Origin of the sequence: Streptomyces sp. AC512_CC834 (genome assembly GCF_019049325.1) — a bacterium.
Lineage (GTDB): Bacteria > Actinomycetota > Actinomycetes > Streptomycetales > Streptomycetaceae > Streptomyces.
In genome coordinates, this window is sequence record NZ_JAGMUO010000104.1 from 48,356 (window position 1) to 104,734 (window position 56,379).

Annotated in this window: 53 protein-coding genes and 1 pseudogene (1 of these 54 running past the window's edge); 37 read left to right on the top strand and 17 right to left on the bottom strand. The window is 70.1% G+C overall.

Annotation, left to right across the window (positions count from 1 at the left end):
• Positions 1-57: 57 nt before the first annotated feature.
• Positions 58-384, top strand: a pseudogene (locus KUM40_RS33790) (hypothetical protein); the annotation flags it as partial.
• Between the two features lie 159 nt (positions 385-543).
• Here the strand turns inward: KUM40_RS33790 and KUM40_RS33795 are convergent.
• Both KUM40_RS33795 and KUM40_RS33800 read right to left on the bottom strand, forming a co-directional pair.
• Positions 544-1,515, bottom strand: coding sequence for an alpha/beta fold hydrolase (locus KUM40_RS33795; RefSeq protein ID WP_217170122.1), 972 nt, complete (start codon positions 1,513-1,515; stop codon positions 544-546).
• Positions 1,516-1,698: 183 nt separating this feature from the next.
• Positions 1,699-2,301 carry a TetR/AcrR family transcriptional regulator gene (locus KUM40_RS33800; protein WP_217170123.1) on the bottom strand — a complete coding sequence of 201 codons (603 nt, stop codon included), beginning with the start codon at positions 2,299-2,301 and terminating at the stop codon, positions 1,699-1,701.
• A gap of 226 nt (positions 2,302-2,527) precedes the next feature.
• Here KUM40_RS33800 and KUM40_RS33805 point away from each other — a divergent pair, with 226 nt between their 5' ends.
• A complete protein-coding gene (locus tag KUM40_RS33805) occupies positions 2,528-4,450 on the top strand; it encodes a protein kinase (protein WP_217170124.1) in 1,923 nt (640 codons plus the stop codon).
• A 182-nt stretch (positions 4,451-4,632) separates the two neighbouring features.
• Here KUM40_RS33805 and KUM40_RS33810 read toward each other — a convergent pair whose 3' ends face one another.
• Positions 4,633-5,547, bottom strand: coding sequence for a LysR family transcriptional regulator (locus tag KUM40_RS33810; RefSeq protein WP_217170125.1), 915 nt, complete (start codon positions 5,545-5,547; stop codon positions 4,633-4,635).
• A gap of 80 nt (positions 5,548-5,627) precedes the next feature.
• Between KUM40_RS33810 and KUM40_RS33815 the strand changes: the two genes are divergently transcribed.
• Complete coding sequence (locus tag KUM40_RS33815; protein ID WP_217170126.1) at positions 5,628-6,152, top strand: cupin domain-containing protein; 525 nt, start codon at positions 5,628-5,630, stop codon at positions 6,150-6,152.
• Entirely contained in the window at positions 6,149-6,511 is a 363-nt protein-coding gene (locus KUM40_RS33820) for a DoxX family protein (protein ID WP_217170127.1), read from the top strand. Before KUM40_RS33815 ends, KUM40_RS33820 begins: the two co-directional genes overlap by 4 nt.
• A gap of 14 nt (positions 6,512-6,525) precedes the next feature.
• On the opposite strand, the gene KUM40_RS33825 is transcribed toward KUM40_RS33820, so the two are convergent.
• On the bottom strand, positions 6,526-7,554 hold the full coding sequence (locus KUM40_RS33825) for a YafY family protein (protein ID WP_217170128.1): 1,029 nt from the start codon (positions 7,552-7,554) through the stop codon (positions 6,526-6,528).
• 150 nt (positions 7,555-7,704) lie between these two features.
• On the opposite strand from KUM40_RS33825, the gene KUM40_RS33830 reads away from it, so the two are divergent.
• From KUM40_RS33830 to KUM40_RS33840, 3 genes are all read left to right on the top strand, one after another.
• Positions 7,705-8,112 (top strand): VOC family protein, encoded by a 408-nt coding sequence (locus KUM40_RS33830; protein ID WP_217170129.1) that lies wholly within the window; start codon positions 7,705-7,707, stop codon positions 8,110-8,112.
• Between the two features lie 104 nt (positions 8,113-8,216).
• On the top strand, positions 8,217-10,004 hold the full coding sequence (locus KUM40_RS33835; protein ID WP_217170130.1) for a LamG-like jellyroll fold domain-containing protein: 1,788 nt from the start codon (positions 8,217-8,219) through the stop codon (positions 10,002-10,004).
• Between the two features lie 157 nt (positions 10,005-10,161).
• Positions 10,162-12,078 (top strand): serine/threonine protein kinase, encoded by a 1,917-nt coding sequence (locus KUM40_RS33840; protein WP_217170131.1) that lies wholly within the window; start codon positions 10,162-10,164, stop codon positions 12,076-12,078.
• Between the two features lie 18 nt (positions 12,079-12,096).
• Here KUM40_RS33840 and KUM40_RS33845 read toward each other — a convergent pair whose 3' ends face one another.
• Positions 12,097-12,423 (bottom strand): PLD nuclease N-terminal domain-containing protein, encoded by a 327-nt coding sequence (locus KUM40_RS33845; RefSeq protein ID WP_217170132.1) that lies wholly within the window; start codon positions 12,421-12,423, stop codon positions 12,097-12,099.
• 90 nt (positions 12,424-12,513) lie between these two features.
• Between KUM40_RS33845 and KUM40_RS33850 the strand changes: the two genes are divergently transcribed.
• From KUM40_RS33850 to KUM40_RS33890, 10 genes are all read left to right on the top strand, one after another.
• Positions 12,514-13,971, top strand: a complete 1,458-nt coding sequence (locus KUM40_RS33850) for a menaquinone biosynthesis decarboxylase (RefSeq protein WP_217170133.1) — start codon at positions 12,514-12,516, stop codon at positions 13,969-13,971.
• Entirely contained in the window at positions 13,968-14,873 is a 906-nt protein-coding gene (gene mqnP, locus KUM40_RS33855; protein WP_217170134.1) for a menaquinone biosynthesis prenyltransferase MqnP, read from the top strand. The genes KUM40_RS33850 and mqnP overlap by 4 nt, the downstream gene beginning before the upstream one ends.
• 176 nt (positions 14,874-15,049) lie before the next feature.
• Positions 15,050-15,700 carry a UbiX family flavin prenyltransferase gene (locus KUM40_RS33860; protein ID WP_217170135.1) on the top strand — a complete coding sequence of 217 codons (651 nt, stop codon included), beginning with the start codon at positions 15,050-15,052 and terminating at the stop codon, positions 15,698-15,700.
• Positions 15,701-15,796: 96 nt separating this feature from the next.
• Positions 15,797-16,255: an Lrp/AsnC family transcriptional regulator gene (locus KUM40_RS33865; protein ID WP_217170292.1), complete on the top strand. Its 459-nt coding sequence runs from the start codon at positions 15,797-15,799 to the stop codon at positions 16,253-16,255.
• A 58-nt stretch (positions 16,256-16,313) separates the two neighbouring features.
• A complete protein-coding gene (gene mqnE, locus KUM40_RS33870; RefSeq protein WP_217170136.1) occupies positions 16,314-17,477 on the top strand; it encodes an aminofutalosine synthase MqnE in 1,164 nt (387 codons plus the stop codon).
• A gap of 57 nt (positions 17,478-17,534) precedes the next feature.
• On the top strand, positions 17,535-18,065 hold the full coding sequence (locus KUM40_RS33875; protein ID WP_217170137.1) for a GNAT family N-acetyltransferase: 531 nt from the start codon (positions 17,535-17,537) through the stop codon (positions 18,063-18,065).
• A 111-nt stretch (positions 18,066-18,176) separates the two neighbouring features.
• Positions 18,177-18,476, top strand: a complete 300-nt coding sequence (locus KUM40_RS33880; RefSeq protein ID WP_217170138.1) for a DUF4229 domain-containing protein — start codon at positions 18,177-18,179, stop codon at positions 18,474-18,476.
• 140 nt (positions 18,477-18,616) lie between these two features.
• On the top strand, positions 18,617-18,718 hold the full coding sequence (locus KUM40_RS42750) for a putative leader peptide (protein WP_374227444.1): 102 nt from the start codon (positions 18,617-18,619) through the stop codon (positions 18,716-18,718).
• Positions 18,719-18,793: 75 nt separating this feature from the next.
• Positions 18,794-20,140: a dicarboxylate/amino acid:cation symporter gene (locus KUM40_RS33885; RefSeq protein WP_217170139.1), complete on the top strand. Its 1,347-nt coding sequence runs from the start codon at positions 18,794-18,796 to the stop codon at positions 20,138-20,140.
• 113 nt (positions 20,141-20,253) lie between these two features.
• Entirely contained in the window at positions 20,254-20,964 is a 711-nt protein-coding gene (locus KUM40_RS33890; RefSeq protein ID WP_217170140.1) for a TetR/AcrR family transcriptional regulator, read from the top strand.
• Here the strand turns inward: KUM40_RS33890 and KUM40_RS33895 are convergent.
• Together KUM40_RS33895 and KUM40_RS33900 are read right to left on the bottom strand one after the other, a co-directional pair.
• Positions 20,952-21,845, bottom strand: coding sequence for a MaoC/PaaZ C-terminal domain-containing protein (locus KUM40_RS33895; RefSeq protein WP_217170141.1), 894 nt, complete (start codon positions 21,843-21,845; stop codon positions 20,952-20,954). The genes KUM40_RS33890 and KUM40_RS33895 overlap by 13 nt on opposite strands.
• Positions 21,845-23,137, bottom strand: a complete 1,293-nt coding sequence (locus tag KUM40_RS33900) for a 3-oxoacyl-ACP reductase (protein ID WP_217170142.1) — start codon at positions 23,135-23,137, stop codon at positions 21,845-21,847. The genes KUM40_RS33895 and KUM40_RS33900 overlap by 1 nt, the downstream gene beginning before the upstream one ends.
• Positions 23,138-23,319: 182 nt before the next feature.
• Here KUM40_RS33900 and KUM40_RS33905 point away from each other — a divergent pair, with 182 nt between their 5' ends.
• From KUM40_RS33905 to KUM40_RS33930, 6 genes are all read left to right on the top strand, one after another.
• On the top strand, positions 23,320-24,048 hold the full coding sequence (locus tag KUM40_RS33905) for a response regulator transcription factor (RefSeq protein WP_217170143.1): 729 nt from the start codon (positions 23,320-23,322) through the stop codon (positions 24,046-24,048).
• Entirely contained in the window at positions 24,045-25,619 is a 1,575-nt protein-coding gene (locus KUM40_RS33910; RefSeq protein ID WP_217170144.1) for an ATP-binding protein, read from the top strand. Before KUM40_RS33905 ends, KUM40_RS33910 begins: the two co-directional genes overlap by 4 nt.
• 100 nt (positions 25,620-25,719) lie before the next feature.
• Complete coding sequence (locus KUM40_RS33915; RefSeq protein WP_308401293.1) at positions 25,720-26,871, top strand: ROK family transcriptional regulator; 1,152 nt, start codon at positions 25,720-25,722, stop codon at positions 26,869-26,871.
• Positions 26,872-26,961: 90 nt separating this feature from the next.
• On the top strand, positions 26,962-27,378 hold the full coding sequence (locus KUM40_RS33920; protein WP_217170146.1) for a cysteine/serine endopeptidase inhibitor: 417 nt from the start codon (positions 26,962-26,964) through the stop codon (positions 27,376-27,378).
• Between the two features lie 23 nt (positions 27,379-27,401).
• Positions 27,402-28,151 carry a chitinase gene (locus KUM40_RS33925; RefSeq protein WP_217170147.1) on the top strand — a complete coding sequence of 250 codons (750 nt, stop codon included), beginning with the start codon at positions 27,402-27,404 and terminating at the stop codon, positions 28,149-28,151.
• Between the two features lie 35 nt (positions 28,152-28,186).
• The gene (locus tag KUM40_RS33930; RefSeq protein ID WP_217170148.1) at positions 28,187-28,687 is read left to right on the top strand and encodes a CAP domain-containing protein; all 501 of its coding nucleotides are present in this window, start codon (positions 28,187-28,189) and stop codon (positions 28,685-28,687) included.
• 119 nt (positions 28,688-28,806) lie between these two features.
• On the opposite strand, the gene KUM40_RS33935 is transcribed toward KUM40_RS33930, so the two are convergent.
• Positions 28,807-30,009, bottom strand: coding sequence for a beta-1,3-glucanase family protein (locus KUM40_RS33935; protein WP_217170149.1), 1,203 nt, complete (start codon positions 30,007-30,009; stop codon positions 28,807-28,809).
• A gap of 170 nt (positions 30,010-30,179) precedes the next feature.
• On the opposite strand from KUM40_RS33935, the gene KUM40_RS33940 reads away from it, so the two are divergent.
• Both KUM40_RS33940 and KUM40_RS33945 read left to right on the top strand, forming a co-directional pair.
• Positions 30,180-31,517, top strand: coding sequence for an acetyl-CoA C-acetyltransferase (locus KUM40_RS33940; protein WP_217170150.1), 1,338 nt, complete (start codon positions 30,180-30,182; stop codon positions 31,515-31,517).
• A gap of 236 nt (positions 31,518-31,753) precedes the next feature.
• Positions 31,754-33,682: a long-chain fatty acid--CoA ligase gene (locus KUM40_RS33945; protein ID WP_217170151.1), complete on the top strand. Its 1,929-nt coding sequence runs from the start codon at positions 31,754-31,756 to the stop codon at positions 33,680-33,682.
• A 21-nt stretch (positions 33,683-33,703) separates the two neighbouring features.
• On the opposite strand, the gene KUM40_RS33950 is transcribed toward KUM40_RS33945, so the two are convergent.
• Complete coding sequence (locus KUM40_RS33950) at positions 33,704-34,345, bottom strand: class I SAM-dependent methyltransferase (protein WP_217170293.1); 642 nt, start codon at positions 34,343-34,345, stop codon at positions 33,704-33,706.
• Positions 34,346-34,492: 147 nt separating this feature from the next.
• Entirely contained in the window at positions 34,493-34,696 is a 204-nt protein-coding gene (locus tag KUM40_RS33955; RefSeq protein WP_046908818.1) for a cold-shock protein, read from the bottom strand.
• A gap of 339 nt (positions 34,697-35,035) precedes the next feature.
• Here KUM40_RS33955 and KUM40_RS33960 point away from each other — a divergent pair, with 339 nt between their 5' ends.
• From KUM40_RS33960 to KUM40_RS33970, 3 genes are all read left to right on the top strand, one after another.
• On the top strand, positions 35,036-35,884 hold the full coding sequence (locus KUM40_RS33960; RefSeq protein ID WP_217170152.1) for a menaquinone biosynthetic enzyme MqnA/MqnD family protein: 849 nt from the start codon (positions 35,036-35,038) through the stop codon (positions 35,882-35,884).
• A gap of 103 nt (positions 35,885-35,987) precedes the next feature.
• Entirely contained in the window at positions 35,988-37,709 is a 1,722-nt protein-coding gene (locus tag KUM40_RS33965; protein WP_217170153.1) for a serine/threonine-protein kinase, read from the top strand.
• A gap of 169 nt (positions 37,710-37,878) precedes the next feature.
• A complete protein-coding gene (locus tag KUM40_RS33970; RefSeq protein WP_217170154.1) occupies positions 37,879-40,251 on the top strand; it encodes a serine/threonine-protein kinase in 2,373 nt (790 codons plus the stop codon).
• Between the two features lie 73 nt (positions 40,252-40,324).
• Here KUM40_RS33970 and KUM40_RS33975 read toward each other — a convergent pair whose 3' ends face one another.
• On the bottom strand, positions 40,325-44,953 hold the full coding sequence (locus tag KUM40_RS33975; RefSeq protein ID WP_217170155.1) for an FtsK/SpoIIIE domain-containing protein: 4,629 nt from the start codon (positions 44,951-44,953) through the stop codon (positions 40,325-40,327).
• Positions 44,954-45,227: 274 nt separating this feature from the next.
• On the opposite strand from KUM40_RS33975, the gene KUM40_RS33980 reads away from it, so the two are divergent.
• The 6 genes from KUM40_RS33980 to KUM40_RS34005 all read left to right on the top strand — a co-directional run bounded on the left by KUM40_RS33980 (position 45,228) and on the right by KUM40_RS34005 (position 49,094).
• On the top strand, positions 45,228-45,527 hold the full coding sequence (locus KUM40_RS33980; RefSeq protein WP_073725395.1) for a WXG100 family type VII secretion target: 300 nt from the start codon (positions 45,228-45,230) through the stop codon (positions 45,525-45,527).
• A gap of 158 nt (positions 45,528-45,685) precedes the next feature.
• Positions 45,686-46,000, top strand: a complete 315-nt coding sequence (locus KUM40_RS33985; RefSeq protein WP_217170156.1) for a hypothetical protein — start codon at positions 45,686-45,688, stop codon at positions 45,998-46,000.
• 3 nt (positions 46,001-46,003) lie between these two features.
• On the top strand, positions 46,004-47,296 hold the full coding sequence (locus KUM40_RS33990) for a putative T7SS-secreted protein (protein ID WP_217170157.1): 1,293 nt from the start codon (positions 46,004-46,006) through the stop codon (positions 47,294-47,296).
• Between the two features lie 108 nt (positions 47,297-47,404).
• A complete protein-coding gene (locus KUM40_RS33995) occupies positions 47,405-47,752 on the top strand; it encodes a hypothetical protein (RefSeq protein WP_217170158.1) in 348 nt (115 codons plus the stop codon).
• Positions 47,749-48,432, top strand: a complete 684-nt coding sequence (locus KUM40_RS34000) for a hypothetical protein (RefSeq protein WP_217170159.1) — start codon at positions 47,749-47,751, stop codon at positions 48,430-48,432. Before KUM40_RS33995 ends, KUM40_RS34000 begins: the two co-directional genes overlap by 4 nt.
• The gene (locus KUM40_RS34005) at positions 48,429-49,094 is read left to right on the top strand and encodes a hypothetical protein (protein WP_217170160.1); all 666 of its coding nucleotides are present in this window, start codon (positions 48,429-48,431) and stop codon (positions 49,092-49,094) included. Before KUM40_RS34000 ends, KUM40_RS34005 begins: the two co-directional genes overlap by 4 nt.
• A 234-nt stretch (positions 49,095-49,328) precedes the next feature.
• On the opposite strand, the gene KUM40_RS34010 is transcribed toward KUM40_RS34005, so the two are convergent.
• From KUM40_RS34010 to KUM40_RS34030, 5 genes are all read right to left on the bottom strand, one after another.
• Positions 49,329-49,916, bottom strand: a complete 588-nt coding sequence (locus KUM40_RS34010) for a hypothetical protein (RefSeq protein ID WP_217170161.1) — start codon at positions 49,914-49,916, stop codon at positions 49,329-49,331.
• A gap of 205 nt (positions 49,917-50,121) precedes the next feature.
• Positions 50,122-51,102: a hypothetical protein gene (locus tag KUM40_RS34015; RefSeq protein WP_254396074.1), complete on the bottom strand. Its 981-nt coding sequence runs from the start codon at positions 51,100-51,102 to the stop codon at positions 50,122-50,124.
• A gap of 41 nt (positions 51,103-51,143) precedes the next feature.
• On the bottom strand, positions 51,144-51,833 hold the full coding sequence (locus KUM40_RS34020) for a hypothetical protein (protein ID WP_254396075.1): 690 nt from the start codon (positions 51,831-51,833) through the stop codon (positions 51,144-51,146).
• A gap of 190 nt (positions 51,834-52,023) precedes the next feature.
• Complete coding sequence (locus tag KUM40_RS34025; RefSeq protein WP_217170314.1) at positions 52,024-52,368, bottom strand: hypothetical protein; 345 nt, start codon at positions 52,366-52,368, stop codon at positions 52,024-52,026.
• Positions 52,365-52,661, bottom strand: a complete 297-nt coding sequence (locus tag KUM40_RS34030; protein ID WP_217170315.1) for a hypothetical protein — start codon at positions 52,659-52,661, stop codon at positions 52,365-52,367. Before KUM40_RS34030 ends, KUM40_RS34025 begins: the two co-directional genes overlap by 4 nt.
• A 148-nt stretch (positions 52,662-52,809) precedes the next feature.
• Between KUM40_RS34030 and KUM40_RS34035 the strand changes: the two genes are divergently transcribed.
• Positions 52,810-53,094, top strand: a complete 285-nt coding sequence (locus KUM40_RS34035; protein ID WP_217170163.1) for a GntR family transcriptional regulator — start codon at positions 52,810-52,812, stop codon at positions 53,092-53,094.
• A 465-nt stretch (positions 53,095-53,559) separates the two neighbouring features.
• Here the strand turns inward: KUM40_RS34035 and KUM40_RS34040 are convergent, their stop codons facing one another.
• Positions 53,560-54,165: a hypothetical protein gene (locus KUM40_RS34040; RefSeq protein WP_217170164.1), complete on the bottom strand. Its 606-nt coding sequence runs from the start codon at positions 54,163-54,165 to the stop codon at positions 53,560-53,562.
• A gap of 168 nt (positions 54,166-54,333) precedes the next feature.
• Between KUM40_RS34040 and KUM40_RS34045 the strand changes: the two genes are divergently transcribed.
• Positions 54,334-55,698 (top strand): putative T7SS-secreted protein, encoded by a 1,365-nt coding sequence (locus KUM40_RS34045; protein ID WP_217170165.1) that lies wholly within the window; start codon positions 54,334-54,336, stop codon positions 55,696-55,698.
• A protein-coding gene (locus KUM40_RS34050) for a hypothetical protein (RefSeq protein ID WP_217170166.1) crosses the window boundary here: on the top strand, positions 55,695-56,379 show its 5' portion. 62 nt of this gene lie beyond the right edge of the window; 685 of the gene's 747 nt are visible here — the first part of the coding sequence; it begins with the start codon at positions 55,695-55,697; its stop codon lies beyond the right edge, outside the window. Before KUM40_RS34045 ends, KUM40_RS34050 begins: the two co-directional genes overlap by 4 nt.

Genomic DNA, 56,379 nt, shown 5'->3' on the forward strand with positions numbered 1-56,379 from the left:
CAAACCCACTGCCGCGACTGCCGCACAGCAGTAGCCCTCCACCCCTGAACCAGCAAGGAGGCTCTGTCCATCGCACTGCGGGACGTACCCGAAGAATTCACCGCAGATGGACTGGGCAACTGCCCGGCCAAGCACCTCTGGAGGAACCTGGTGGCAGTGGACCTCTCCTTCTACAAGTCCTACATCTCTGAAGAGATCCGAGACGAAGGCCGCGCCCAAGGCCGGGCTGAGGCGCTCCTGCTCGTCCTGGAACAGCGCGGCCTCGATGTCTCCGACGACGTCCGCCCGCGCGTCGCGGAATGCACCGACCCTGAAACCCTCCGCCACTGGCTCGCCCGAGCCGTTGCCGCGCCAACGGCCGAGGCGATCTTCCAAGACGAGTGACCCGACGGAGCCATGGGCTGATACCGGGCGTCGGCGACGCCGGTGGTGACGGTCTTGACCCGTTCGCTACTGTGCGCCCAGGAGTTCGAGAACCCGCGAGGCCCTGGGTCGCGGCGGGGGATGCCACGGCCCAGGGCCGGTCTGTGGGGTGGGGTTGGGTCAGTGCTGGTGAGCGGCGCGGTGGGTGACCCTGTTGATGGTCCTGAGGGTGAGGTCGGGGCGGTCGATGTGGATGTAGTGGCCGCTGCCCTTGGCGGTGCTGAGGTGGCTGTTGCGGGAGATCTTGAGCCATTCGTTCTGGCCCTTGGCCCACATGTCCTCCAGGGCGGGGCCGTACTGGGGGACCTCCGCGTACTGGGACTCGTGCTTGAGGATCTCCACGGGGATGCAGCCTGCGGAGTGGACGGGGCCGTCGGCGATGACGAACTGCTCGGGGTTCTGGCCCTCGTTGACGGCGATGGCGCCGTCGCGGAGCTGAGCGGCCGGGCCGGTGGCGTCGGCGGGGATGGTGCGGTTCATGTCGCGGGTGAGGTGGGGGATGGTGGCGTCGAGGAGGACCAGGCCCTTGACGCGGTCGGTGTGGTCGGGGGTGTAGCGGGCGGCGATGTAGCCGCCCAGGGAGTGGCCGGCCAGGACGACGGGGCGGTCGCCGGCCAGGCGGTCGAGGACCTTGGTGAGCAGCCTGCCGGTGTCGTCGACGGTCTGCAGGGTGCCCGGGGCGGGCTTGTCGCTGGCGCCTTCGCCGAGGCGGTCGTAGGAGCAGACGCGGGAGGTCTTGGCGAGGGACTTCTGCAGCGGGGCCATGTTCTCCAGGCCCTCGCCGCCGCCGGCCATCAGCATCACCAGGGGCTCGCCGCGGTGGGTGCGGCCGGAGCAGGAGACGTTGACCGAGTGGCCGTCGATCTGGATCTTCTTCGTGCCGGTGAAGGAGTCCCCCACCGAGGCCCCCACCGAGGCCCCGACCGTGGCCCCGACCGTGGCCCCGACCGTGGCCGTGGTGGCCGTAGCAGCCGTGGTGGCCGTGGTGTCGGACTGCGCCTTCGCGTACTCCTGGTCGAGCACGAGTCCCGCACCGGCCACGGTGCAGACGACGGCGGTCGCGGCGGTCGTCTTGGCGAGGGTGCGGAACATTACGGCCTCCAGCAGGCAAGGGTGGGGTAGGGCTCGGACGCTCAGGGGCTTGTCTCGGGGTCCTTCTCGGTCGGCCTGTCGTGCTCGGCGACTGATGAGAACTCTATGGATCCGGCGCCCCCGGATCGTCACCCCGCGGTGGACACCTGCGCGTAGCTCCCCCGGGGGACAGGCGGCACGGCCCTACGCCCCGTCCGCGCTGATCGACCGCCAGATCCGCTCCGCCAGGACCCCCGCGGCCTCGTCCAGGTCGAGGTCGTGGACACCGGAGAGCCGGCGGCGGGCGACGGCGACGACCGGGCCCATGACCAGGGTCTCCAGCAGGGGCAGGGGGAGCGGGGCCACCTCACCGGCGTCGATACGGGGCTGGATCCACCGGGCGAACGCCGAGACGGTCGGTTCCTGTGCGTCCCGGATCTCCTGACCCCGTGCCATCAGGCGGCGGTCCGCGGGCGGGGAGTGGACCAGGAGTGCCGCGCCCGGATGGTCGCGGACGAAGGCGAGGTAGGCCCCGACCACGGCACGGATTCCGTCGCGGGCGGTGTCCGTACCGGTCAGGGCGGTGAGCATCTGTCCCAGCAGCCGGCTGGTCCAGCGGTCGGTGAGGGCGGTGAGCAGCCCGTCGAGGCTGCCGAAGTGGTGGTACAGGCTGCCGAGGCTGACCCCGCTGGTCCGGGTCACGGCGGTGACGGTGACGCCCTGTTCGCCCGACTCCGTGTAGAGGCGGAGCGCGGCGTCGAGGAGGAGGTCGGAGGTGACCTCGCCGCGGTGTTGTTTGGGGCTCATGGGCAGCGCGCTCTCGTCGGTCTTCGTTCGGGTGGCTCTCGTTGCTGCTTCTTGCTACTTCTGGAACAACGCATTTCTAGAACAATTTTCTAGAAGATTCTTCCAATTCTATGCCTGTCTGACTCAGACTGTCCTCTGCGGGACACGCGTGTCCGCCCGGACTTCGGAGGGGAGCGGGCGGGCCGCGGGTCTCCGGTCGTCGGGACAACGGGGAGACGGGGCTGACGTGTTGGAGCTGGCGGGCAGCGGGGCGGAGCCGCTGGAGGACGAGGACCCACGGTGGATCGGGACGATCCCGCTGATCGGACGCCTCGGCGCCGGGGGGATGGGCCGGGTCTATCTCGGAGTTCACGAGGGGCGCTACGCGGCCGTCAAGCAACTCCTGCCCTCGGTCGTCGCCGAGGACAAGGACTTCCTGCGCCGGTTCGGACACGAGCTGGACAACCTCGCCCGCTTACCCGAGGAGGCGACTGCGCCGCTGCTCGCGGGGAACCGGGACGCCCGGCCGCCGTGGTTCGCCACCGCCCATGTCCCGGGCCTCACCCTGACCGAGGCGCTCGAGGCCCACGGCGGCCCCCTGCCCGCCGGTGCGCTGTGGCTGCTGCTGCGGGAGGCCGCCAAGGGGCTCGCGGCGGTGCACGCGCTGGACATGGTGCACCGGGATCTGAAGCCGTCGAACGTGATGCTGACCCTGGAGGGTCTTACTCTCATCGACTTCGGGGTGGCCCGGGCCGCGGAGCAGAGTCAGTTGACCAGGACGGGCATGGTGGTGGGTACGCCCGCCTACATGTCGCCGGAGCAGGCGTCCGGGAGCCGGGCGTCCAGTGGTGCCGTCGATGTCTTCGCGCTGGGTTCGGTGCTGACGTACGCGGCGTCCGGGCAGCCGCCCTTCGGCGACGAGGCCGGGCACGCCGTGCTGTATCGCATCGTGCACGAGGAGCCCGACCTCCAGCCGCTGCGCGAGTTGGACGCCGAGCTGGCCGAGGTCGTCGGGTCCTGTCTCGACAAGGACCACGAGGGCAGGCCGAACGCCGCCGAACTGCTCGAGATCGCCGAGCGGCACGGACCGCACGAGCCGCCGCTGTGGCCGGAGCCCATCACTGAACGGCTGGCCGAACGGGCCGCCTTCGTCACGAGGTTGCCGGAGGCGGCGGACCTTCCCGAACGCGAGCCGGAGCCCGAGCGCGAGCCGGAGCCCGAGTCCACGGTTCTCGGGGGTCGGGATCCGAAGCGACGTCGGGACCGGCGCCGAACCCGTGTCTTCCTCGGTGTCGTCCCGATCATGCTCGCGACGGGGGCGACCCTCGCCGTCCAGCTCATGCCGTACGCCTCCCACGACAAGGCGGAGGCGGACACCGCACCACCGTCCCCGGCCTCGTCCGTCTCCGCGCCCCTGGATCCGACGGGATCGCCCTCGGAGTCGGCGACAGGACGGCCGACATCGAGCGCGTCGGAGTCACCGGCGGACGGCAAGGACGGCAAGGACGGCAAGGGCGGCAAGGGCGGCGAGGACGGAGCGAAGGGCGGCGGGAGCGGCGGGGGAGCGGACCGGTCCGGCGCGGGCGCCACCGGTGGCGGGGGCTCCGACGGCGCCGGTGGTTCCGGTGGTTCGGCGGGCTCCGACGGCTCGGGCGGAACATCCGCGTCGGGCGGTTCCGACGGCTCGGGCGGGTCCGGTGGGTCCGGTGGGTCTGGTGGGTCCGGTGGGTCGTCGTCCGGGGCCGGCGGCGGCTCCGGGGACACCGACACCGGCTCCGGCTCCGGCTCCGGCAGCGATACTCCCGCTTCCAGTACGTTCGCCCTCAAGAACGGCGAGAACGGCAAGTGCCTGGTCCTGTCCTACGGGTACACCAGCGACGGTTCCTGCGGGGCCGCGTCGGCGACCTGGTCGTTCGCCACTGCGTCCGACGGTGCCGTAAAGGTCATCAACCGCTCCTCCGGCGCCTGCCTGACCGCGGCCTTCATCGGCCAGAAGCCGATGAGCGGCGACTGCGCCCGGGAGGGTTCCGCGCAGTTGTGGCGTCGCGGCTCGGGCGGGGTGCTGCGGAGCGTCTTCAACGACGGCTGTCTCGACCTGGCCTTCGGCGGCGGCGTCTCCTCGCGGCCCTGCGAGTCCGGAGCGGCGTCCCAACGCTGGACGCGGACTTAGGGGGCGTCGTTTGGATCTTGCCGGGGTCGCGGGGTCTGGCACGCACATCTGCGGCGTTGTCGTCGGTTGTCGACGCTCCGCGTCGCCGCCCTCCTCCGCCTTGCATCTGCACGCACCAGACCCCGCTCGGGTCGGCAACACGGCACCGTTGCCTGGAGCCGCCCTGATCCAAACGACGCCCCCTAGGGAGCCGGTGCGTCGTACGCCGTGATCGCGGCCCGGACGAAGGAGCGGATCAGCGGGTTTGGGGCGCGCTCGCGCCAGGCCACCACCACGCGGCTCGGCGGCAGGCCCGTCAGCGGGACCACGGTGAGCCCCTCCGCGGGCACGTGGTCGACGACGGTCATGCCGACCGTGCCGTTCCACAGGACGGCCTGTTGGCACTCCCGTACGGTACGCACGACCGGCCCCGGCCGCGGCTCCCCGCCGTTCCAGTACGCCTGCCACAGGGGGTCCGTGCCCTCCGGAAAACGGAACCAGCGGCGGTCGGCCAGCTCCGCCGGTGTCAGGGTCGCCCGGCCGGCCAGCGGATCGTCGGCGCGCAGCAGCGCTCCCACCGGGTCGGCGCGCAACTCGTGCGTGGTCAGGCCGGTCGGGTCGAAGGGGCCGCGGGTGAGCGCCGCGTCGACCAGCCCGGCGTGCAGCCCGCAGGTGGGGTCGGTCAGGTCGGTCTCGCGGATGGTGACCTCGACGTGCGGGTGGCGCCGGCGGTAGGCGTCGGCCAGCCGGATCACGTCCGGGTCGGTGCTGTCGCCGAGGATGCCGACGGTGAGGGTCGCGGCGCCGGCCGCGGCGGACACGCGTGCGCGGACCCGGTCGGCCCGGTCGAGCAGGGCGCGCGCCTCGTCGAGCAGCACCGCGCCGGCCTCGGTGAGGGTGACACCGGCGGAGGTGCGGTGGAGCAGAGTGGCGCCGAGTTCCGTCTCCAGCGCCTTGATCGCCCGGCTCAGTGGTGGCTGGCTCATGTGCAGCCGGACGGCGGCCCGGCCGAAGTGGAGTTCCTCGGCGACTGCCACGAAGTAGCGCAGCGTACGCAGCTCCAGCCGGTTCACCCCGTTCACCCAGTTCACGCCGTCCATGCCGTTCACCCGGTCCATCCTGCGACGATACCCGCACGGTATCGAGTGTGCCGAACAGGTCTTGGACGCTCCCGGTGCCCCGGCGGTGGAATCGAAGCATGACCGACGAACCGCAGAACAATGAGCCGGGCGCGGACCCCGCCGTGGCGGGCCCCGCCGTGTCGGTGGTCGGCCCGGATGACGGCGAGACGATCCTCCTCGGCACCACCCGCATGCGCGTCCTGGAGGACGGCAGCCGCACCGGCCACCGCCTTGGGATGGCCGAGTCCGTACTCGCTCCGCACACCCCCGGGCCGCCCCAACACCGTCACGCCCGGCACGACGAGGGCTTCTACGTCATCTCCGGCACGGTGCGGTTCACCGTGGGGGACGAGGACGTCGACGCGACGGCGGGCACGCTCGTGATGGTCCCGCCCGGCGCACCGCACACCTTCGCCAACACCACCGACGAACCCGCCCGCATGCTCAGCACGTTCACCCCGGACCTGTACGTGCAGTACTTCCGGGACCTGCGGGAGCTGTACGCCGACGGCCGCACCCCGACGGCGCAGGAGAGCCTGCGGACGATGAGCCGCTACGCGACCGAGCCCGCCGCCGACTTCGCCCGGGGGGCCGGGTCGTGAACGTCGCGTACTGGATCGTCGCCGCTCTCCTCGCCGCCTTCTACCTCTACGGCGGCGGACTGAAGGTGATCCGCGACCGGGACCGGCTCCGGCCGATGATGGCCTGGGTGGACAGCATGCCGATGCCGGCCGTCCGGGCCGTCGGGCTGGTCGAGGTACTCGGCGCGGCGGGCCTGCTCCTGCCTCCGCTGACGGGCGTCGAGCCCTGGCTGGCCCTGGCCGCGGCCGTCGGGTTCGTGGTCCTCCAGATCGGCGCGACCGGAGTGCACCTGAGACTCGGGGACCGTCAAGTCGCCCTCAACATCACGCTTCTGGCGACCGCCGCCGTCACCGCCTGGCTCGCCACGACCTGGCTGTGACCGGCGTGTCCGGGTCAGCCGGAGGTCCGGCGGGCCGACTCCATGAGCCGGTCGGCGAGGCCCGCGACGAGGTCACGCAACTCGTCGGGCCGCTCGACGACGAACGGGCGGTCCAGCGAGGCGAGTACGCCCGGCAGCCACTCGAGCCGTTCGGCGCGGATCTCCACCCGGGACCACGGCCCCGCCCCCTCAGCCGTATCCGCTCCCTCCGCTCCCCCCGCCGTCTCCGCCGTCTCCGCCGTCTCCGTCACGATCGCGACGCTGCCCGGCAGCCGGGTGCGGATCTGCTCGGCCGTCCCCTGGATCCGCAGGGTCACCGCATGCCGGTACGGGGCGGTGGCGAGCGACGTCAGCACGCGCTCCGCCGGATCGAACCCGGCGGGCGGCTCGAACGAGCCGGGCAGGATCCGCGCACCGGCGACGCGGTCCAGCCGGAACGTCCGCTCCTCGCCGGCCGACAGATCCCGGCCCGTCACGTACCACCGGCCCGAGTGGGCGACGAGCCCGTACGGGTACAGCGTGCGTTCGCTGCGCCGGCCACCACCACCGGCGGCGCTGTACCGGATCGCGACCGGTCGGTGATGGCGCACCGCGTCGGCGATCGGCAGCAGCACGGCGGTCTCCGGAACGGGCGGCTCGGCCGGCGGGGCCGTGAAGGTGAGGGAGTCGAGTACGGCGTCCAGGCGGTGGCGCAGCCGCTCCGGCAGTACCCGCCGGACCTTCGCCGCCGCCGTCTCGCCCGCCGTGCCCGCCGCCGAAGTCATCCCGCTCCGCCGCCCGGCGACCAGCCCCAGCAGTACGGCCAGTGCCTCGTCGTCGGTCAGCATCAGCGGCGGCATGCGGTGTCCGGGGGCGAGCCGGTAGCCGCCGTATCGGCCGCGCACCGACTCCACGGGGACATCGAGGTCGACGAGGTGGTCGACGTACCGGCGCACCGTGCGCTCGCCGACGCCGAGCCGGTCGGCGAGTTCGGCCACGGTCCGGACACCGCCGGCCTGGAGGAGTTCGAGCAGGGTGAGCACGCGGGACACGGGACGGGACATGCCCGCAAGTCTGCCGCCGATACCGGCCGGATTGTGACCGGTATTGCTCCTAGCGTGAGAACGAAAGCAGCGAGTCGTAAGCAGCACGTCGTAAGCAGCACGTCGTATGCAGCGAGTCGTAAAGCAACGATCGGCCAGGAGGCCCCCCCCATGAACCTCGTCTCTCTCCGCGTCATCACGGACGACGTCGCCCGCCTCGTCGACTTCTACGAGCGCGCCACCGGCCTGCCCGCGACCTGGGCCACCGAGGACTTCGCCGAACTGCGCACCGCCTCCGGCACCCTCGCCATCGGCAGCACCCGCACCGTCCCGCTCTTCGCCCCCGGCTCCGCCCACCCGGCCGACAACCACAGCGTCATCATCGAGTTCCTCGTCGACGACGTGGACGCCGTGCACCGGAACCTGACCGGCTTCGTCACGGAGTTCGTCAAGGAACCCACCACCATGCCCTGGGGCAACCGCGCGCTCCTGTTCCGCGACCCCGACGGCAATCTGGTCAACTTCTTCACCCCGGTCACCCCGGCCGCCGTCGAGAAGTTCGCCGCCTTCGCCCGCTGACGTATACGGCAGCTCGAGCGCGTACGGACGTTCGAGGGGGTGTGGGTGCCTGCCCCTATGCTGGATTCGCCCGCAGGGTCGAGATCGTACGCCGGGAGGCATCTGTGTCAGCGCTGGAGCCGGACGACCCGCGCTCCGTCGGGGAGTACCGGTTGCTGAGCCGGCTGGGCGCGGGTGGCATGGGCCGGGTCTTCCTCGGCCGTTCGCCGGGCGGGCGGCTCGTCGCGGTCAAGGTGGTGCACGCCGAGCTGCTGCGCAGGCCGGAGTTCCGCGACCGCTTCCGCCGCGAGGTCCAGGCCGCCCGGATGGTCAGCGGCGCCTTCACCGCCCCGGTCGTCGACGCCGACCCGGACGCGCCCCGGCCCTGGCTGGTCACCAGCTACATCGCCGGGCCCTCGCTGGAGCAGGCGGTCGCCGAGCGCGGCCCGTTCGACCCGCGGGCGGTGCTCGCGCTGGCGGCCGGGCTGGCCGAGGCGCTGGTGTCGATCCACGCCGCGCACCTCGTGCACCGCGACCTCAAGCCGTCCAACGTGCTGCTCGCCGAGGACGGGCCGCGCGTCATCGACTTCGGCATCGTCCGCAGTATCGACGCCGACTCGATCACCGGCACCGGGCACATGGCCGGCTCCCCGGGATTCATGTCCCCCGAGCAGGTCAACGGGGACGCGGTCACCTGGGCCAGCGACGTCTTCTGCCTGGGCGCGGTGCTGGCCTTCGCGGCCACCGGCGCCAACCCCTTCGGCAGCGGCCCCACCCCCGCGCTGCTCTACCGCGTCGTGCACAGCGCCCCCGACGTGGACGCCGTCACCGCCCCGGACCTGCGCGCGCTGATCGCCGACTGCCTCGACAAGGACCCGGCCCGCCGTCCGGCCCCGCGCGAGATCCTCGCCCGCATCGGCCCGCTGGGCGGCGAGAGCACGACGGCCCTGCCGCACGCCGGCCAGTGGACACCGGCCGCCCGCCCGACCCACGCGGACGCCGTACCCACCATGGTCGTCCCGGTTCCCGCGCCGACCCACCCGCACACCCGGGTCGACGGCACACGGCCGCCGACGCCCGCACCGGCGGACGTACGCCCGACGGCGACGGGGCCGGGGATGGGGATGGGTGGCCGTGGGGGCGGTGGCCGAGGGAGCCGGCGGGCCTTCCTGTTCTCCGGGGCGGGCGCCCTCGCCGCGCTCGGCGTCGGAACGGGGTTCTGGCTCAACCGCCCCGCCGACTCGGACGCGTCGGACGGCACCGCACCCTCGCCGTCGCCCTCCGCCACGAAGCCGAAGCCCGCGGGACCCGTCGGGCGCTGGCCCCTCAACGAGTCCTCCGGCCAGGTCGCGCGGGACATCGCCGGCGGACACGACGGCACCGCGACCCGCGTCACCTGGCAGCCCGCCGGACCAGGAGCCACCTTCGACGGGACCGGCAGCCAGATCGTGACCGAAGGGCCGGTGCTGAGGACCGGAGCGGGGCGCAGCTTCACCGTCGCCGCCTGGGTCCGCCTCTCCGCCGTGCCGGGCGCCTTCGCCACGGCCGTCAGCCAGGACAGCGCCACGGACAGCGGCTTCTACCTCCAGTACGCCGACACGGACAAGGGCTGGGCCTTCTCCCGCCCCGGCCGGCGCGCCGTCGGCCGCAGCGCGCCCGCCGCGAACGTGTGGACCCACCTGGCCGGCGTCTGCGACGGCCAGGCCCGCAAGCTGCACCTGTACGTCAACGGCGTCCAGGAAGCGGTCGTAGAGGACACCGACCCGGTCCCCTCCAACGGCGCGTTCGTCATCGGCCGGGCGTCCTTCGACGGGCAGCCCCACGACTTCTTCCCCGGCACCATCCGGGACGTACGGGCCTTCGACCGTGCCCTGGCACCCGCCGGGATCAGGACGCTGGCCCGAACCGACTGACGGCTGACGGCTGACGACTGGCGGCTGACGACTGACGGGCTCTCACCTGGCGTTCACCGCACCGTACTTGGGACAGGCGTGCTAAAGATGTACCTTCCCGGGAGCGGGCCGTGACGGCCCACCCCGGGCTCGCGGAAGCCGGTGAACGGGGAGAGAGTTGAGCGGGGAAACCGGATTCGGTCTCACGGGCAGTGGCGCCGAACCCTTGGAGGACGACGACCCGCGCCGGATCGGAGCGATCCCGCTGCTGGGCCGGCTCGGAGCCGGCGGCATGGGCCGCGTCTATCTCGGCGTCCACGAAGGCCGGTACGCGGCCGTCAAGCAGGTACTGCCGTCGGTCGCCGGGGAGGACAAGGACTTCCTGCGCCGCTTCGGACACGAGCTGGACAACCTCTCCCGGCTGCCCTCCGACGCCACCGCGCCGCTGCTCGCGGGGGACCGGGACGCCGGCCCGCCGTGGTTCGCCACCGCGTACGTGCCCGGCATCACGCTGCGCGAGGCCGTCGACCTGCACGGGCCGCTGCCCGCCGAGGCGCTGTGGCTCATCCTGCGGGAGGCCGCCACCGGACTCGCGGCGGTGCACGCCCTGGACATGGTCCACCGCGACCTCAAACCGTCCAACGCCATGCTCACCCTCGACGGCCTCACCCTCATCGACTTCGGCGTCGCCCGGGCCGCCGAGCAGAGCCAGGTGACCAGGACCGGCATGGTGGTGGGTACGCCCGCCTACATGTCGCCCGAACAGGCCTCCGGGAAGCGGGCGTCGAGCGGCGTCGTAGACGTCTTCGCACTGGGCTCGCTGATCGCCTATGCGGCGTCCGGCCGCCCGCCCTTCGGCGACGAGTCCGGGCACGCCGTGCTGTACCGCATCGTGCACGAGGACCCCGACCTCCAGCCGCTGCGGGATCTGGACCCCGAACTCGCAGACGTCGTCGCGTCCTGCCTCGACAAGGACCACGAGGGCCGGCCGACCGCCGCCGAACTCGTCGAACGCGCCTCGGGACACGGCCCGTCGGCCGCGCCCCTGTGGCCGCGGGCCATCACCGAGCGGCTCTCCGAGCGGGCCGCCTTCGCGGCACGCCCACCGGAGCCGGAAGCCCTGGACCTCGCGCTGCTCGGCCCCGCGACGAAGCCGGACCTGAAGCCGGACCTGAAGCCGGTCCCGGAGGCAGACCCGAAGCCGAAACCGGACCCGGCCGCAGAACCGCGGACGGAGCCGGAGAAGGAGCCGGATAAGGAGTCGGAGAAGTCGGCCAAGCCCGAGAAGGCGGCGGCCAAGCCCGAGAAGGCGGGCAAAGAGCGCCGCCGCCGCATCCTGCCGGTATTTGTCCCCGTCGTGGTCGTCGCGACGGGAACGACCCTCGCCTTCCAACTCCTGCCCCACGTCACCGACTCCGGCGACGCCACGGGAGCCGGCCCCTCCTCGTCCGTCACGGTCTCCGCGACCACGACGCCGTCGGGTACCGCCGGTGGCTCCGCGAAGCCGTCACCGTCACCGTCCACCAGCGCGTCCACCGCGAAGGAGCCGGAGTCGGAGGCGAAGGAGTCGGCGACCGCGACCGGAGCGGCGGGCGCGGGCGCGGGCTCGGGCTCGGACGCGGACGACACGGCCGCGAAGGACGAAGACGGCGCGGGCACCGATTCCGGCGGCAGCGGCAGTGGAGCCGGGGGCGGAGACGGGAGCGGAGCCGGGGGCGACTCGTCGGGCACGGCGCCCAAGCCTCCCTCGACGGGCGGCTTCACCCTGCGCAACGCGTCGCACGGGCAGTGCCTCAACGGCACCGGCAACTCCTACTACGGCAACGTCGGCCTGGGCTCCTGCGACGACGCGCAGGCCGCCTGGAGTCTCCAGGGCGCTCACGTGGTGCACAAGGACATCGGCAACTGCCTGAGCACCTACGGTGCGCTCCACCTCCAGACCTGCGGGGCGGACCGCCAGAACTGGCGCCTCGGTTCCGGCGACGCCGTCGTCAACACGGACACGGGAAAGTGTCTGGAGGCATCGACGTCCGGCACCCTCCTGATGCGGACGTGCACGGGCACGGCGGCCCAGCGCTGGACCCGGTCGGCCTAGTCCTTGCCGCCCGGACGGCTACTCCTTCTCCTCGTCCTTCTCCTCATCCTTCTTGTCGTCCTTCTCGTCGTCCTTGTCCAGGGACTTCAGGAAGTCGGGGTTGTCGTCCGGCGCCACCCACTGCCCCCGTCCGCCGCCGCCCTGCCAGGGCGACGTGCCCGCCGGCTGCCGCTTCTTGCCGGCGATGATCCAGGAGATCGAACCCACCAGCGGGAAGAGCAGCACGAGGATCGCCCACAGCGGCTTGGGCATGTGGCGGATGTCGGCGTCCTTCGTGCCGATGCAGTCGATGAACGCGTAGACGCTCAACGCCAGTGGAACGAGGAACATCAGCACCCGGAGCATGGGGCCTCTCCAGCGGGAAGCTAGGGGGTGGGGACGCGTCATGGCCCCCAGGTACAGGGCCAGGGTAGCCGCTCGGGGATACTGGACGGCATGGCTTACGACGATCTTCGCTCCCTGCTCAGGGCGCTGGAGCGCGAGGGCGACCTCAAGCGCATCAAGGCCGAGGTGGACCCGTACCTGGAGGTCGGGGAGATCGTCGACCGGGTGAACAAGGCCGGCGGTCCCGCCCTGCTCTTCGAGAACGTGAAGGGCTCCGACATGCCCCTCGCGATGAACGTCTTCGGAACCGACCGGCGCCTGCTCAAGGCCCTCGGCCTGAAGTCGTACGCCGACATCTCGGACAAGATCGGCGGACTGCTGCGCCCCGAGCTGCCGCAGGGCTTCGTCGGCATGCGCGAGGCCTTCGGCAAGCTCGGCACGATGGCGCACGTACCGCCGAAGAAGGTGAAGCCGGGCAGCGCGCCCGTCCAGGAGACCGTCCTCACCGGCGACGACGTGGACCTGGACCGGCTCCCCGCGCTCTTCACCTGGCCGGACGACGGCGGCTCCTTCTTCAACCTGGGCCTCACCCACACGAAGGACCCGGAGACGGGCATCCGCAACCTGGGCCTGTACCGCCTCCAGCGCCACGACAGGCGCACCATCGGCATGCACTGGCAGATCCACAAGGACAGCCGCAACCACTACCAGGTCGCCGCCCGACGCGGCGAGCGCCTGCCGGTCGCCATCGCCTTCGGCTGCCCGCCCGCCGTGACCTACGCCTCCACCGCACCCCTCCCCGGCGACATCGACGAGTACCTGTTCGCCGGGTTCCTGCAGGGCAAGCGGATCGAGATGGTCGACTGCAAGACGGTCCCGCTCCAGGTCCCGGCGCAGGCGGAGGTCGTCATCGAGGGCTGGCTGGAGCCCGGCGAGATGCTTCCCGAGGGTCCGTTCGGCGACCACACCGGCTTCTACACGCCGCAGGAGCCGTTCCCCGCCCTGAAGATCGACTGCGTGACGATGCGGAAGCGCCCGCTGCTCCAGTCGATCGTGGTCGGCCGCCCGCCGACGGAGGACGGGCCGCTCGGCCGGGCCACGGAGCGCTTCTTCCTCCCGCTCCTCAAGATCATCGTGCCGGACATCGTGGACTACCACCTCCCCGAGGCCGGCGGCTTCCACAACTGCGCGATCGTCTCGATCGACAAGAAGTACCCCAAGCACGCCCAGAAGGTGATGCACGCCATCTGGGGCGCGCACATGATGTCCCTGACCAAGCTGATCGTGGTCGTCGACTCCGACTGCGACGTCCACGACCTGCACGAGGTCGCCTGGCGCGCGCTCGGCAACACCGACTACGGCCGTGACCTCACCGTCGTCGAAGGCCCGGTCGACCACCTCGACCACGCCTCCTACCAGCAGTTCTGGGGCGGCAAGGCGGGCATCGACGCGACGCGGAAACTGCCCGAGGAGGGGTACACGCGCGACGGGGGCTGGCCGGACATGGTGCTGTCCGACCCGGATACGGCGGCGAAGGTCGACCGCCGCTGGAAGGAGTACGGACTGTGACGTCGGCTTCCGCCGCCCTGCCGCAGCAGCCGGGGCGCACCAAGGCATTCCTGCGCCTGGTGATGATCGAGCACTCGGTGTTCGCGCTGCCCTTCGCCTACATCGCCGCGCTGACCGCGATGTACGAGTGGGACGCGAACATCCACTGGGGCCGGCTGCTCCTGGTCACCGTCGCCATGGTGGGCCTGCGCACCTTCGCGATGGCCGTCAACCGGATCATCGACCGCGAGATCGACGCCCGTAACCCGCGCACCGCCCACCGCGAGCTGGTCACCGGCGCCATGTCGGTCAAGCACGCCTGGACCGGCGCGCTGATCGCCCTCGTCGTCTTCCTCGGCGCGGCGGCCCTGCTCAACCCGCTCTGCCTGGCCCTCGCCCCCGTCGCGGTCGTGCCGATGGTGGTCTACCCCTACGGCAAGCGGTTCACGAACTTCCCGCAGGCCATCCTCGGCCTCGCCCAGGCCATGGGCCCGATCGGCGGCTGGCTTGCCATCACCGGCGAATGGTCCTGGGACGCGGTGCTCCTCGGCCTCGCCGTCGGCATCTGGATCGGCGGCTTCGACCTGATCTACGCCTGCCAGGACGTCGAGACCGACCGGAAGGTCGGCGTCATGTCGGTCCCGGCCCGCTTCGGCATCCCGGCCGCGATCTGGGGCGCCCGCGCCTGCCACGCCATCACCACCGCCCTGTTCGTCTGGTACGCCGTCGCCACCGACGCCGGTGTCTTCTTCTGGCTCGGCCTGCTCATCGTCGCGGGCGCCTTCCTCTACGAGCACACCATCGTGCGCCCCACCGACCTGACCCGCCTCAACAGGGCGTTCTTCTCGGTCAACGGCTTCCTCGGTATCAGCCTCTTCGTGTGCGCGCTCATCGATCTACTGGTGCGTGGGCTCACGGTGTAGCTCCTTCAGGTGGCGTCGGCGGAACCGCCGTGTCCGCCCACTCGAAGGACTCGTCCGTTGAACGGACCTTGATCGGTTCTGCTCCCCGCACCTGCGGGGATTGCTGTCCGGCCGCCCGACACGCACGGAGGGCGGCCGGATAGGCTCAAGATGTGAACCCAGGAGAAACGCAGCGCGTGCCTTGGATCGTGGGGGTTTCCGGGGCATCCGGCACCCCGTACGCCGCCGCCGTGCTGCGCGCGCTGCTCGCCGCGGGCGAGAGCGTCGACCTGGTGGTCAGCCGGGCCTCGCGGCTCACCCTGCTCGACGAGACCGGCATCTCCTTCCGCGACGCCCACTGGCGGCACGACCTGCGCGAATGGCTGGCCCGCGGAGCCGACGGAAAGCCGGACACGTTCGACGCGGACGTCTCCGGCGTACGGCACTGGAGCGCGGGCGACCTCGCGGCCGGGCCGTCCTCGGGGTCGTACCCGACGAAGGGCATGCTGATCGTGCCCGCGTCGACGGCCTGCGTCGCGGGCGTCGCGCTCGGACTGTCGAAGGACCTGCTCCAGCGTGCGGCGAGCGTGACCCTCAAGGAGCGGCGCAGGCTGGTGGTGGCCGTACGGGAGACCCCGCTGGACGGCCGGACGCTGCGGCACCTGGTGACCCTGGACGACGCCGGCGCGAGCGTGGTGCCCGCCTCCCCGGCCTTCTACGCCGGGGCGACGCACATCCAGGACCTGGTGGACTTCGTCGCCGGACGCGTCCTCGACGCGGCGGGTGTCGGACACGACCTCTACCGCCGGTGGCGCGGCGACCTCGGCGGGGCACGCCCCACCACCTGAGCACCACGAGCACCACCAAGCACCACCTCCCCCCACACGTTTGTTACCCACATCTTCAGAACTCTTCAGAATTCTTCAGTGGAAGGCTTCGATCGCATGGACGCGGTGGACAGGCAGCTCATCCAGGCCCTGAGGGAGAACGGCCGGGCCTCCTACGCGGAGCTGGGGCGCCTCGTCGGACTCTCGGGACCCAGCGTCACCGACCGCATCAACCGGCTGGAGGCGGCCGGTGTCATCACCGGCTACCGGGCCACCGTGGACGCCGCCTCGCTCGGTCTCGGCGTCACCGCCCTGATCGGCGTATCGCTGTCCGACGCCGCCGACCACGAGGACGTGGCGCAGCGGATGCGGGAGCTGCGGGAGATCGAGGACTGCTGGTTCATCGCCGGCGACGACTCCTACATGCTCAAGGTGCGCGCCGCCGACGTGGACGGCCTCGAGAGCATCATCCGCAGGCTCTCCGGCACGAAGGGCGTCTCCCGCACCCGTACCACCATCGTGCTCTCCACCAAGTGGGAGAACCGGGTGGGCGAGCTGCCGGAAGAGGTTCAGTAAGAGGTTCAGCAGTCGGGGCGCGTACGGTTTACGAGTCAGTCTCAGAAAGAGGTATCGCATGGACGCCGGGCTCAAGCGGGAGCTGGAGCAGAAGGTCCGCTCCGGGGAGCGGCTGACCCGCGAGGACGGCATCGCGCTGTACGAGTCGGACGATCTGGCCTGGCTCGGCGGCCTCGCGCACGAGGTGCGGACGCGGAAGAACGGCGACGTCGTCCACTTCAACGTCAACCGCCACCTCAACATGACCAACGTGTGCACCGCGTCCTGCGCGTACTGCTCCTTCCAGCGCAAGCCGGGGGAGAAGGACGCGTACACGATGCGCATCGAGGAGGCGGTGAAGCTCGCCAAGGCGATGGAGGGCGAGAACCTCACCGAGCTGCACATCGTCAACGGCCTGCACCCGAACCTGCCGTGGCGCTACTACCCGCGCTCGCTGCGGGAGCTGAAGGCCGCGCTGCCGGACGTCTCCCTCAAGGCGTTCACGGCCACCGAGATCCACCACTTCGAGACCATCTCCGGGATGTCCGCCTCCGACATCCTCGACGAGCTGATCGACGCCGGTCTGGAGTCCCTCACCGGAGGCGGCGCGGAGATCTTCGACTGGGAGGTGCGGCAGCACATCGTCGACCACCGCACCCACTGGGAGGACTGGTCGCGCATCCACCGCCTGGCGCACGAGAAGGGGCTGAAGACCCCGTGCACCATGCTCTACGGCCACATCGAGGAGCCGCGCCACCGTGTGGACCACGTGCTGCGCCTGCGTGAACTGCAGGACGAGACGGGCGGCTTCCAGGTCTTCATCCCGCTGCGCTACCAGCACGACTTCGTCGACATGCAGGACGGCAAGGTACGCAACCGGCTCCAGGCGCGGACGCAGATGGCGACCGGCGCGGAGGCCCTGAAGACCTTCGCCGTCTCCCGTCTCCTTTTCGACAACGTCCCGCACGTGAAGGTCTTCTGGGTCATGCACGGCGTCCAGACGGCCCAGCTCGCCCTCCAGCACGGCGCCGACGACATGGACGGCTCGGTCGTCGAGTACAAGATCACGCACGACGCGGACGACTTCGGCACGCCGAACAAGCTGACCCGTGAGGACCTGCTGGACCTCATCCGCGACGCGGGTTTCCGGCCGGTCGAGCGGAACACGCGGTACGAGATCCTCCGGGAGTTCGAGGGGCCCGACGCGGCGCGCCGGGAGTCGCCGCAGCCGATGCGGGTGTGACGTCCCCGGGTTGTTCTGTGGCTGCACAGACACTCCGGTAATAGCTACCATGGGTCAGTGTCCCTTACTTTCACCTTCGATCCGGCCGTCACCCCCGACCTCCGCGACGGCGTCCTCGACCTGTGGACCGATGTCTCCAACGCGGGCGGCTCCGTGGGTTTCGTACCGCCCGTGACGCGGGAGGACGTCCGCCCCGAGCTGGTCAAGCACCTGGTGGGCATGGCCGAGGGCCGTACCCGCCTGCTCGTCGGCCACGACGCGGACGGGCGGGTGGCCGCCACCGCGTTCCTCGCCCTCAACTCGCACCGGCTGATGCGGCACTGGCTGTGGCTCTACACGGTCATGGTCCACCCGCGCCACCAGGGCCGGGGCTACGGCCGGGACCTGATGGCCGCCGCCGCGGACGCCGCCCGCGCCTGCGACGGCGTCGAGGCGATACGGCTCACCTGCCGGGGCGGGCTCGGCCTGGAGCGGTTCTACGAGTCCTGCGGCTACAAGGAGGTCGGCCGGGTGCCCGGCGCGATCCGGGTCGCCCCCGGCGACGACCGGGACGACGTCTTCATGCTGCTGCCGCTGCCGCTGGCCTGACCCTCGGCCGGTGCCCGGCCGATGCCCGGCCGACCCCCCTGCAAGATCGACGGCCCGGCATGTTTCACTGGACAGTGCCTCTTTGTGCCAGAAACGGAAGAGTGGATTGAGATGCTCCGCTACACGCTGATGCGCCTCGGGATCTTCGTGGGCTGCCTCGTGGTCGTCTGGGGGCTCGTCTACGCCGGAGTGTTCCCGCGCGGCCTCGGCGACTCCAACGGCATGTGGATCCTCCTGCTCTCCCTGGTGATCTCCGCCCCCATCAGCTACGTCGTGCTGCGCAAGGAGCGGGACCGGGCCTCGGTGCAGGTCGTGGGCCGCGTGGACCGCATGAAGGCCAACCTGGAGGCCAACCGCGGCCAGGAGGACACCGCCGACGACACGGCACGGGCGCAGGGCCAGACCTCGTAACGTCCGTCACGCACTTGCACGCCCTGGTTTCCGAATTCACAGGAAACCGGGGCGCTTTGCGTTTTACGGGCAGTAGCGCGCTCCTGCCTCTCAAAGAATGGCTTTGAGCGTCCCAAAGCATGGGTGTTAAAGTCGTGTGCATGAAGCACGCAGCCGCGCCCTCCACACCGCCGAGCCTCGCGCTCGTGGCGCGCCTGCACGTGGACCTCTGCCGGTGCGCGTCCGCGAACTGTCGCCCCTGACGTTCCCCCCTCGTCCAGTCGGTTCCCACGTCAGCTCAGCGCGTCCCTTCCCGCGTCCCGTCCCCCCTACGGAGCATGTCCGTGTCCTCAGCGTCTTCACCATCCCCGGTGTCCTCTGTCACGAAGTACCTCAAGGTGCCCTTCTGGGCCCAGATACTCGCCGGCCTCGTCCTCGGCGTCCTGCTGGGCTGGCTGGCCCGCAGCCAGGACATATCCTGGCTGGTCACCACCCTGGAGAAGGTCGGTGACACCTTCATCGGCCTGCTGAAGCTGGCCGTCGCACCGCTCGTCTTCTTCGCGATCCTCGTCTCGATCACCAACCTGCGGAAGGTCAACAACGCGGCCCGCCTGGCGTCCCGCACCCTCCTCTGGTTCATGATCACGTCGCTGATCGCGGTGGCCATCGGCCTCGTCATCGGCCTCGTCACCAACCCCGGCGCCGGCACCGGCCTCACCCCGGCCGACGGCGCGAAGCCCGAACACACCGGTTCCTGGATCGACTTCCTGACCGGCATCGTGCCGACCGACGTCATCACGCCGTTCACCGAGCTGAACGTCCTCCAGATCGTCTTCATGGCCGCCGTCGCCGGTATCGCCGCCCTCCAGCTCGGCGAGAAGGCCCAGCCGATCCTGAACCTGAGCGAGTCGGTCCTCGCACTCCTCCAGAAGGCCCTGTGGTGGGTCATCCGCCTCGCCCCGCTCGGCACCGTCGGCCTCATCGGCAACGCCATCGCCACCTACGGCTGGGACCTCATCGGCAAGTACGCCACCTTCACCGCCGACATCTACGTCGGCTGCGCCATCGTGATGTTCGTGGTCTACCCGGTGCTGCTCGCCACCGTCGCCAAGGCCAGCCCGCTCCAGTTCTTCAAGGGCGCCTGGCCCGCCATCCAGTTGGCCTTCGTCTCCCGCTCCTCCGTCGGCACCATGCCGCTGACCCAGAAGGTCACCGAGCGCCTCGGCGTCCCGAAGGAGTACGCGTCCTTCGCCGTGCCGTTCGGCGCGACGACCAAGATGGACGGCTGCGCCGCGATCTACCCGGCGATCGCCGCGATCTTCGTCGCGCAGATCTTCGACATCCAGCTCGGCGTCGGCGACTATCTGCTGATCGCCTTCGTCTCGGTGGTCGGCTCCGCCGCCACGGCCGGCCTCACCGGCGCCACGGTCATGCTCACCCTGACCCTGTCCACCCTGGGCCTGCCCATGGAGGGCGTCGGCCTCCTCCTCGCCATCGACCCGATCCTGGACATGATGCGGACGGCGACGAACGTCGCGGGTCAGGCGCTGATCCCGGTGATCGTCTCGGCCCGCGAGGGCATCCTCGACCGCAAGGCCTACGACGAGGCGCACGCCTCGCCGATCGACGAGCCGGAGCGGGAGAAGCAGGAGTCGGAGTCGGAGCCGGTTCCGGTCGCCGCCTGACCGCCGTGGCTGTCGTGGCCGTGGCCGTGGCCGTGGCCGTGACCGTCGTGACCGGGGCGTCGGCGTCGTGCTGACGTCCTGATCACCGCCGCACGGACCGTACGCTGATTCGCATGGGTGCAGGGAAGACCAAGCGGATGCCGCGTGCGGTCCGTGAGCAGCAGATGCTGGACGCCGCCGTGCACGTCTTCGGGCAGCGCGGGTACATGGCGGCGTCGATGGACGAGATCGCCGAACTGGCGGGCGTGTCCAAGCCGCTGGTGTACCTCTACCTGAACTCGAAGGACGACCTCTTCAGCGCCTGCGTCCGCCGCGAGGCCCGCGCCCTCACCGAGGCGGTGCGGGCCGGTGTGCGTCCGGGGCTGCCCGCCGACGGGCAACTCTGGTCGGGACTGCGGGCGTTCTTCACCCACACCGCGCGCCACCCGGACGCCTGGCAGGTGCTGCACGTGCACGCCCGTACGCACGGCGAGCGGTTCGCGGCCGAGGTCGCGGTGATGCGCGAGGACATCGTCGCGTTCGTGACCCAGCTCATCGCCGCCGCCGCGCGGGACGCGCACCGGGACCCGCACCTGCCCGAGGGCGAGGTCGCGGGGCTGGCCGAGGCGCTGGTCGGCGCCGCCGAGTCGCTCGCCGACTGGGCGGGTGCCACTGAGGGCGTCACCGCGAAGCAGGCGGCGGCGACCCTGATGAACTTCGCCTGGGCCGGCCTGGGCGACCTGATGACGGGGCGGCCGTGGTCCCCGCCGGAGGACTCCGAGGGCGAGCACGAGCCCGAGCCCGAGGGCGGGCCCGAGTCCGTGAGGGTGGCTCAGGCCGGGTAGGGCGTCACCTCGCCGGACAGGTGCAGCCGCCGCCCCTCGTCGCCACGCAGCTCGAACCGGCCGCCCGTGCCGCTCTCGTCGCCCGCGTCGCCCGCGGCCCCGTACGTCACCGTGCCCGGCAGCAGTACCGGTGCCCGGAACTGCGCCCGCAGTACGGCAGCGTCCGGCGTCCCGTGCTCGGCCAGACACCGGGCCACGGTCCACATGCCGTGCGCGATGGCCCGGGGGAAGCCGAACAGGCGGGCGGTGAGCGGGTGCAGGTGGATCGGGTTGCGATCCCCGGACGCGGCGCCGTAGCGGCGCCCGATGTCACCGGCGAGGTGCCATTCGGCGCGGGCGGGGAGCGGCGCGGGGGTTGCGGGGGCCTCCTCGGCGGGGCGCCCGGTGGTGGTGCGGTGCCGGGCCAGGTAGGTGCTGCGGGACTCCCACACGAGGTCCGCTCCCGAGCGCAGCTCCGTCACCACCGACGCCTCGGTGCCGCGCCGGTGCGGGGCCAGCCCCTCGACGTACGTGGTGAGTTCGTACGCGCCGGTCGCGGGCACCGCGGCCCGCCGGGTGATGCCGATCGACGTGTGGACGAGCCCGAGCAGCGGCAGCGGGAAGTCCCGTCCGCTCATCAGGCGCATGGCCATCGGGAAGCCCAGCACGTGCGGATACGTCAGCGGCAGCGCGTCCGCGCCGGTCGGGAACCCGCAGACCCGCTCGTACGCCGCCAGCCGCGCGAGGTCCACGCGCAGGCCGGGCAGGACCAGCCGGGTGCGGGGGAAGTCCGCGTCCGGGCGGGGGCGCTTGAGGGGCGACAGCAGGGCGCCGCGGGCGAGGAGCGGCGCGAGGGCGGGGACGCCGCTGAGGGTGCTGGTCGTCGGGGCCGCGGTGGTCATCACGCCCCCAGCAGGCTCTGGCCGCAGACCCGTACGACCTGGCCGTTGACCGCGCCGGAGGCCGGGTGGGCGAGCCAGGCGGTGGTCTCGGCGACGTCGACGGGCAGGCCGCCCTGGGCGAGGGAGTTCATGCGGCGGCCGGCCTCGCGGATGAAGAGCGGGACCGCCGCCGTCATCTTCGTCTCGATGAACCCCGGCGCCACCGCGTTCACCGTCACCCCGTGCTCGGCGAGCGCGCGCGGCGCGAGGGAGCGGACGAGTCCGACGATCCCGGCCTTGCTCGCGCCGTAGTTGGTCTGGCCCGCGTTGCCCGCGAGCCCGGCGATGGAGGCCGTCGCCACGATCCGGCCGCCCCGGTTGACCGCGCCGGCCGCGAGCAGCGCGTCCGTGGTGCGCAGGACGCTCGCGAGATTGACGTCGAGGACGGAACCCCAGCGGTCGGCGGGCATGTTGACCAGGCGCCGGTCGCGGGTGATGCCGGCGTTGTGGATCAGTACGTCGAGTCCGCCGGGCAGGGCGGCGGCGATGCGCTCGCCCGCGTCGGCGGCCGTGATGTCGAGCGCGAGGGCGGTGCCGCCGAGGCGTTCGGCGGCCTCGCGTGCCTCCCGCTCGGCCTGGGGTACGTCGAGGACGACGACCTGGGCGCCCTGCCCGGCCAGCGTCTCGGCGACCGCCGCGCCGATGCCCCGCGCGGCACCGGTGACCAGGGCGGTGCGCCCGGCGAGGGGCAGGTCCCAGTCGTCGGGGGCGGCACCCTGGGTCGTCGCTCCGACCCCGATCACCTGGCCGGTGACGTAGGCGGAGGCGGGGGAGAGGAGGAAGCGGAGGGTGGACTCGGCGGCGGGCGCGTCGGTGAGCCGTACGAGGTTGACCGTCCTGCCCCGCCCGATCTCCTTGCCGAGCGAGCGGGTGAACCCCTCCAACGCCTGCTGGACGGCGGCCTGATGATGGTCGGCCGGGTCGAGCGGGGCGCCGAGCACCACCACGCGGCCGCTCGCGGCGACGGACCGTACGACGGGATGCAGCGCGGCGTGCACCTCGGCGAGGGAGTCGACGTCCCGCACCCCGGTGGCGTCGAGGACGACGGCGGCGGGGCGGCCGTCCTCGTCCCGGGGGCGGCCCGTGCGGGCCAGGACCGGCGCGAGGTCGAGGTCCGTCTTGCCGGCCGTGAGGTGCAGCAGGCCGCCGGTGAGCGAGCCGCGTTCCAGCGCGGCGGGCTGCGGCAGCCCCAGGCGGCGGGTGAGGAAACGACCGGGTGCGGTACCGGTGAAGCTGAGATAGCGGTCGGCCATGTCCTGTCTCCCCAACGACTCTGTCGTGCCTGCAAGTGCTTACAAGTGCTTACTCCGGAGTAAGGTTACCGGAGGTAAGTCCAAGTCGTGCGCAGAGCCGCCCTGGCCTCCCCCGGTCCCGCGTAACATCGCGCGCGGGGACGACCGTTGGGACCATTGGGACCGTTGAGGGGGAGTACCGCATGGCCGGCAGCGCCGGACGGGTTCTCGTGGCCGACGACGACGTGAGCACACGGCGTTCGCTGGAACGAGGGCTGCGGCTGGGGGGATTCGAGGTCACGCTGGCCGACGACGGACACACCGCGCTGGAGGCGTTGCGCGGACAGCGGCCGGACATCGTTGTCCTCGACGTCTGCATGCCGGGACTGAGCGGCATCGAGGTGTGCCGGGCCCTGCGCGAGAGCGGGGACGACGTGCCGGTGCTCATGCTCTCCGGCCTGGACGAAGTGGCCGACAGAATCGCCGGGTTACAGGCAGGCGGCGACGACTACCTGGTCAAGCCCTTCGCTCTGCAGGAACTCAAGCTGCGGCTGCACGCCCTGCTGCGCAGGCGCCCTCCGGCCGCCACGGACCGCGTCCAGGTCGGCGGTCTGATCCTGGAGCCGTCCGCCCGCCAGGCATCACTGGACGGACAGCCACTGCGACTGACGCCCCGCGAGTTCCATCTGCTGGAGATGCTGGCCCGCAACGCGGGCATCGTCCTGACCCGCGGCCAGTTGCTGGAGCGGGTCTGGGGGTACGACGCCGACGTCCGCACCGACGCGGTGGACACGTTCGTCAGCTATCTGCGGCGCAAGACGGAGGCGCACGGACGCCCCCGCATCCTGCACACCGTGCGCGGCCTCGGTTTCGTGCTGCGCATGGACGAGGGCAGGGACGGGAGTCCCCGAGAGACCGGGACCGCCCTGTGAGGCTCTCCACCCGCATCGCACTGTCCGCCGCCGTGATCGTGCCCGTCCTGGCCCTCGCCACCAACTATCTGCTGCTGGCCTGGTTCACCGACGACTTGCGCGCGGAGCAGGAGAGACAGCTCCGTTCCCGTGCCACGACCCTCACGCACAACGCCCGGGCCTATCTGCAGGCAGTCGAGGCCGGTCACCCCGTCGCCGCCAGGAACGCCCGGCACCGGCTGGTCGTCTCGTCGCCGGACGTCGGCTTCCGGCTGAACGGACCGAAGGGACCGAACAGGCCGAACGGACCGAAGGGACCGAACAGGCCGAACGGACCGAAGGGGTCGAGGGGACCGCAGGGCGTCATCGAGGCCGGTCCGCGGCGCGACGCGGCGCTGTCACTCCCGGCCGAGGCCAAGCAGCCCGTCTTCCTGGACGGCGAGGACGCGGACGGCACGAAGTGGCTCGTCATGTCCCGCCGGGTCGCCCCGCCGAACGGCACCCGCCCGGACCGGCCCAACCTGTGGATGTTCTCCCCGGACACCGCCTACCGGGCCCAGTTGTCGCGGGTGCGGCAGCGGATCCTGACGGTGGCCCTGCTGTCCGCCCCCGTCACCGGGGCGATCGCCTGGCTCATCGCGAGCCGCGCCACCCTGCCGCTGCGCCGCCTCCAGCACCGAGCGAACGGACTCGACCCCCGCATCACTGTGCTCCGCTTGGAGCACACACCGAGCGGAGTCACCGAGGTGGACGACCTCGCCGGCACGCTGAGGACCGTACTCGCCCGGTACGACGAGCAGGCCGCACGCGCCGGAGAGGCGCTGGAGACCGCCCGGTCCTTCGCCGCGGCGGCTTCCCACGAGATGCGCAACCCCCTGACGAGCATGCGCACCAACCTCGACGTCCTCACTGAGTACCCGGACCTGGACGCCGCCGACCGGCAGGAGGTCCTCGCCGACCTGGCGCGTGAGCAGGCCCGGCTGCTGGGACTGCTGGGGATGCTGCGCACGCTCGCCCAGGGCGATCTGGTCGAGGCCGACGCCTTCACCTCGCTCGATCTCGGCGAACTCGTCCGCGCCTCCGCCGCGGACCTGCGCCGGTCCCACCCCGGCGCGCGGCTGACGGTGCGGGCCGCCGACGGTCTGCTGGTCCACGCCTGGCACGAGGGGCTGCGCTCGGCCGTGGACAACCTGCTGGTCAACGCCTGGACCCACGGCCGTACGAAGACGAAGACGCAGACGCCTACGCAGACAGGTGACGCCAGCGTGGAGGTGACCCTGCGGGCCGTCCAGGAGGCCGGCGCACCGGCGGCCGTCCTCACCGTCGACGACCACGGCCCCGGTGTCCCGCCGGCCCTGCGAGAGGCGGTGTTCCGGCGCTTCCACCGCAGCCGGGACAGCCCCGGTTCGGGCCTCGGTCTCACCCTGGTCGCCCAGCAGATCGCCCTGCACCAGGGGCGGATCGTGGTGAGCGACCGTCCGGACGGGACACCCGGAGCGCGCTTCGAGGTGCGTCTGCCGGTCACCGGCGTCCAGGACGTCACGCACACCCTGCCCCTGCTCTGCCGCGACTGGCTGACCGCCGCCGACTGACCCGGCGGGCACGCCGGAGGGGTCACAAAGATTTCACAAGACCGGTCCCTACGTTCCTCCCCACAGCAGGCACGGACTGCTACGGGGAGGGATGCCGGAAGTGCCGGATGTGCGAACGCACTCGGACCGGGTACTGCGGTCGTTGCGCCAGTCGGGCCCCCTGACCAGGGGCGAGCTGGGGGAGCTGTGCGGACTGTCCCGCACCACGTTGTACGAGGTCGTCAGCAGACTCGTGGACCACGGGCTGGTGATCGCCACGGTGCCGGACGCCGGCCCGCGCGGACGCGGGCGCCCGGCGGAGCGGTTGGCGCTGAACCCCGATGCGGGGCGGAGCCTTGGCATCGACTTCGGCCGGCGGATCGTCCGCGTGGCCGCGACGGCGGTGCCGCACGACGACATCGGTACCGCCAGTGAGCCGTGCCGTCCCGACGCCCCCTGGCCGGAGCGCGTCGCCCTCGCGCGCAGGCTGGCGGACACCCTGACGGGTGGACGGCTGCGGCTCGACGTGTTCAACGGGGTCGGGGTCTCGGTGACGGACCCGGCTGCCGGTTCGTCCGCCCCGGTCGACCGACGGGCCCTGGCGGCGCTGATCGGCCGCAGCTTCGGCACCCGGGTACGGCTGGACGGCGCCCCGCGGTCGGCGGCGCTGGCCGAGACCGTGTGGGGCGCCGCCAAAGGCCGGCGGGACGTGCTCTACCTGGAACTGTCCGACCGGGTCGGCGGCGCACTGGTGAGCGCCGGCGCGCTGCACCACGGCGCGCACGGCCGGTCCGGAGAGTTCGGGCACATCACCGTGGAGCCCGCAGGCGCACCCTGTCCCTGCGGCGGCCGGGGATGTCTGCAGACGGTGGCCTCCACCACGGCCGTACTGAACGCGTACCGGGCCACGGCGGACCTACCGGACCTGGCCGCCGCACTGTGCGCCGGTGAACCGGCCGCCCACGCGGCGGTACGGCGGGCGGGCACGTACGCGGGCCGAGTGCTGGCCGGACTGGCGAACGCACTCGGACCCGGCGCCGTCGTCGTGGGAGGCGAACTCGTCACCGCCGCACCGGCCCTCATGGAGTCGGTACGGCGAGAACTGCGGGCGAACGTCGTGCGGTGGGGCTCACAGCCGCCGCTGCTCGTCCGCCGCGCCGAACTGGGCGACTTCGCCGCCGCCCTCGGCGCCGTATTCCTCCTGCGGCGGCCCACCGACACCTCCTCGAGTAAATCCGCCCGCAGCGCATTTAATCCGGCACCGGAATATTGACGGTCCTCGACGGCAGAATTGGCGGCTTTCTAAACTCCCGATGTCCGGGGTGTGTTCATTCCACCCGCCCGCAGAGAGGAACAACTCAACATGCTCATGAATCGGCGTGTCAGAGGAGTCGTCACCGTCGGCCTGGCCGCCGCCCTTCTGGGTGTCACGGAGGCAAGTCCCGCCTCCGCGGCACCCATCGGAAAGGTGCGGCAGGGAAAAGCGACGTTCTACACGGACCGCGGTACCGGCGCCTGCGGCAAGCCGGTCGACGCGGCACACCAGCGGATCGTCGCCGTCTCGCCGAAATGGTGGACGGCCGCCAATCCGAACAGGGACCCGCTGTGTCGGCTCAAGGTGCGCGTGACCTACAAGGGAAAGTCCATCACCGTGCCGGTCCGGGACAAGTGCGCCGGCTGCGGCCCCAACCACATCGACCTCGGACGGCCCGCTTTCGCGAAGCTGGCCGCTCCCGCCAAGGGCGTCATCAAGGGCGTCAAGTGGAAGTTCGTCCGATAACAGACAACAAAGGAGTGCAATCGATGTCCAAGCCCCGCATACGCACCGGGCTGCTCGCGGCCCTGACGCTCTCGACCCTGGCCGGACCGCTGGCCACCACGGCGTCCGCCGCCCCCGCCGTCCCCGCCGCCTCGGTCACTCCCACCGCACAGGCCGGATTCGTTGTCGGCAAGGCCGAGTTCAACCGCATGTTCCCGCGCCACAACAAGTTCTACACCTATGCCTCGCTGACGAAGGCGATGAAGGCGTTCCCGGCCTTCGCCCACACCGGCAGCGCCGCCGTCCGGAACCGCGAGGCCGCCGCCTTCCTCGCCAACGTCTCCCACGAGACCGGTGGGCTCAAGTACATCGTCGAGCAGGACAAGACCAACTACGCCCACTACTGCGACACGCGCAAGCCCTACGGCTGCCCGGCCGGCAGGGCCAAGTACTACGGACGCGGCCCGATCCAGTTGAGCTGGAACTACAACTACAAGGTCGCGGGTGACGCGCTCGGCATCGACCTGCTGCACCACCCCGGCCTGGTGCAGAAGAACCCGGTCGTCGCCTGGAAGACGGCCCTGTGGTTCTGGATGCGGCAGACGGGCTCCGGCCCCATGACCGGCCACCGCGCCATGGTGAGCGGGGCGGGCTTCGGCCAGACCATCCGCAGCATCAACGGTGCCGTCGAGTGCGACGGCCGCAGGCCGGACCAGGTCCGCCACCGGGTGGCCCAGTACAACAGGTTCGCCAAGATCCTGCATGTCGCGCCCGGCAAGAACAAGAGCTGCTGAAGGAACAGGAACAGGAACAGGAACAGGAACAGGACATGCCTATATCCCGGTACCTCGCCACCGCCCTGACCGTCGCCGCGGCGACGACCGCGCTGTCCGCCGGCTCCGTCACCACGGCCTCGGCGTCCGCGCCCGCGCCCAAAGGCCTGAAGGCCAATGTGCTCAAGCTGACGAACGCCGAACGGGCCAAGGCCGGCTGCCCCAAGCTGAAGTTCAGCGCGGCGCTCGCCAGGGCGGCGCAGCGGCACTCCGCCGACATGGCACGGCACAACTTCGTCGGCCACGTCGGATCGGGCGGCAGCACGATCGTGACCAGGGCCAAGGCCGCCGGTTACACCAACTGGAACGCGCTCGCGGAGAACGTCGCCGCCGGCCAGAAGACCGCGGCCGCCGTGGTGAAGAGCTGGATGAAGTCCCCGGGTCACCGGGCCAACATCCTCAACTGCTCGCTCGAGCACCTGGGCGTCGGCTATGTGAAGAAGCCCGGTACGCGCTACGGGACGTACTGGACCCAGGACTTCGGCGCGAAGTTCTGACGCCGACCGCCGCGTGCGGTGTGCCTCTGCATCGGCACACCGCACGCGGCGGTGGTGTGTCAGGGGACAGGGGACAGGGGTCAGGGGACAGGGGCGGGAGCGGGGATCAGAAGGGCGTGTCAGAAAGGAGTGATCGTCAGACGCAGGCGCTGGGGCGCGTTGTCCTGGATGTACGTGGCGAAGTCACCGACGTCGTCGAAGGCGAAGCCGTACGCCTTGCCGTTGTTCACCACCGAGTGGACCGCCTGCGCGTAGTGGTTGGTGACGGGGGTCCGGTAGAAGGCCGCCGCGCCGGTCGTGGGCTGGGCGCCGGCGCGCAGGAGCACGGAGCGGTTGAAACCGGCGCCGAGGACCGCGGCGACCGGGCCGCGCAGACCGTCGTTGGGCGCGGCGAGGCTGCCGTCGCAGAAGAGGATGTCGCGGGTGGTGGGCCGGTCGAAGGTGAGCGTGGCAGGACCGTGGAAGGTCAGCTTCCCCTTTCGTACCCGGCCGGTGAAGGTGCCCGCGTTGGTGCGGACCGTGAGGTTCCGCCGCGTGTAGCGCTGCCAGACCTGGTCGATGTACGGGCCGTAGTAGTTCCCCGGGAAGCGGCCGGCGTCGAGGCCGTGTCCGGGGGCGATGGCCCGCAGGTCCTTCACCATCAGCCGGTCGAACGCCTCGCGCCGCCGCAGGGCGGCGAAAACGGCCTTCCTGCCGCCCTTGCGCACCGCGCCGGTGGTGTGCCGGCCGCGCCCGGTCAACTGCAGGCTCATCGGGACGCTGAACATGTCGACCATGGTCGTGTTGCAGAACATCCCGTCGGCGTTGTGCGTGAACTCCGCGCAATCGTGCAACACCGGGTAGTTGGGGTCCGACGCGACCCAGCCGGCCGGAGTCTGCAGCGCGGGCCGCCCGTTGCCGTCCCGGACCACTTTCAGCTTCAGTTTCCCGCCCAGGGACACGTAGATACGGCCCGACATACGGGGGAGTGAGAGGTGGGTTTCCTTCTTCGCCGCGAGCGGGATCGCGTAGTCGGTGAAACCGCCCGCCTTGTTGTCCGCGAGGGCGAGCGGGACGGCCTTTCCGGACCGGTCGACCCTGACCTGCCGGCCATTCCGAGTTCCCACGATGTACACGTGGACCGACGCGTTCTTGAACTCCCCGCTGTTGTTGACGATCGTCAGCGGCAGCCGCCCTCCGGCCGCGGCGTGGGCCGCCGGCGCGGTGGCGGAAAGCAGCGGACCGGCCAGTGCGGCCCCGCCCGCCGCCACGAGAAGTGAGCGGCGCGCTATTGCGCGCGGATGGTCGTGCGTCCGGTCGTGCGTCCCGTCGTGCGTCGTCATCCCGTAATTCTCCTTTATTGGTGAAGGGTTACGGCGAAGGTGAACGTACAGCAATTCAAGGCGCCCGCTGATTTATCCCGGATTTTTTCCCTCACGTTCTCTCGCGCGCTTACTCTGGAGTAAGGTTACCGGCGGTAAGCCCCATGTCCCCGAGTGAGGAGCAGGTCGAGATGAGTCCTCTGGCAGCGCAGCCCACGCGCCGCGTCGCGGTCGTCGACGGAACGCGTGTCCCCTTCGCCCGCTCCGACGGGCCGTACGCCACCGCCTCCAACCAGGAGATGCTCACCGCGGCCCTCGACGGCCTGGTCGAGCGCCACGGCCTCCAGGAGCCGGGCGCGGTCGGCGAGTTCGTGGCCGGTGCGGTCCTCAAGCACAGCCGCGACTTCAACCTGGCCCGCGAGACGGTCCTCGGCTCGGCGCTCGACGCGCGGACCCCCGCCTACGACATCCAGCAGGCCTGCGGGACCGGGCTCCAGGCCGTGATCGCCGCCGCCAACAAGATCGCCCTCGGCCAGACCGAATCGGCGATCGCGGGCGGCGCGGACACGGCGAGCGACGCCCCGCTCGGCGTCAACGACCGCCTGCGCCGCATCCTCCTGGAGGCACGCCGGGCGAAGTCCCCCGGCGGCCGGCTGAAGGCGCTGGCCAGGGTCCGCCCCGGTCACCTGGTCCCCGACGTCCCGCGCAACGCCGAGCCGCGCACCGGCCTGTCGATGGGCGAGCACGCCGCGGTCACCGCCCGGACCTGGGGCATCGGCCGCGAGGCCCAGGACGAACTGGCCGCCACGAGCCACCAGCGGCTGGCGGCGGCGTACGAACGCGGCCTCTTCCAGGACCTGGTGATCCCCTTCCGAGCCCTGGCCCGCGACCAGAACCTGCGCCCCGGCTCGACGGTGGAGAAACTGTCCACGCTGAAGCCGGTGTTCGGCCTGGACGGCGCCGACCCCACGATGACGGCGGGCAACTCGACACCTCTGACGGACGGCGCGGCGACGGTGCTGCTGGCGAGCGAGGAGTGGGCCGAGGCCCGCGGCCTGGAGCCGCTGGCCTACCTGACGGCGTACGAGACGGCGGCCGTGGACTTCGTCCGCGGTGATGTCGCGGGCGGTGGCGGTGGCGGTGGCGATGGCGATGGCGGTGGCGATGTCGCGGGCGGCGGAGAGGACGGGCTGCTGATGGCACCGGCGTACGCGGTCCCGCGCATGCTGGAGCGGGCCGGGCTCGGGATCGAGGACTTCGACCTCGTCGAGATCCACGAGGCGTTCGCGTCCCAGGTGCTGGCCACGCTGGCCGCCTGGGAGAAGCGCGGCCTGACCCCGGTCGACCGGGACCGGCTGAACGTGGCGGGCTCCTCCCTCGCCACCGGCCACCCCTTCGCCGCGACCGGCGCCCGGATCGTGGCGACCCTGGCCACCCTGCTCGCCGAGCGGGAAGGACCGGGACGCGGACTCATCTCCGTCTGCGCGGCGGGCGGCCAGGGCGTCACGGCCATACTGGAACGAACGTGACCTACCCTCAGGTATCCGCCGAGACTGCACAGGCCCGGCGCGGGACCATCCCGGAACACGCACCAACTCCCCACGCGGGCGCCGTACGATCCCGGGACTGACCGCCGGTAACCCATGTCCGCGGAACCCGGCGATGAACGCCTCGGCGCGCGAGGCACGTACGTGATGCAGCAGAGCAGTGACACCACAAGCAGTGACACCACCAGTGTCTTTGCTGCACGTCCCAGGAGCCGCCCGTGTCCACCCCGCTTCCCTCCTTCGCCGCATCCGCCGCCTACACCGACTCGCCCGGCCCCACCCTGGTGGCCCCCGAGACGCGGCGGCTGGACGGGGCCGTACGGGAGGCCCACGTACCGCCGTTCGCGCCGCCGGTGCGCCGCGGCTCCCTCGCCGACCTGCCCTTCGACAACGCGGCCGCGGTCCCGGGCCAGGTGGTCCTCAGCCGCCGCTCGACGGACGGCGACTGGTCCGACGTGACGGCGGCCGAGTTCGCCGGGCAGGTGCAGGCGGTGGCCAAGGGCATGATCGCGGAGGGCCTCATGCCGGGCGACCGCATCGCGATCATGGCGCGGACGACGTACGAGTGGACGCTGCTGGACTTCGCCGCGTGGGCGGCCGGCCTGGTCACCGTCCCCGTCTACCCGACCTCCTCCCTCTTCCAGACCCGCTGGATCCTCCAGGACTCCGGCGCGGTCACCCTGGTCACCGAGACCACAGCGCAGGCCGCGGCCCTCGGCCCCGAACTGGACCGCATCCCCGACCTCAAGCACCTGTGGGTCATGGAGAAGGGGCACGTGGAGCGGCTGGCGGAGCTGGGCGCGCGGGTGCCCGACGCCGAGGTGGAGGTGCGCCGCGGCATGCTCGGCCCGAGCACCCTCGCCACCCTCATCTACACCTCCGGCACGACCGGCCGCCCCAAGGGCTGCGTGCTGACCCACGGCAACTTCTTCGCCGAGGTCGACAACGCGATCGAGCTGCTCTACCCCGTCTTCAAGGCGGAGACCGGCGAGGAGCCCTCGATCCTGCTCTTCCTCCCGATGTCCCACGTCTTCGGCCGCATGGTCGCCGTGGCCTGCGTCCGCGCCCGGGTCCGCCTCGGCCACGCCCCGAGCCTGAAGCCCGAGGACCTGCTGCCCGACCTGGCGGCCTTCCGCCCGACCTGCCTGCTGACCATCCCGTACATGCTGGAGAAGGTCTTCAACAGCGCCCGCGCCAAGGCCGAGTCCGGTGGCAGGGCCTCCACCTTCGACCGCGCGGCCTCGGTGGCGGTGCGCTACGGCGAGGCCAGGGAGGCCCGCCAGACCGGCACCGGCGGCGGCCCCGGCCGCGGCCTGCGGACCGCCCGCGCCTTCTACGACCCGCTCGTCTACCGGAAGATCCGCAACGCCATGGGCGGCCGCGTCAAGTACGCCATCTGCGGCGGCTCCCCGCTCGGCCGCCGCCTGGCCGCCTTCTACGCCGGCGCCGGCATCGAGATCTTCGAGGGCTACGGCCTGACCGAGACCACGGCCGCGGCCACCGTCACACCCCCGCTCAAGCCGCGCCTCGGCACGGTCGGCTGGCCGCTGCCCGGCACCCGCATCCGGATCGCCGCGGACGGCGAGATCCTGGTCGCCGGCGAGCAGGTCCTGCACGGCTACTGGGACCCACAGGCCGGTGGCGTCGTCCAGGCCGCCCCCGACGGCTGGTTCGCCACCGGCGACATCGGCAGCCTGGACGACGAGGGGTACCTGACGATCACCGGCCGCAAGAAGGAGCTGTTGATCACCGCGGGCGGCAAGAGCGTCGCCCCGGCCCCGCTGGAGAACTGGCTGCGCTCCCACCCCCTGATCTCCCAGTGCATCGTCCTGGGCGACCGCCGCCCCTACGTCTCCGCCCTGTTCACCCTCGACCCCGACGGCGTCACCCACTGGCGCCGCATGAACGGCAAGCACCCGGTGCCGCCGGAGCTGCTGACCGACGACGAGGAGGTCCACGCGGTCCTCCAGCGCGCGGTCGACGAGGCCAACAAGCTGGTCTCCCGCCCGGAGTCCATCCGCCGCTTCGCCGTCCTGCCCAGGGACTTCACCGAGTGGGAGGGCCACCTCACCCCCTCGATGAAGCTGCGCCGCGAGGTGATCATGCGGGACTTCGCGGGGGCGGTGGAGGGCCTGTACGAGGGGTAGGCAGGCGCCCGCCCCGTGGGCTCAGCGGCGGGCGATGAGGCAGGCCTGAGGGACCTGCGCGGAGGTGTCCGCCTCCTGCACGCGCACCGTCCGCGACAGCACCGTGAACCCGGCCCGCTCCAGCAGCTCCGCCATCGGCTCCGGCCGCCGCCGTTCGAAGTCCAGGGCGACCGGGTGGCCCCACGGGCGGTCGTGATGGCGGGGTTCGTCGCCGACCTGGAAGCCGAGGAGCAGATGCCCGCCCGGCGCCAGCACTCGCCACAGCTCCGCGAAGAGGTCCGGCAGCCGCTCCCACGGCGTGTGGATGGACGAGTACCAGGAGACGGCCCCCGCGAGCGCACCGTCGGGCAGGTCCAGCTCCAGCATGGAGCCCTGCTCGAAGCGCAGCCCGGGGTTCTCGCGGCGGGCGATGGCGAGCATGGAGGCGGAGAGGTCGAGGCCGAAGACCCGCAGGCCCAGCGAGGCGAGGTGCGCGGTGACCAGGCCGGGCCCGCAGCCGAGGTCGGCCACCTCCCCCTGCGGCCCCACCAGCTCGGCGAAGGCGCCCATCAGCGCCCGGTCCAGCGGGGCGTCGTCGAGCACGGTGCGGAAGCGGACGTGGTAGTCCTCGGCGACGGCGTCGTAGAAGGTCCGCGTGGTGGTCACGAAGGCGGCGTCAGTCATGGCGGGGTTCGTCGTGGCGGGGTCAGTCATGGCGGGACCCTAGCGGCAGCCACTGACACCAGAAGGACCGGGTGAAAGATGGGGCGAAAAGGGCAGGAGCCCCGTCGCCGTCGAAACGGCGCGGGGCTCCTTGGGTACTGCTGTCAATCAGACAGGAGTGACATTCTCCGCCTGCGGGCCCTTCGGACCCTGCGTGACGTCGAAGTTCACCTGCTGGTTCTCCTCGAGCGAGCGGAAGCCGCTCGCGTTGATCGCGGAGTAGTGGACGAAGACGTCGGGGCCGCCGCCTTCCTGGGCGATGAATCCAAAGCCCTTTTCGGCGTTGAACCACTTCACGGTTCCGGTAGCCATAAGCCCTCCTTGGGCCCAAAGGGTTGCCCTGCTCCAGAACCAGCAAGTGTGAAGACTGTGAATGCCGCACAACTGCATACGTCTGAGAACGACGAGAGCCCGCGGTCACATGCTCCGCAGGCTCTGTACTGCAAGGGAAACCAAACTGCAACTTGCTGTGAGCCTAGCACGCAGGCCCCCGGGCGCAACAGAGGCCAAGATCACTTCACCCGGACGTTTGAACGGCTGCGCCGTTCGGCTGACACCTGCCGACGTCAGGGGCCGGCGGTGGGTCGACGCCGGAGGGCGACGCCGGGGGTCGGCGGCGGGCGGGCGCCGGGCGAGGGCTAGCCTCACGATGTGGACAATTCTCGCACCCGGCCGCGTGTCGGCCACATCCAGTTCCTGAACTGCCTGCCCCTGTACTGGGGGCTCGCGAGAACGGGCACGCTCCTCGACTTCGAGCTGACGAAGGACACCCCGGAGAAGCTCAGCGAGCAGTTGGTGCGGGGCGATCTCGACATCGGTCCCGTGACCCTGGTCGAATTCCTCAAGAACGCCGATGACCTGGTCGCCTTCCCCGACATCGCCGTCGGCTGCGACGGCCCGGTCATGTCGTGCGTGATCGTCTCCCAGCTCCCGCTGGAGCGGCTGGACGGCGCCCGGGTCGCCCTCGGCTCGACCTCGCGCACCTCCGTACGCCTCGCCCAGCTCCTCCTGGCGGAGCGCTACGGCGTCCAGCCGGACTACTACACCTGCCCGCCGGACCTGAGCCTGATGATGCAGGAGGCCGACGCGGCCGTCCTCATCGGCGACGCCGCCCTGCGCGCCAACATGATCGACGGCCCGCGCTACGGCCTCGAGGTGCACGACCTGGGCGCGCTGTGGAAGGAGTGGACGGGCCTGCCGTTCGTCTTCGCGGTCTGGGCGGCCCGGCGCGACTACGCGGAGCGTGAGCCGGTCATCACCCGCAAGGTGCACGAGGCCTTCCTCGCCTCCCGCAACCTCTCCCTCGAGGAGGTGGAGAAGGTCGCCGAGCAGGCGGCCCGCTGGGAGGCCTTCGACGAGGACACCCTGGCGAAGTACTTCACCACCCTCGACTTCCGCTTCGGCGCCCCGCAACTGGAGGCGGTCACCGAGTTCGCCCGCCGGGTCGGCCCCACCACGGGCTTCCCGGCGGACGTGAAGGTCGAACTGCTCCAGCCCTGACACGCCGGGGGTGCCCGTACTGGCGGCCCACTACCCTGCTGGGGCAGGGATCGGCGTACAGGGGAATGCGGGAACACGGGAGTACGGGGGAGGGGTGGGAGCCATGCGGCCGCTCGAAGTCGACGAACCCACCGTCGTGGGGCCCTACCGGCTGCTCGGCCGGCTGGGCTCCGGCGGCATGGGCCGGGTCTACCTGGGCCGCAGCGCGGGAGGCCGCACGGTCGCCGTGAAGATCGTGCACCCGCACTTCGCGCTGGACGAGGAGTTCCGGGCCCGGTTCCGGCGCGAGGTGGACGCCGCGCGCCGGGTGGGCGGCGCCTGGACCGCGCCCGTACTGGACGCCGACCCCGAGGCGCGCGTGCCGTGGGTCGCCACGGCCTACGCGGCCGGTCCGTCCCTGACGGCGGCCGTCGCGGACGGCGGCCCGCTGCCCGCCCACTCGGTACGGGTGCTCGGCGCGGGCCTGGGCGAGGCGCTGGCCGCGGTGCACGAGCTGGGCCTCGTCCACCGAGACGTGAAGCCCTCCAACGTCCTCCTCACCCTCGACGGCCCCCTCCTGATCGACTTCGGCATCGCCCGCGCCACCGAGGGCACCGCCTCCCTGACCTCGACCGGCGTCTCGATCGGCTCCCCCGGCTACATGTCGCCCGAGCAGATCCTCGGCAAGGGCGTGACGGGCGCGGCGGACGTCTTCTCGCTGGGCGCCGTCCTGGCCTTCGCGGCGATGGGCGCGCCCCCCTTCCCGGGGGACTCCTCGGCCGCGCTGCTCTACAAGGTCGTCCACGAGGAGCCCCGGCTCGACGACCTGGACGGCGAGCTGCACGAGCTGGTCGCGTCCTGCCTGGCGAAGGACCCGGCCGCCCGCCCCGCCCCCGCCGAGGTCGCCCGGCGCCTGGCCCCCGAGGGCGCGGCACACCTGGTCACCGGCGGCTGGCTGCCGGGCGCGCTGGTGGAGCGGGTCAGCCGCAGCGCCGTACAGCTCCTGAACCTGGAGGCGGCGGAGTCGTCGAGGCAGATGCCGGGGCAGGTGTCGGGGCCCGTCGGATTCAGCAGCCCGTCGGTCGGAGCCCCGGACGCGAACGGCGGCGCGGCGGCCCCCGGCGTCTTCGGTCCGGCGCCGGTGATGCCCACACCGACGACGGCACCACCGTCGGCACCGACCCAGGCCCCGGACGTGCCGGGGCCGCGCGACGGCGACCGTACTGCGTCCCCGTCTCCGTCCGCGTCTCCGTCTCCCTCCCCGTCTCCGGGCAAGCTGTCCGTCTCCGTCGCGGCCACCACCACCCAGGGCGCCGAGGGACGCGGCCGACGGCTTAGCTGCACCGTGGCACTGGCGGTGGCGGGAGCACTGGCGGCGGTGACGGTCGGCTCGGTGTTCGTCCTGGACCTGCTGCCGGGCCGAGGCAGCGACGCGAACAACGCCGGCGGCAGCAGCGATGCCTCCCACGAGCCCTCCGCCGCCGCCACCTCCGGCAGTCTGCCCGAGCGCTACGTCGGCACCTGGCAGGGACAGGCCGCCGCCCTGGACGGCAAGCTGCCGCTGGGCACCTTCCGTATCACGATCAAGCAGGTGAACGTCGGCGAGGAGCTGGGCAGACTCCGCCAGACCGACGCGCTGGGCGGCGTCTGCGTGGACGTGATCACGCTCAAGAAGGTCACGGACAAGCAGATCGTCGCCGGTTCCGTCGGCGCCGAGGGCAACCACGACGGCTGCAACCCCGCGCCCACCACCGTCACCTTCACCCCGATTGGCGACGACCTCGACTACGCCTCGGAGAGCGAGGAGTCGGGACGGCCCGAGGCGCGCCTGTCGAAGGTCAAGTAAACGAGGCGGGCCACCTGTTCCACCCGCTTCCACCCGCTTCCACTCACCGTCTCCGCCGGGGCATGCCCCTGCAATGGCTCCATCTCCGTTGTTATTACTGTGTCTGCGATACGAACATCTGATCGCGAGATGACTGTTCGTCAATGTTGTGCGACGGGGAAGGCCCGCAATGGAGACACTGCAGTCGGACGATCCGCAGGAGCTGGGCAGCTACCGCCTCCTGCGAAGGCTTGGTGCCGGTGGAATGGGCCGCGTCTACCTCGCCCGGTCGCCCGGCGGTCGTACCGTCGCGGTCAAGGTGGTCCGCCCCGATCTCGCGCAGGACGACGACTTCCGCGCGCGCTTCCGGCACGAGGTGGAGATCGCGCAGGCGGTCTCCGGCCGGTTCACCGCCCCCGTTGTGGACGCCGACCCGGATGCGCCCTTGCCCTGGCTCGCCACGTCGTACGTCCTCGGCCCCGATCTGACCGACGTGGTCGCGGCGCACGGGGCGCTGCCCGAGCGCACGGTCCGCGCGCTGGCCGCCGGACTGGCCGGCGCCCTGCAGGACATTCATGCGGCGGGCCTGATGCACCGGGACCTCAAACCCTCCAACGTTCTGCTGGCCGCCGACGGACCCAGGCTCATCGACTTCGGCATCGCGCGTGCGGTGGACGGCAGCCGTATGACCCAGACCGGTGTGGTGGTCGGCTCGCCCGGTTACATGTCGCCGGAACAGGCGGTGGGCAAGGACGTCGGAGTGGCGGGCGATGTCTTCTCCCTCGGTTCCGTGCTCGCGTTCGCGACCACCGGGCGGGGCGCCTTCGGAGACGGCACGACCTCGCACGCCGGGCTGCTCTACCAGGTCGTGCACGGAGAGGCCGACCTGACAGGCGTGCCCCCGTCCTTGCTGGGCCTCGTCCGCGCCTGCCTGATGAAGGACCCGGCGCAGCGCCCGGCGCCGGGAGAGATCGTCACCGCGCTGGCCGGGCAGGGCATCGACGCCGCCCTCCACGACTGGCTGCCGTCGGCAGTCGCCTCGACCATCGCGACCCACGCCGCACGGATCCTGGACCTTGAGGCACCGTCGACGCCGCGTACCGCCCCGCAGGCCCAGCCGGCGGCAGGCTTCGGCCCGGCGCCGACCATGTTCGACGGCACGCCGTCGACCGGAACGGCCGGTCAAGGCACGGCGCCGGGCGGGACCCCGGGACCCGCGTACGGCAGCCCCCTTCCCGGCACGGTGCAGCTCGGTGCGGACAGCGCACCCGCACCCGCACCCGCACCCGCACCCGCGCCCGCACCCGCACCCGCGCCCGCGCCCGCGCCCGCACCGGCACCCGCTCCAGCCCGGTCCCGTCGGCGCGTACTCGGCGTAGCCCTCGGTGGCGCCGCTGCCGTCGCGGTGACCGGGGGCGGCGTCGCGTGGGCGCTCACGTCCGACGACGCGTCCGGCGACGCGACGGGGGCTTCCGGCTCCGAGGCTTCGGCCGAGCCGGGGGACGAGAACTTCACGACTCCGCCCGCCGGAGTGGCACCGCAGCCGCTGTGGCACAAGTCGGCCGCGGAAGACAGCACCACGACGGGCGTACCGCTCCTCACACACGACGGACTTCTCCTGATCAGCGGTGATCCGCTCGTTGCCTACGGCGTCAAGACGGGCAAGGCCCGCTGGACCAAGCCGGGCATCTGCCGCCCCGGAGCCCAACTCCTCTTCCACGACGGCAAGGTGTTCCTCGCCGACGGCGACTACGACGGTGTCCTGGTCGCCTACGACGTCAAGAAGGGCGAGGAAGTCTGGCGCAGCCGCCTCGGCAAGCAGCTTTCCGTCGAGAACACGATCGCGATCGACGCCAAGAACGTCTACGTCACGGCGACCGACTACGGCCAGTCGAAGAGCGCCACCAAGTACCGCACGGCCGTCGCGGCCATCAACCACACCACGGGAAAGAAGGCGTGGATCCAGCACCGGGACTGGGGCACCAAGGACTACGACGTCCAGGGCGCCGTCTCGGGCAAGTACCTGGTCTACGCCGACTCGAACTACAACCTCACCGTCCGGGACACCGCCACCGGCGGTCAACTGTGGACCAAGAAGATCGGCGACGAGTGGACCTGGCGGCCCACGGTCGCCAACGGCCTTGTCTTCCTCCCGGGCGACAAGCTCACCGCCGTCGACGCGGACAAGGGAAGCCCCGTGTGGACGCTGCCCCCGGCCGGCCGCCGCGGCTTCCACAACCCGACGGTCGTCAACGGCGTGCTCTACGTCAGCGACCACGACGACGGCGTGTGGGCGGTCAACGCCAAGACCGGCAAGCGAACCTGGCTCTGCGACGAGCTGGACGTCGAGGGCCCGGAGACGTTCCTGCGGGCAGGGGCAACCCTGTACGGCGCCACTGGCTCCCTGGACGGCGGCATCGTCGCCCTGGAGGCGAAGACCGGTAAGTTGCGATGGACGTACAGCGACAGCAAGGGCGTGGGCGAGCCATGGCAGCTCGCCCTCTCCGGGAACCGGCTGTTGGCGACGCACGGCCGCGAGATCTACGCCCTGCCGGCGGTGTAGCGAGACCGACGGGCCGCAGGACCCCGTCGGCCCTGCGACCCATCGTCCCTTCCGGGCGGCCCGTGCCTGCCCGTCACATCGGCGTCGTGACCGTCAGGTGCTCCCCGCTGCCGAGGTGCAGCATGCCCTTGCCCGGAGTGATCGGGCCGCCGACCATGCTCCGGTTCGTGCGGATGCCGATCAACTCTCCTGCGGAGCTGTCCTGCGGAGACAGCAGGATGCCGCGGCGGGCCTTCTTCATGTCGAACTGCCAACCGGAGAAGCCGTCGCAGATCTCCTCCTCGTCACCGGCGATGACGACGGCCAGGCCCTCCTCCACACCGCGTTCGACGATGCGCTTGAAGACGTCCTCGGCGTCGCAGTCGTCGTGCACCTCCGCGTCGTCGACCAGGACGACGATCGGCTGCTCGGGACTGGCCGACCCGATGAGCTCCTCCATCTCGTCCTCGTCGATGTCCCGGCCGGTGAAGACCTTCAGCACGCCTTCCGTCTCCTCCAGTTCGCGCAGCGGGGACGGGCGGGGCGCCGCCAGAATCAGCCGTACGCCCTGAGCGAGGCAGGAGCGCGCGACGTTCAGCAGCACGGTGCTGCGCCCGGACTTCGCGGGTCCGCCGATCACGAACGCCGGGACACCCTGGGCGAGGTCGGGGCCGAAGGCGGTGAGCTCGTCGCCGCCGACACCCACCATGGTCCACAGCGGGGAGGCGCTCGTCACCGGGTCGCGCATGGCCCAGGCATCGGCGAAGGAGATCCGGCTGGGCAGCACGTCGACGCGGAACGGGCGCCGGGAGCGCGGCAGTTCGGCGTCCCGGGCGGTCGCAGCCTCGCCGATCGTGCCGAGCGCGGAAGCCTGGCCCTGACCGGTGGTGTCCTCGGCGAGCAGGGCGAACTGGGTCTCCGTCGCCGTCCCGCTCGCGAAGCCGCGGCCGGGCGGGATCTCCTCGGGGATCTTGCGTGCGTTGATGTCCAGCAACGAGAAGTCGCCGCGGTCCGCGAGGCGCAGACCGTACTTGTCTTCGGTGAGGGAGGAGATCCGCCCCGTCAGTAGCTGACGGTCACCGGTGACCACCAGGTGCAGGCCGACGCTCGCGCCCTCGCGCATCATCGCCATCACCTGGTCCGTGAGGTCGCCGTGGTTGTACTCGCCGAGCGTGGGCAGCCAGCCCTCCCAGCGGTCGAGGAGGACCATGATGTGGGGCAGTCGCTCGTCCTCGGCCGCGGCGGCCCGCTGCTCCCCGATGTCGGCATAGCCCTTCTCCGCCAACAGATCCTGGCGACGGGTGACTTCGCCGGTGAGCCGATTGAAGAGCCGGATGACCCGCTCCTGCTGATTACGGCTGACGACCGCGCCGCAGTGCGGCAGCCGGGTCAGTGCGTTCAGGGCGCCGTTGCCGCAGTCGATGCCGTACAAGTGGACGTCGGCGCTCGACAGCGTGCGGGCCAGGGAGCCCGCGACGGTACGCAGCACCTGCGAGCGGCCGCTGCGCTGGCCACCGGCGACGAGCAGGTGCCCGAAGGTGGCGAAGTCGACGACCACCGGGCGGCGGGCCTGGTCGGACGGCAGGTCCGCGATGCCGTACGGAGCCGCCGGCAGCGCCCCCTGGCTGTGCACCTGCGGAATGTCGTCCAACAGCAGCGACTCGTCCAGAGCGGGCAGCCACGGAGAGTGCTGGGCCGGAATGCCGACGGCGTCATTGGCCTCCCGGATGGCGTCCACCAGGACCTTGAGATCGGTGATCTCGTCGTCCTCCCTTGCCTCGGCCTTGGGCTTGGCGAGCCCGGCCCGTCCCAGTTCCTGCCAGGAGAGCAGGCCGGCCCACGGGGCGAGCGCCGCCGGATCCGCGGCACCCGGGCGGCGGCCACCGACCCGGCCGGACTGGAAGGGGACGAGGGAGGCGTGGCCGAGACGGACGTACGCGCGGCCAGGGGTGTTCTTGCCGATGTGACCGGCGTCGGGAGCGTCGATGACATCGGTCGACTCACCGGCGTCGGTCACGCGCAGCGCGATCCGCAGGTTGGTGTTGGCGCGGATCTCGGGCGACACGACACCACTCGGCCGCTGCGTGGCGAGCAGGAGGTGAATGCCGAGGGAGCGGCCTCGCTGGGCGATGTTGACGAGACCTGTCACGAAGTCGGGCAGGTCGCGGACCATGGACGCGAACTCGTCGATGACGATGAGCAGCCGGGGTATGTGTGGGTGGGACGGGTCCCGGCGCACCAGGTCCTGGTAGTCCTCGATGTCCTTGGCGTCGGCGGCGGAGAGAATGTGCTCGCGTCGCTTGAGTTCCGCGCCCAGCGATTCCAGGGCGCGTTCGACGAGGTGGGCGTCGAGGTCGGTGACCATGCCGACGGTGTGCGGGAGTTTGACGCAGTCCTTGAAGGCGGACCCGCCCTTGTAGTCGACGAGGACGAACGTCATGTTCTCGGGAGTGTTGGCGACGGCGAGTGCGGCCACGATGGTCTGGAGCAGCTCCGACTTGCCCGAACCGGTCGTACCGGCGATGAGCCCGTGCGGGCCGTCGCGCCGCATGTCGATGCCGAACGGACCGTCGTACGACTCACCGATGACCGCCATCGTGGACTGTCCGCCCATGCGCCAGCGCGCGGCGATGTCGTCGCGGGTCGGGGGCTCAAGCTGGAGCACGTCGAGGAGTCGGCTCGAGGACGGGAGCGCGGAGTCCTCGGTCTCGCCACTGATGTCGCGCAGGGGCGCCAGCGCCCGGGACAGCCGGGCACACCAGGCAGGGGAGACGAAGTCGGGCCGTACACCGGACCTGCGCCGGGCACCGGTCTGCTCGACGCGCAGCCGCAGTTCGAGGGCCTGCTCGGTGGCCTGCTGGGTCTGCTGACCGCCCTCGTACCAGGCCTGGAAGGAGGGGAAGCCACCGGCGGCGGCCTGAGGAGAGCTGCCGGCCCGAGCCGCGACGGTGCCGTTGTGGCCGTTGTGGCCGTTGTGGCCGTCGTGATCGTTGTGGGCCAGCGGCTCGGCGACGACGAAGGCCTGGCACTCGCCGGGCAGGAAGCGCTCTTCCTCGTCCAGGCAGATCGCGTACACGGCGACCGCCGGCCCTTCCCGCAGGAGTCGTACGACGCCCGGCAGCGACCTCAGCCGACGCGACCCGTCCCACACGACGACGATGTCCGGGTCGGAGAAGGCAGGACCGACGCCACCCTGGTTGTTCTCCTTCAGGGCCTTCTGCCTGGCATCGAGCAACTGCGTCAGCTCGCCGACCCGGGCGCTCACGGTCTCGGAGTCCGTCCCGATCACCACGTTGACGTCCTGGCCGCTCGCGGGGCGGGCGTGCGGGAGCCAGCGGACCCAGTCCCAGCGCGGCTGTGCCTGGTTCTCGGTGAGCACGTAGAACTGGACATCCATCGGACTGTGCAGCACCGCGCTCTGCGCCACGGCCCACCTCGCGAGTGCCTGCGCCGAGTCGCCGGGCCCCGCGACACCGATGACACCCAGATCCCTCAGCGGCAGTGCGACGGGAGAGTCCTCGATCTCCCAGGTGACCTGACGCTTGTGCTCGTCCTGCTCCGGATCGTCGAGAACGACCTCGGACCGCACGTGGCCGGTGCCGACCCGAAGGAGCAGATGATCGGGGTCCGTGCGCCGCCGCTCCCACAACCGGGTACGAGGCCCGGTGCCGAAGGCGAGCACAGCGGCGGGATCGGGACTGGCGCCGCGTCGGTCGAGCCGCTCCAGCCGCAGCGCGTCCTGGGCGTCCTTCTCGATCCGCTCCTTGGTCTCCTTGTACTCCTTGACCTGCTTCGCATGGGACTTGCGCCCGTGCTTCTTGTCATTGAAGTAGTTGCCGAAGAGCATGACCGGGCTCAGCAGAGCCATGATCAAGTAGTACCAGCGCCCGAAGATCATGACGGACACGACCGCGCCGACCAGCGGGAACAGGGCCATCAGCCAGGGCAGCGGCCGGACTTCGTACTCGCTGGGCGGAGAAGGCAGCCGGAAGTGTGTCTTGCGCTCTGCCGGGCGCAGTCGCGGGGGCCGGTTGTAGTCGAGTCCGGCTCCGTCCTCCGACCACTTCAGGGCAGCGTTGGGAGGGGAGTAGCCGTCGATCTCCAGAAGTGTGTTGCCGAGGGCGAGTTGGGAGCCGAGGGGCCAGGAGCCGCCATCGAAGTCTTCACCGTCGAGCCGGCGCTGTTTGTTCTCGCCCCCCTGCTTCCTCTCCTCACCCCCCGTGTTCTTCTGCTCGATGCCGTGCAGGGTGACGTCGCAGGTGCCGTCCATGGCGATGGACAGCGTGGCGGCTCGCGAAGCGAGTTCGGGATCGCTGATACGGATGTGCGCGGCAGGGCCGCTGCCGATGTCGTACCGACCGACGCCCAGCCGGTGCACGGCGCCGGCGGCGGGACCGCCGGCCACACGGAACTCCACGACACCGGTCGGCTCACCGGACACGCAGCCGGCCGGGTCGTGCAGGCTGACGACGGCGCCCTCGCGCAGCGGCGAGCCGACGATGTTGGCGTCGGGGTCGAGGGCGTAGCCGTCGACGAAGGCCTGCGGTGCGCCGCCCGGGCCGGGACGCCCGCCGATGGGGATGACATCCGCACCACCGGCAACACCGACATGGTGCGCCAGCTCCCGAGTGATGTCGCCGACCGATGACTCCGGATCGGCGTCGAGCACCACATCGGCGCTGGCTCCGCCGACCGGGTCGACGACGGTCAGACTCAGGCGCACGTTGGTCCTCCTCGCTGGGCTGAGGCCGCCCCCGGAACGCTGAACACAGTGAAGCGACCTTAGCCGCCGCACCTTGCCCCCGTGCAACGGGATGCACAGGGCTTCGCAGGCCGGGATGTGCACTGGTTCACGCTTCCGCTGCCGGGTATCCCTGTCGTCTCCAGAGCCTCACCCGTAGGATCTTTGCTCATGCGGACGGCCCGAAGACGACCGGGCTGACCGCGCCAGTCACGCCACGGGGGATGGCCCTGCGGCGACGGGAGGGAGAGCTGTCATGGCCAAGGATGCAGACCTTACTTATGCCGAGATGGAGAAGAAGGCCAACGACCTCATCAAGGCGATGGGCGACATGGAAGACATGTTGAAGGCCATCGAGAAGGGTGTCGAGGAACTCGTCGCCAACGGCTTCACCACGCAGAAGGCCTCCGGCGCCTACGACGAGTCCATCAAGGACTTCACCAAGGGCGCGGCCAAGACCGTGAAGGGCCTGGAGGGACTCTCCAAGTTCCTGACCAACGCCAAGAAGGCGTACGAGGACCTGGACGAGCAGTTGGCCAAGTCCGCCAAGGGCTGACGTCGGCGGCGGCTACCAGGCCGTCCGGGCGCGGTGGGGTGCATACAGTGTCCTGCCGCGCCCAGGCATGTCGCCCGTTGAGGATGGAAGTCCTAACGAGTGGCCGACATAACTCGGTACCACCTTGACCTGATCAAGGAATCCCCGAGGAGGGGCCCATGGGGGAGCACGACCGCCTGCTGGTCGACTTTACACTTCTGGAGTCTTCGAAGAAGAATCTAAAAGACATCAAAAAAGCCCTCGAAGACATCGAGGAACACCGTTCCGACATCCGTGACATCTGGGGCCATGACAGCATCGCCGGTAAAATGGATGATTTTGTCAACAATTGGGACAACTATAGACGGGAACTCCTCGATAATGTCGAGGACTTGGGTAAGCAAGTCGATACTTCACTCAAGAGCTTCGAGAAGCTGGACCTCGATCTAGAAAAGGCGACCGAGAAAAAGCACAGCAAAAGCGGGGGAAGTTGACCTATGGGTACTGGTAAGGGCAGGCGCCGGCCGGTCGACTGGCATCCGCTGGCGGAGAAGGACCCGATCCCCGGCGATCCGGAGGACATCCGCGACGAGGTCACCAGGAAGAAGAATCTCGCCTCGACGCTGCGCGACCAGGCTGCCATCCTCCGCAAGGCCGCCGACGGAGACGCCCTGAAGGGCAAGTACGCCGACAAGATCCGGGAAAAGTCCGGCGACCTCGAGAAGCGTTTCCGCGAGACGGCGGGCCGCTACGAACGGGTCGTCGGTGACCTCGGCAACTGGGCCAATGAGCTGGAGGGCTTCCAGGAACGGGCCGACGGTATCCTCCGCGCTGCGAAGCAGGCCGACGAGGAACACGCCGCCGAGGTGAAGAAGAAGGAAGCCGAAGCCAAGAAGGACGGCGACAAGAAGGCGCCAGAGGAGACCGACCCCGGCAGTCACCTGGCATCCTACCACAAGCAGCTCAACCAGGTCATATCCGAGCGCGATTCCCGTGCCCGGCATTACGCCGAGAACATTGACGATGACATCTCTGACATCATCAAGGACAGCGGGTGGGAGAACTTCAAGGACTGGGTGCATAAACATGCGGATACGATCAAGTCCGTCATTGAAGTCCTGAGTTGGGCAGCGACCATCATCGGTACCATTGCCCTCCTCTTCACGCCCGTCGGATGGTTGGCGACCGTCATTGCGGTGACCGCCATCGGTCTCACGGCGCTCGTCGGCGTCGGGCACACGGTGCTGGCCCTCTCCGGTGAGGGGAGCTGGACGGATGTCGCCATGGACGTCTTCGCGCTGGCGACGCTGGGATTCGGCAGCGTGGCGATGAAGGGCGTGAAGGCCGCGACGACAGCGCTCAAGAGCGCAAGCAGGGCTGGACGGTTCCAGCGGTACGCGAATCTGCGCAAGCTGCTCGACAGGAACGTCACGCGATACGGCACCAACTCGGCCCGCGGTGCGAAAGCCGCGCGTGCGAAGGGGGCGCTGCGCCAGATCGGGTCGAGGGAAACACGACCTGGGGCTACCCGGCTCGAACGCCTGCTGGGTGGTGATGGTGAGGTCGTCAGCGCAACCAAGTTCGCCAAGGCCATGCGCGCCGAGTTCGGCGGGAATTCCGATGTGGTGAAGGCGGCCGATGCGGTGGGCAAGGCTAGCAGAAACTTCCGCATGAACTACCTGGCAGCCACCTCCGTAGACCTCGGAGATAAGGCCGGAGAAAAATTCGGTGGCGACGCGTACGGAGACGCCAAGGACGTCCTCACGCTTGAAGTCGGGAGTCGCTGGTGAGTACTGCCCGATTTCGTTCGCCAGCCATCAGGCGCAGAGAAATTTGAAGAAATTGGAGTGGGAGATATGGCGACAGTCCCAGCAAAAAGCTCAGAAGAATCTCGAGCCATGAGATATCTTGCTGTATTTACTTTGGTGCCCATCCTGTGTTTCGCTTTCCAGGACCTTGGCAGCGAGTACGGAGGGCTGGACTGGCTCACCTACGGATACGCAGCTTGGCCGATGATGATCGGACCGGTTTTGATGCTGCTTCTGTTCATTAAGAACCGAGAGCTCATCCGTGTCCCTGAGAGGGGCGCCAATTTTTCCCAGACAATCAGGATTGCCGCTTTTCTGTACCTGATTCCGAACTTGTTCATGGCATTCGGATACAGTTGGCTGGCGGTGGTTTCAGTGCTCTCCATCGTGACGATCCTGGTGGCCGACTGGCAGCTCAAAAAGCGGGCTGGCGCATGAGCACGTCCGATGTGGAGCAACAGCCGCCCCGCGTCGAGGTGGCCGCTCCCCGCAGCTATGAGCTTATCCTGCCACCCGGTTGGGTCCGCATCCCTTTGCGTGAGGGCACGAAGGAAGCACTGGAGAGGGTCCTCTTCTCGCACATGGGGCAAGTCCCGGAGGGCATTCCCCGGGACGACGCGATGCGCTTCCGACTGGACATGCGTCGCCAGTTGGAGAGGCAGGCGCGTGCGGCCAGAAGAAACGGTGGCCTTGACCTCTATCTTCCGGTGCTGCCGCGCGGCGGAATCTTCCTCATGGCCTCTTTCATCGTCGCCGAGATGCCGATCGGTCAAGCCCATGCGGTTCCCCACCAGGCAGTGGTCGCTCAACTGGCCGGCGAGGACGTCCCCGGCGGAACGGGGGCAAAGGTCGACGTGGCAGGGGCGCCCGCAATCCGCCGAGCCTATCGCTCCACCCCTGAAGATGAGAAGCTGACTTCTGCTCCCGAAGTCGTACAGCAGGTGGCCCTGCCGACGCGGCGGGTCGACTATGTGATTCCCGTGCCGGACGATCCCGCTCGCTGGATCAGCATCAACTTCTCCACGCCGGGTGACGGCGATATCGACAGTGAATTCACCGACGTACTGGTCGAGTTGTTCGACGCGGTGGTCGGCACGTTCAAATGGAGTTACGAGTGAGCTGGCTCAACGTCAAGCACGCCATGAATCTTTCCCCTTGGATCCGCGTACCGCTCATGTGGCCCGAACCGGGACTTGAGGACGTCGAGGAGGCACAGACGCCGGAGGCATGGGCTCGCTACTTCGCCGAGGGTCTCTGGGAGGACTTCGCGTCGGAGAAGCCAGAGCCCGGCGAAGTCGACCTACTGACCAACATGCTCTTGATGTACGCCACCAGGGCCCCCGCGGCCTATCCGGGGTTCGAGGTCTTCCTCCATCTCCCGCACCCAAGGGAGATCCCACTCCCCGTATACGTCGACCTGGTGGAGATCGAGGAGGGCGAGGACCGGGAAACGGCACTGCGTGAGCTGACACACGCCGACGCGAGCTACACCGTCGAACCCCCCATCGTCGAGGACTTCGAATCCCCGCACCTGGGAACCGGCTTGCGCGTACTGCGCTACTACCAGGACGAAGAGAGCAACGAGGTGCACGTCGGCCTTCGCTACGCCTGGCGCTACGAGAAGAGCACGGAATCCGCAGACGTCCTGATCATCCTGGCCGACCCGGACGCCGGCCGGATCCTCCGAACTCTCGATGATATCGATGAGTTCGCCCGCATCATCCGGATCAGTCCGGATGAAGAGGCAGATACCTGGAATGTCCCAGTGGGCGGAATGTGAGCGCATAGCTCGCGCCGAGCGCGCCCAGCAGGATGAGCAGCACCGCCAGCGCCGGTTTGCGCTCGCGAGGTGACGGGCGAGTGAGGCGAGTCATGTGCGAGTGGGCGAGTGGTGTCTGAGCAGCCGGGGCGAGATGGTGGGCTGCGGCAGCCGGACGAGCCTGCGGTACGCCCAGGAGGCATGCCGCCGCACGCCTCCGACGGACGGTTGCCCCGTAACGTGCACTTCCGGCTCTCAGTCGAAGATGTCCAGGGCATCCAGCCAGGATCCGTCACCGTCGCTGCCCGTGGGGCGGGCCCGCATCGGGCGTGGCTCCGGGTAGGTTTCCGCTGCGGCCCGCGCGCGGACGATCTCCGGCCCGCCACACGCCGCTACCGCGAAGGCGCCGAAAACCTTGGCGAACGCGGCTGGGTCGCGGAACTCTACGCCGAACGCCTGGCCGTCTTGCAGCGGCGCCCACACCACCCGGTCGACCCGTATCCACTCGGACACCGGCTGGTCGTCCAAGGTCGACCGTTCCTCCATCCACAGCCGCGCCACGTGCAGCAGGTTCACCTTCTCCATCGGCAACCGCTTGCGCCGTATGCGCAATTCACGTGTCGTCAGTGTGACCCGCTGGTTCCTCTTCGGGTACCAGACGACTCCGACAGCGAACGGCACCCACAGCAGGATCCCGAGCATCGGCCAGACCAGAGCGTCGCCCCACGAGCGGAGCAGTCCGCCGTCCAACAGGTAAACGGCCCCGAATACCAGAATCCACTTTGCCGTCATCCGCCAGAAGCCAGTGCCCTGCCGGTACAGGATCCGGTGCTTCCTCGTCATCGTCGTGCTCGCCTGCCATCGAGGACGTGACACATCGGCTCAACCCCGATCGGCTGGATGAAGGCGGGCCGCAACGGTCCGCCGTCGGCAGTGCGGTGCAATTGCTCCGGCGGCCACGAGGTCTTGGCAATCCGGCGCCATGCAGCCCACTCGGCCTGAATGCTCCGGCGGGAACGTGCTGCCTTGGTCATGCTCCCCTGGCCCATCAGCGATTGACCGCCTGGATCTCCTGAACCGTCACAGCCTGCTCGCTGCCGAAGGTGCCGTCGGGCAGTGTACCGGCCTCGCCGTTGGAGCCCTCCCAGGTGATTTCCCAGGTGATGGTGGCCTGGAGGTCGTATGTGCTGTCGCCGGAGGAGCGGAGGTATGTGATGCCGCAGGGTGGGGTTTGTTCGGCCTTGCCCTTGGCGTAGGGCTCGCCGATGGAGCCGTCGGCGTTGATCTCGCACTCGCCGGAGGCGGGAAAGATGGTGGCGTCCGTGGTTCCCGGCTCCAGCTTCAGCGAGACAGGTCTGGCTGTGGTGGTGGCAGAGAGGTTCCAGCCGCCCACATCGAGGGATGCGGTGACCGAGACTTCGTGGAAGTCGGTCTTGTCGAGCCAAGCCCAGGTGGGGAGGTTGACCTTCGTCGTCTCAGCAGGGGCGAGGGCGATCTCGGTGTCGGGGACCTGGAGCTCGTTGTAGGCGAGCTTCGCCAGTGTCTCGGTGTCGATGGCCCTCTCCACGGGGGGATCGTCCCCGTTGTCGACCCAGAAGTCGGCTTGGCTGCAGGCCAGGTAGTCATCGCCTTCGAGGCGGTCCCAGTCGTAGACCGTTCCCCAGAACATGCCTTTTCCGGACTTCTTCTTGTTAAAGTCCTTGTAGGGATCCCCCTCGATGTAGCGGGACTTCTCGGCAGCGTAGGCCTCCACCGCACCGCTGAAGTGCCCGACGTTCCAGCGCCGCTTGAATTCTTTCTCGTATTCCTCGGGCGTCCATTTCGGCTCGTACCAACAAGCCGGCGGGTTGTAGTTGCCGACAGCAGTCAGCGCGCCGGTCGCCTCGCCGGTTCCGTTCTTGGATGTGTTGAAAGTTACTTGCGAAGTGATGGTGCGTCCGCTTGAATCACTACTGGTGTCGGCCTCTCCGCGTGATCCGCCGAAGCCAGTTTCCGCGTACGCTGGTTGTGTCGTGAGTAGCGCACTCATAAACAGTACAGCTCCGAGCGAGGCAAGTCGTCTGGCCGACTTTACGGAATGCATTTCTCGTTCCCCCGCTTTGAAATGACCTCGTTTGTGACCCAGATCCCATCGGAGTTCCGCTCGAGACGGCTGACGTAGTACACATAGGAGTTGTCGGAAGGAGCGCTACGGTCGACCTTGTTGGTCTTGCGGAACTTGTTGAATGCTTTGCTCTCGTCTGCGCAGAGTGTGACCGCGGCAGTGGTTTCGCCGGACAGATCCACGGTTGGTGCGTAATAACGTGTGGTGCCAGTGATGGTCGCGTCGTGGTCGACGAACGTCTGGACCCATTTCGCAGCTCCCGCCAATGCCTCGCCCTTGTAGTAAAAGGTGAGAGCGGGCGACTTGGTATCTCCGTCCGTGATGGCCCGGGTTACGGCGGTCATCGAGTGTCCGGCATCTGCCAGGACAGCGTCCTTGGTGGTGTCGCCGGTATTCCAGTCCTCGAAGACTTCGTTCACGTCGGCAGGCAGGGAGAGATCAGGGCGGTTGACATCGGCCGACGGGCTTGGCGATGCGGGTGTAGACGCCGAGGTGTCGCCGGTGTCCGCTCCAGCGATCTCGTCCTTGCCCTTGGACTCTTCCTCCCCACCGCCGCAGGCCGTCAGTAGCAGGGCTGCTGAGGCGGCGAGCGCGGCAGCAACGGGCAATGAGCGGCGCTTCACAGTGGACTCCCCGTGAGACAGAAGTGCGGTCAAGGTTATCGACCGTATCTGTGGGGTTACCAGTTTCGCCAGAACGAACTACTCCAATAATCGGGGTAATTCGGAGTGATTAGGATGTTTCGGTCTTCCTCTGTGCCCTGATCGTGCTCAACGGACGACCGCCCCGGACGCGATGACTGTCGCGTTCGGGGCGGCGCGAGCGGCGGTGAGTAGAGCCTCTTTGCTATCCCGTGTGCTGGCACTTCGGGCATGCGCACGGTGGGTAGGCCGTCGAGTGGGGGATTGGTTCGTTGGGGCCGCCGGCCTGGACTTCGACCTTGCGCCCGGCGTCGGTCACGGTTCCGTCCGTGTCGACCTTGTAGACGCGGAGTGTGAGGCGGGAGTGGCGGCGGGCGGCGGCGTCGAGGATGTCGAGTGGGTCTGTCATCGGCGGGTAGTGCGGGGCGCAGTCGGGGCACGCGTAGACGTTGAAGCCGGGGCCTGTGGCGGCGTGGACTTCGTGGACCAGGATCGGTTCGTCCGTGGTGCGTTGGCAGCGGGCGCACATCCGCATGGTGGGGCGGGTCACCGGGTGGCTGCCGGTACTCGTACGCCGTGGATGTGCTTCGGGCCGACGTCGATGCCGAGGGTTGCCAGGTGGGCGGCTCGTCGGCGTTCGCGCTGGTGTCGGCGTTCGGTCGGTTCCAGGACGTAGGGGCGTACGAGTCGGGACGCGTTGCCGTCGAGAATCTCGGTGAACGCGGGTGGCGGTACGGGGATGAACCGGAGGGGTGGCATCGCGCCCAGGCGATGGCGGCCCTGCGGGCTCGGCGTGCAGATCCTCAGCATCCACGCGAGGAAGCGGACGGTAAGGTCCAGCATGTTGGCGCTCCTTTGCAGCGTCGGCCATGCCCCGGGGCGGACACCACCCGCCGCCGGGGTCTCTTGTGTCTCCGACCGTACAAGCTCAGGATAGCTATGTATAGCTCATTGATGGTTTCCGCAGGTCAAGCATGCTTACCGTTGCTACATGAGCGGTGAGAACAAAGTTCCGGACTTTGACCCACAGGGGCCGCAGCTGGTCTATGCCGCCCTCGCCGACCACGTCGCTGCGCGCATCGCCGCAGGAGAGTTGCATCCAGGTGCCCGGCTGCCTGCTGAACGTGACCTTGCAGCCGAGTACGGGGTTGCGTATCTCACGGTGCGGCGCGCCGCCCAGGTGCTCCGTGAGCGGGGGTTGATTGTCACAGTTCATGGCAAGGGGACGTTTGTGGCCGACCCGCTACCAGAGCCGAAGGCGCTCGACGGCGAGTGAACCAGAACGCGAGCCCCTGTGCCCCTGATGAGCGAGCTGATCGAGCGGGATGCCATCCCTGAGGGCTACAAGGTCGAGGTGTTCGACGGCAGGGTGATGATGACACCGCGGGCCTTGGAGCAGGACTGGATCGGTTCCGACGTAGGGGACGCGGTCAAAGCCTCCGGTTATCGCGCGAGAGCGCGTCTTCGGCGATGCACTCATCACCTTCCCAGGGGAGAACCACGCCGCGCCAGACCTGACGATCGTCGACGTCGGCACCGTGCCTCGGAGGGACGGCTGCTCCTGCCTTGATGTCCTAGCCGTGGTCGAGGTCCCGTCCGAGCCGGCGAACGAGAAGGGCTACTGATGGGTTCGCTGCGCGAAACCGCTCTTCTTCAGCTCAGCTTCGCCTTCCTCTTCCTCGCCGGACTCGCCGTGACCCGTCACCGTCGGGCGAGGCGCCTCGCGCGGCTCTCCACAGCTCTAGGCGAGTGACGGATCCGGAGGCCAGTCGACCCCGGAGTCCCGGAGCATGCGACTGTATTTCGTGTAGCGGTGCCGTGCGATGAAGAGACCTGTCAGCCACAGTGCGGCGAAGAACAGCCAGATGGCGCCGCACACGAGCAGGGACTGGGCACTGAAGCCGGTCTGGGACAGGGGGATGAGCATGGCTGCCAGAAGGACCAGGAGGGCGGTCAGTCCCCGGCGCCGGTGGGTGCGGCTGTAGTCGACCATGATGCGGGCGTGCAGGAGGTCGACGTCCCGCCGCACTTCAGCCAGCGGTCGCAAACGGCTGCCTCCGGGCCGCATGCCGGGCAGTTGCCCGCCTTCCTGCGCAGTGGTGTGGTGCTGCGCGGTCCGTTCTGCCCGCTGCGCCGCGTCCGGCAGTCGACGGAAGGCGAAGTACGGGTTCGGGCTTCCCTTGGGGGAGAGCGGGGACAACCCGTCGTATCGGTATCCGTACTGCTCGGCGACGTAGGCGAAGGCGGCGAACTTCCGCCATGACCGCTGCAGGTTGCGGGCGTCATGCCGTTCAACACCCTGCGCGCCGTCCCGCAGCAGTGCTCTGAGCTGGGGCTGCAGGAACATTGGACAACCTCCTGGGACCGGGTCGTAGCACGACGCCGGGACGCCGTTAGCGTGTGGTGGGCGAGATGGCGCAACCACTCGCCCCACGGATAGCTTCCTATCACTGGGCCAGGCAAGCTCCCCGCGGCGGGAGGCATTCGCCACACAGGGACACACAGGGGGACAGAAGTGGGTTCGTCCAAGTACCCCAATCTGGGATTCGACCCGGCTCCGGGAGATCTGGAGACGGTGCGTCTGATGGTGGGCGCGATCGGCCGGGTCAACCGCGAGAGCGGCACGGCGCACACGCAGCTCAGCAAGATCGGCGCCTCCGACGGCATCTGGACGGGCAAGGCCGCCGACACGTTCGCGAAGTCCGTCGACAAGATCCCGCCCTACCTCAAGAAGGCCCTCGACTCGGTCGGCTCCGCTCACCGGGCCCTGTCCAACTGGGAGACCAGCCTGGACGGGTTCCAGTCGAGGGCCCGCGCCCTGGAGGAAGAGGCGGCAACCGCGGCCCGGAAAGTCAGTACGGCCAAGGGGAGCCTGGACGGCCTGCCCGACGACACGTCCCGGATGACGGACAAGGAGAAGGAGGAGCACGAGAAGGACAAGAAAGGCAAGAAGGCGGCCTACGACTCGGCGAACGGCGAGTTGGAGGCCGTGCGAGGACGGGCGCACACGCTGCACGCGGAGTACGTCACCGCAGCGGATACGACGGCACGTACGGTCAAGCAGGCCGCGGACGACGCCCCGCCCGAGCCCGGCTGGTTCGACGACCTCGTGGACGGTTTCACCGATTTCCTGTCCGACGCCTGGAACGTCCTCAGTGACCCCAACTTCTGGAAGCTCGTCGGCGACATCCTCGCCGACATCGCCATGGTCATCGGCGTGGTGTGTCTCGTCGCCCTGATGCTGGGCACCGGCGTGGGAGCGCTCGGGCTGATCGGGTTCATCGTCGGTGTCGGCGCGCTGGCCGCCCACGGTGCCGCGATGGCCGGCGGTGCGGAGGGCGTCACGTGGCAGACACTGGCCTGGGACGCGCTCGGCGTGGTCGCGGGCGGTGCCTCCCTCGGTGGGGCGAAGCTGGCTCAGGCGGGACGGGCTCTGGTGCAGTCCGGACGCTCCCTGCGTGCTTCGCAGGGGCTCATGGCGGCGCTCGGCCGGATCGGCCCCGGAGGGTGGGGCAACATCGCGAAGATTCCCAGCGGTATGGCGAACTCGCTGCGTGGGTTCGCCACTGCGGGCAAGGGGTGGGTCCATGTCGCCACGGGCAAGACGCTTGACGTCGTCGGCACGGTGACGGGTGCGGGCTTCGCGTTCGGCTCCAACACCAACGAAGGCCGGTGGCTGGACGGCGACTGGAACATCTCCGACATACCCGTGGTGGGTCCCGGAGCGGGCTTCGTCGACTACGAGGCGCCGGACAACGAGCCGAAGACGATGGCGCCCGGTCCCCTGGGTCCCCGGTTCGACAGCACCACCACGCTCACCTCGGCCGGCGAGAGCTTCACCAAGGGGCTCCAGCCCGGCAACTTCGGGACCGCCGCATGACCCGCACACCGATCGAAGCCGCCGCTGCCCGCCAGGTCCCTTACGCGTTCCAGTACACGGTGCCCGACGAGTTCGTGCGGTTGCCCGATCCCGCAGCCCTCGAAGGCTGGGACAAGGCGCTCAAACGACTCGTCCCGGATGCCGACGAGGAGCAGTTGGCCTCGGCCACGCAACAGATGAGGGCCGCGCTTCCCGGACTCTCCGCGGGCGGGGAGGACACGGTCGATCTGACAGCGATGTGTCTGGGCACCGAGGACGTCGCGGGCGAGGAGCGACTCTCCATGGGCCTGCTCGCTGTCACCGTGAAGCCGAGCGGGCACCATGACCGGCTGCTGACGGCCGAAGGCATCTACCGGGCGAAGCACCAGAGGTTTTTCGCCGGCGAGCGCGAGTTGCAGGAGCTGGACTTCGACCTGGGCAAGGGAGCGCAAGGGCGACAGGACATGCTCCTGGCGGTCAAACTGCCGTCCGGCCCGGCCGTGATGTCCGCGTCGCTGCGCCTGCTGACACTGCCCGCCAGCTTCGTCGCCGAGAGCGGGGGCGCGGACGCCGTCGGCGACGACGAGACCGTGCGCCCGACCCTGCCGGTGGCTTCACTGCAGTTGGTCGTCCCCGCGCCGCGTGACTACTGCGTCTACGTGACGATCTCCACACCATCGGTGTTCCTGCTCGACTCGTACT

Excerpts from the sequence above, each read along its gene's own strand:
- KUM40_RS33795 (WP_217170122.1), bottom strand. The coding sequence starts at position 1,515 with ATGTTCCGCACCCTCGCCAAGACGACCGCCGCGACCGCCGTCGTCTGC.
- KUM40_RS33800 (WP_217170123.1), bottom strand. The coding sequence starts at position 2,301 with ATGAGCCCCAAACAACACCGCGGCGAGGTCACCTCCGACCTCCTCCTC.
- KUM40_RS33810 (WP_217170125.1), bottom strand. The coding sequence starts at position 5,547 with ATGGACCGGGTGAACGGCATGGACGGCGTGAACTGGGTGAACGGGGTG.
- KUM40_RS33815 (WP_217170126.1), top strand. The coding sequence starts at position 5,628 with ATGACCGACGAACCGCAGAACAATGAGCCGGGCGCGGACCCCGCCGTG.
- KUM40_RS33825 (WP_217170128.1), bottom strand. The coding sequence starts at position 7,554 with ATGTCCCGTCCCGTGTCCCGCGTGCTCACCCTGCTCGAACTCCTCCAG.
- KUM40_RS33830 (WP_217170129.1), top strand. The coding sequence starts at position 7,705 with ATGAACCTCGTCTCTCTCCGCGTCATCACGGACGACGTCGCCCGCCTC.
- KUM40_RS33845 (WP_217170132.1), bottom strand. The coding sequence starts at position 12,423 with ATGCTCCGGGTGCTGATGTTCCTCGTTCCACTGGCGTTGAGCGTCTAC.
- KUM40_RS33850 (WP_217170133.1), top strand. The coding sequence starts at position 12,514 with ATGGCTTACGACGATCTTCGCTCCCTGCTCAGGGCGCTGGAGCGCGAG.
- KUM40_RS33865 (WP_217170292.1), top strand. The coding sequence starts at position 15,797 with ATGGACGCGGTGGACAGGCAGCTCATCCAGGCCCTGAGGGAGAACGGC.
- mqnE (WP_217170136.1), top strand. The coding sequence starts at position 16,314 with ATGGACGCCGGGCTCAAGCGGGAGCTGGAGCAGAAGGTCCGCTCCGGG.
- KUM40_RS33880 (WP_217170138.1), top strand. The coding sequence starts at position 18,177 with ATGCTCCGCTACACGCTGATGCGCCTCGGGATCTTCGTGGGCTGCCTC.
- KUM40_RS42750 (WP_374227444.1), top strand. The coding sequence starts at position 18,617 with ATGAAGCACGCAGCCGCGCCCTCCACACCGCCGAGCCTCGCGCTCGTG.
- KUM40_RS33885 (WP_217170139.1), top strand. The coding sequence starts at position 18,794 with ATGTCCGTGTCCTCAGCGTCTTCACCATCCCCGGTGTCCTCTGTCACG.
- KUM40_RS33890 (WP_217170140.1), top strand. The coding sequence starts at position 20,254 with ATGGGTGCAGGGAAGACCAAGCGGATGCCGCGTGCGGTCCGTGAGCAG.
- KUM40_RS33895 (WP_217170141.1), bottom strand. The coding sequence starts at position 21,845 with ATGACCACCGCGGCCCCGACGACCAGCACCCTCAGCGGCGTCCCCGCC.
- KUM40_RS33900 (WP_217170142.1), bottom strand. The coding sequence starts at position 23,137 with ATGGCCGACCGCTATCTCAGCTTCACCGGTACCGCACCCGGTCGTTTC.
- KUM40_RS33905 (WP_217170143.1), top strand. The coding sequence starts at position 23,320 with ATGGCCGGCAGCGCCGGACGGGTTCTCGTGGCCGACGACGACGTGAGC.
- KUM40_RS33920 (WP_217170146.1), top strand. The coding sequence starts at position 26,962 with ATGCTCATGAATCGGCGTGTCAGAGGAGTCGTCACCGTCGGCCTGGCC.
- KUM40_RS33925 (WP_217170147.1), top strand. The coding sequence starts at position 27,402 with ATGTCCAAGCCCCGCATACGCACCGGGCTGCTCGCGGCCCTGACGCTC.
- KUM40_RS33930 (WP_217170148.1), top strand. The coding sequence starts at position 28,187 with ATGCCTATATCCCGGTACCTCGCCACCGCCCTGACCGTCGCCGCGGCG.
- KUM40_RS33935 (WP_217170149.1), bottom strand. The coding sequence starts at position 30,009 with ATGACGACGCACGACGGGACGCACGACCGGACGCACGACCATCCGCGC.
- KUM40_RS33940 (WP_217170150.1), top strand. The coding sequence starts at position 30,180 with ATGAGTCCTCTGGCAGCGCAGCCCACGCGCCGCGTCGCGGTCGTCGAC.
- KUM40_RS33950 (WP_217170293.1), bottom strand. The coding sequence starts at position 34,345 with ATGACTGACGCCGCCTTCGTGACCACCACGCGGACCTTCTACGACGCC.
- KUM40_RS33955 (WP_046908818.1), bottom strand. The coding sequence starts at position 34,696 with ATGGCTACCGGAACCGTGAAGTGGTTCAACGCCGAAAAGGGCTTTGGA.
- KUM40_RS33965 (WP_217170153.1), top strand. The coding sequence starts at position 35,988 with ATGCGGCCGCTCGAAGTCGACGAACCCACCGTCGTGGGGCCCTACCGG.
- KUM40_RS33970 (WP_217170154.1), top strand. The coding sequence starts at position 37,879 with ATGGAGACACTGCAGTCGGACGATCCGCAGGAGCTGGGCAGCTACCGC.
- KUM40_RS33980 (WP_073725395.1), top strand. The coding sequence starts at position 45,228 with ATGGCCAAGGATGCAGACCTTACTTATGCCGAGATGGAGAAGAAGGCC.
- KUM40_RS33985 (WP_217170156.1), top strand. The coding sequence starts at position 45,686 with ATGGGGGAGCACGACCGCCTGCTGGTCGACTTTACACTTCTGGAGTCT.
- KUM40_RS33990 (WP_217170157.1), top strand. The coding sequence starts at position 46,004 with ATGGGTACTGGTAAGGGCAGGCGCCGGCCGGTCGACTGGCATCCGCTG.
- KUM40_RS33995 (WP_217170158.1), top strand. The coding sequence starts at position 47,405 with ATGAGATATCTTGCTGTATTTACTTTGGTGCCCATCCTGTGTTTCGCT.
- KUM40_RS34000 (WP_217170159.1), top strand. The coding sequence starts at position 47,749 with ATGAGCACGTCCGATGTGGAGCAACAGCCGCCCCGCGTCGAGGTGGCC.
- KUM40_RS34010 (WP_217170161.1), bottom strand. The coding sequence starts at position 49,916 with ATGACGAGGAAGCACCGGATCCTGTACCGGCAGGGCACTGGCTTCTGG.
- KUM40_RS34015 (WP_254396074.1), bottom strand. The coding sequence starts at position 51,102 with ATGAGTGCGCTACTCACGACACAACCAGCGTACGCGGAAACTGGCTTC.
- KUM40_RS34030 (WP_217170315.1), bottom strand. The coding sequence starts at position 52,661 with ATGCTGGACCTTACCGTCCGCTTCCTCGCGTGGATGCTGAGGATCTGC.
- KUM40_RS34035 (WP_217170163.1), top strand. The coding sequence starts at position 52,810 with ATGAGCGGTGAGAACAAAGTTCCGGACTTTGACCCACAGGGGCCGCAG.
- KUM40_RS34040 (WP_217170164.1), bottom strand. The coding sequence starts at position 54,165 with ATGTTCCTGCAGCCCCAGCTCAGAGCACTGCTGCGGGACGGCGCGCAG.